We start from the raw sequence: 57,671 nt of genomic DNA on the forward strand, positions 1-57,671 counted from the left end.
ATCAAGCACACGGCCTTTGGGCTCGAGCACATGCACACCCTTCTCGACACAGCGGGCTGCCAGCGGAATATCGGCTGTGATCACGATATCGTTTTCGACCGAATGTTCGGCAATCCAGTCATCGGCCAAATCCGGGCCCGCATCGACCACAACACGTTCGATCAAAGGCGAGTCCGGCAGGGCGATCATGCGATTGGCCACAACGAACACATGCAGCCCATAGCGCCCGGCTACGCGATAGATTTCATCTTTGACCGGGCAGGCATCGGAATCAATGAAGATACGGGTCATGGCGCCACTGTGCCGCAGCGCGGCGGACGCCGCAAACCTTGCCCGGCAGGTTGGGGTCTCTTCACGCAAAAAAGGGGCAGGGTCCGTGAACCCTGCCCCTTTCTGCTATCATTCTCCCGGCAAAGCGGAAGATCGGTCGAAATCAGTTGGCGTCGTCGCTGCCATCATCATCTGTATCGCTGCCAGCAGGCGCGATGGCCACGAAAATCAGCTGGCCGTCACGCAGGACACGCAGCAGGATCGGCTGCTTGTTCTTCATGACGCCGCGCACGGCGGTCAGCACAGCGCGGGGGTTATCAACCGCCGTATTGCCCACTGCCTGAATGATGTCACCGGGGCGCACACCGGCCTGTTCTGCGGGCGAACCCGGCGCGATCTGGCTGATCACTGCGCCCTTGACGGTATCGTCGACACCAAGCTGCTGACGCATGTCACGGGAAAGCGGCGCGAGCGAAATGCCGATCTTGCCGCTGCCCGACTGGCTGCTGTCATCACCGGAAGACGCATCCTGACCTTCACCGTCTTTCGGCATATTGCCGATCTTGGCCGTGATGGTCTGTGGCTTGCCATCGCGCAGAATGTTCAGCGTGGCATCGGTGCCGGGCTTCATCGAGACGGTATGGACAACCAGATCATGCACGCTCTTGATCTTGGCGCCGTTGAGCGCGGTGACCACATCGCCGCTCTTCAGCCCGGCCTTGTCGGCGGGACCGCCCGGCGTCACCTGCGCTACCAGCGCGCCTTCTGGCGGTGCCCCCGGCTCGCTGGGCTTGAGATTGAGCGCCTGGGCGAGGGTCGGCGAGATGCGCTGCATCAGCACACCCAGATAGCCGCGTGTCACATGACCCGACGTGCGAAGCTGATCCACCACGCTCTTGACCGTGTTCGACGGAATGGCGAAGCCGATACCGATCGAACCGCCCGAAGGCGAGATGATGGCGGCATTCATGCCGATCACCTTGCCGTTCTGGCTGAAGAGCGGACCACCGGAATTGCCGTGATTGATCGGCGCATCGATCTGGATGAAATCATCATAGGGACCGGCATTGAGATCACGCCCGCGTGCCGAGACGATACCGGCCGTTACCGTGCCACCAAGCCCGAACGGATTGCCGACGGCCACAACCCATTCGCCGGGCTGAACATTGTCAGAATCGCCAAGCTCGATGAACGGCAGCTTGCCATTCGGCTTGATCTTGAGCAGGGCAACATCGGTCTTGGGGTCACGACCGACAATCTTGGCGGGCAGGGTCGTGCCATCGTCAAGCGTCACCGACACCTTGGTTGCGCCATTCACCACGTGGTTGTTGGTGACGATGTAACCGTCGTTGGAAATGATAAAGCCCGAACCGCGCGCCTCGACCGTGCGATGCGTCGGCTGCTGCTGCGGGGCCATCTGGAACGGGAAGGGGAAGGGGAAAGGCATCTGCTGGCCCCCGCCCCCGCCACCTTCTTCCTGCTCGGCCACATCGGCACGGATATGGGAAGTGATGGAGACAACGGCAGGCTTCACCTGCTTCACCAGATTGACGAAATTTGGCAGCGTCTGGAGCTGGGTCTGCGGCGTGATCGGCCCCTCAGCCCAGGCGGGTGACGTGATGCCAACCCCGAGGGAGAGTGCGGTAGCTGCAACCAGAGCCAGCGGGCGGAGCTTTCGTGAAGGCGTCAAACGAACAGGCATGGCGTCAGTCATGATCTTTCCAGCTTTGGCACCCATCAGGTGCGGGGTGGTAAGAGAAACTTATGAAGTCGCTTCCGGTTCGTCCAGAATAGGCGCGCGTAAAAACGTGGTAATCCGTTTCAGGAATCGCGTGTTTCCCGCAATGTTATGAAAAAATCCCTCAGTATTCGGGCATTTTCCTGCTCGCAGACCCCCCCTATCACTTCAGGCCGGTGCAGACAGGCGGGCTGCTCAAAAATACGTGGCCCGTGATCGACCCCTCCGCCCTTGGGGTCGTAAGCGCCAAAGATCACCTTCCCGAGCCGGAAATGCACCATGGCCGACGCACACATGGGGCAGGGTTCAAGCGTGACCACCAGCGTGCATCCGGCCAGAGAGCGTGTGCCAAGTGCAGCAGTCGCCGCCCGCATGGCCAGAATTTCCGCATGGGCACTAGGGTCCTGACGCGCTTCGACCTCATTGGATGCCCGGGCAATCTCGCGACCATCCGGCGCCAGCACGACGGCACCCACCGGCACCTCGCCACGGGATGCGGCTTCATGCGCGGCCGCGAGGGCCAGTTCCATGCCGATCTGGCCAGACCTGTCTCTGTCAGCCTGTTCGTTTCCTGCCTGAAAATCAGGCTCGTTTTGCGGGAATTCTTCGGGCACGGCTTCTCCCACTCAGAGACGTATGAGCGACAGATGCCAGGGTGATCGACACACAGGCGCTTTCTGTTTGCTCAAAACCCTGTTTACATCGTTGCCATGACACGCGCACCTCTCATCGGTCTCACGCTCGATATCGAACCGGGCGGCCCCCAGGAATTTTCGCGCTGGCCCTACCACGCGCTGCGCCAGAATTATTTCAGCGCAATCGCGACCGCCGGGGGGCTGCCCGTCGGATTGCCCCATGACCCCGCACTTGCCGCAGCACTGATGGCCCGTCTCGACGGTCTGGTCGTGACAGGAGGGGCTTTCGACCCCAATCCGGCACTTTACGACGAGGCACCACATCCCCGCACCACGCTCAAACCCGGTCGCACCGATGCCGAGCTTGCCTATCTGACCGCCGCTCGCAGCAGGGATCTGCCCGTGCTTGGAATCTGTGGCGGCATGCAGCTCATGGCCATTGCCTGGGGGGGCTCGCTGTTTCAGCACCTGCCCGAACAGGCCCCCGGCCCGATTGCCCACGAACAGCCCAACCCGCGCGACGAGGCCGGGCATGAGGTGACCATTCTACCCGGCACGCTGCTCTCGCGCTGCACGGGGGCAACAGGGATGCGCGTCAATTCATCGCATCACCAGGGTGTACGCGATGCAGGAAGTCTTGTGACAAGCGCTTACGCGCCCGATGGTCTGATCGAGGCAATCGAGACGGATGACGGAATTTTTCGTCTGGGGGTGCAGTGGCACCCGGAATTCGCTATCGATCCGGGAGACGCGCGTCTATTGGCTGAATTCATCAACGCCGCCCGACACGCGACACCACAGGACTGACGAGCATGACCGAAGAACAAAAGGGCGAGCGCATCGCCAAATGGATGGCCCGCGCTGGCGTAGGCAGCCGACGCGACATTGAGCGCATGATCGAAGCCGGGCGCATTCGCATGAACGGCTCTTCGGTCGAGCATCCCGCCACCTTCGTGCAGGATGGCGATATCATCCAGCTCGACGGCAAGGTGATCGGCAACAAGGAACACACACGCGTCTGGCGTTATCACAAGCCCGACGGGCTGATGACCACCCATCGCGACCCCCAGGGCCGTCCCACCGTGTTCGACTCCCTGCCCGAGGGCATGCCCCGTGTGGTGAGCGTCGGGCGTCTCGATATCAATTCCGAAGGGCTGCTCCTGCTCACCAATGACGGTGAACTGGCCCGGCGCCTCGAGCTGCCCTCGAATTCCTGGATCCGTCGCTATCGCGTGCGCGTGTTCGGCGTGGTGGACGAGCGCAAGCTGGCCGCTCTGGCCAACGGCTCGGAATTCGAAGGCGTGCGCTACGGCCCCATCGAAGCCGGTCTGGACTCGCAGAAAGGCGATAATGCCTGGCTGACTGTCAGCCTTCAGGAAGGCAAGAACCGCGAAATCCGCCGCGTCATGATGGGGCTCAATCTGCATGTCAGCCGTCTGATCCGCGTTTCCTACGGCCCATTCCAGCTCGGCACGCTGCAGAAGCGCGAGATTGAAGAGGTTCAGGGCAAGATCCTGCGCGAACAGGTTCCCGGACTCGCCGCTGCCCCGCGTCGTGTTCGCCGTGTCGTGAAAGACAAGACCCCCGACATCGCCAGCCCTGAAGCCGAAGAAGAATAATGCGTATCGTCGGCGGTGAGCGCAAAGGCGTCGCCCTTCAATCCCCTCGGGGCGAAACCACCCGCCCCACCTCCGACCGCGCCCGTCAGGCCGTTTTCGACATGCTGGCCCACGCCCCCTGGGCGGGAGCGGATTTTCTGCATGAAGCCCACGTGCTTGATGCTTTCGCTGGCACAGGTGCTCTTGGTCTTGAGGCTCTCTCCCGCGGCGCAGCTTCGGCCATTTTCATGGAGCAGGACCGTAGCGCCCGCGCCGTGATCTCGGCCAATATCCGCGCCTGCCGCTTTGATGATCGTGACCTCTCGGTGCTGACATGCGATGTGACCCGCGCACCGCGCGCCTCTCGCCCCTGCACGCTCGTCTTCCTTGACCCGCCTTATGGCAAAGACCTGGTGCCCGCTGCCCTCAAGGCCCTGACCCGCTCGGGCTGGATCGCGCCCGGTGCCGTTATCGTGGCCGAAACTGCCGTCAAAGACGAACTCGCTGTCGATCTCCCCCTTCTGACCGAGCGTCGCTTCGGTGTCGCTCAGGTCAGGATCTGGCGGGCTTCGTGATCCCGGAGCTCCGCCCTTGACCTGCGGAGGGACAAGCCCCCCCCCCCTCGATCCCCAGTTTAATCAATCAGGTTTGCCAAAGGACGACCGTCTTTTAGCGAGGAGCGGGGCCGAGCCCCGCATGACACGAGATTGGCGGAAATCTGTCCTTTTTTGCTCTCGTCTCGCCGCGTTGTTCCGCTATAGTTCTGCCATACGACAGGTATAGTTTCAGACGATGCTCGACGCCCCATGTGCGGGGTGCAACGAATTGCGCAAGCACAGGAAGATGTGAATTTGGCTTTGTTCAGCCGCTGGCTCTCACCCGCCAACGCCTCGCCCAGACTACGCAGCCAGTTGCATGACCGGTTGACGGAGCTTGGCGGGTTTGTCCTGCTTGCTCTTGCGCTTGCGCTCGGTGTCGCCCTGTGGAGCTATAATCCGCAGGACCCGTCTTTTGATACCGCGACCACGGCTGTACCCACCAACCTTCTGGGGCAACCCGGAGCAACCCTTGCCGATGGGCTGGTGCAATGGCTTGGCCTGGCCAGCGCGCTGCCGATTATCGTCATGCTGTGCTGGGCGTGGCAGATCGTGCGCCATCATGCGCTCAGCGTGCCCATCCTGCGCTTTATAGCCTTTCTGTGCCTGCTGCCGGTTGCGGCGGCGCTTATCGCCACCCTGCAGGTTCTGATGCCGGTTCTGACCACAAGCTGGCCTTCGCGGGCTGGGCTTGGCGGACAGCTGGGGCTCGTTCTGGCCGATCATCTGGTCGCAACCGGGCGGGCGACGCTCGGCCGGGCGGGCGGCGTAATTTTTTCCCTGCTCGGCCTGCTTCTGACAGTCCTTCTTATTCCGCTTGCGGTTGGTCTGCGCCGTAGTGAGTGGCGCGCCCTGTTCAGGGGCGCCCGCTCCGTGGGCAAGGGATCGGAACATCTGGCGCGCCGCATGGGCAATCGCGCCCGTCAGACAACACCCCCTGACTGGAGCAGCTACGAGCCGATCGAGGCGAATGCCTATCGCCATGAGCATCCCTACCCCTCGCCCAGACAGGCCAGCGAAACGGCGCGCCAGCCCTTCATCCCGGCCAACACAGGATGGCTCCAGCCTCCGGAGAAGATCGACGAAGCGCTGCCGGCCCTTGCGAACACCCAGACGCAGAATACCCAAACGCAGAGCTCACAGGCGCGCACCCAGACGTCCCCCGTGGCCGAGCCCTCTGCACCTGCCAATCCCTATGCCATGCAGCTGGCACAGATCGCCCGCGATCAGGAAAGCGGCCCCCGCCCGGCGGCCGTGACGCGTTATGCCGAGATCGAAGACGCCACGCCTTATGCGGAGGAACCGGCCCCAAGACCTCAGCCGCAAGAGGAGCCCAAGCGCGGATTTTTCGGGTTCGGACGTGCCCGCACAGAGCGCCCCAGCCATGAACAACCCGCTGCTGCCGCACGTCAGGGCTGGGAAAGCGCGGGCTGGCAGCCGCCCTCGCTCGGCCTGCTCCGCAAGGCGCCGGCCCATGGTGGCAGCGGCCCCTCCAATGAGGTGCTGCAGGCCAATGCGCGCCTGCTGGAACAGGTTCTGTCTGATTACGGCGTACAGGGGCAGATCGGCGACATCCATGCCGGGCCCGTGGTCACGCTTTATGAGCTGGAACCGGCGCCGGGCATCCGTTCGGCCCGTGTGATCGGTCTGGCCGATGACATTGCACGATCGCTTTCGGTGCTGAGCGTGCGTATCGCAACCGTGCCGGGGCGTAATGTCATCGGCATCGAGGTGCCGAACGCCTCACGCGAGACCGTCTATTTCTCCGAACTGCTCGACACGCCCGAGTTCCTCGAACCCGGTGCGCAGCTTCGTCTGGCACTCGGCAAGGATATTGCAGGCAACCCGGTCTATGCCGATCTCGCCAAGATGCCGCATCTGCTGATCGCCGGCACCACGGGTTCGGGCAAATCGGTTGGCGTGAATGCCATGATCCTGTCGCTGCTCTACCGGCTGACGCCGGAAGAATGCCGCCTGATCATGATTGACCCGAAAATTCTCGAACTTTCGATCTATGACGGTATCCCGCATCTGCTGACGCCGGTCGTAACCGAACCGAACAAGGCCGTTGCCGCGCTCAAATGGACCGTGCGCGAGATGGACAAACGCTATCGCTCCATGGCCCATCTGCAGGTGCGCAATATCACGGGTTATAACCAGCGCGTGCGTCAGGTGCGCTCGACGGGTGAGCTGGTGACGCGTCGTGTGCAGACGGGGTTTGACCCCGAAACGGGCCAGCCTGTTTTCGATGAGCAACAGCTCGCGCTCGAAACCATGCCGCATATCGTGGTGGTGATCGACGAAATGGCCGATCTGATGATGGTCGCAGGCAAGGAAATCGAAGCCGCCGTACAGCGTCTGGCGCAGAAGGCGCGAGCCGCAGGCATTCACGTCATCATGGCGACCCAGCGTCCTTCAGTCGATGTGATCACCGGCACCATCAAGGCCAATTTCCCGACACGTATCTCCTTCCAGGTCATCAGCAAGTTCGACAGCCGCACCATTCTGGGCGAGCAGGGCGCCGAGCAGCTGCTTGGCCAGGGCGACATGCTTTACATGCAGGGTGCTGCGCGCATTACCCGCGTGCATGGCCCCTTCGTGACAGACAGCGAAGTCGAGGATGTCGTGGCAGACCTGCGCAGCAAGGGCGAGCCGATCTATAATGATGAGGTGATCTCCAGCCTCGAGGACGAGGGCGGGAGCGCTTCTTCGAGCGGCAATGGCATGAATGGCGGCGGATATGATGCTGAAGCCAGCCTTTTCGATCAGGCGGTCGATCTGGTGACGCGCGAAGGTAAGGCCTCGACCTCCTTCATCCAGCGCCATCTGTCGATCGGCTATAATCGTGCCGCCAAGATCATCGAGCAGATGGAAAAGGAAGGCATCGTGAGTTCGGCCAATCATGTCGGCAAGCGCGAGGTTCTGGCCCGCCGTCAGCGCGACGAAGACTGATCCTCCCCTCCCCCAATGTCGGATTTCCCCTATCCCATCCTGTATCAGAGCCCGCGTCTCGTCGTGATCGACAAGCCCGCTGGGCTCCCCGTTCATCCGGGCCCGAAAACGACGCATTCGGTCGAGGCGCTGTTTCCGCTTCTGTCACGACGCAAGGATGGTCCGTGGCTGGTCCATCGCCTTGATGCCGATACCTCGGGCTGTCTCATGATTGCATTGCGCAAGCAGGCTCTCGTAGAGGCGCAGGCGCTTTTCGCCTCCGGGCAGGTCCGCAAGACCTACTGGGCCGTCGTTGGAAAAGCCCCGGTGGAAAACGAAGGCGTCATCGACACCCCGCTGCGCAAGGTCGCGACGAAAGAGGGCTGGCACATGGCGCGCCACGCCAATGGGCAGAAAGCCGTGACCGCCTGGCGTGTGCTTTCACGCAGCCAAGGCAGGGCTCTGATTGAATTGACGTTGCTCACGGGGCGTACCCACCAGGCACGCGTGCATTGTGCAGTTCTTGGCTGTCCTATTATCGGCGATGGCCGTTATGGGGGCGGCACCGGTGCCTTGCATCTGATGAGCCGTTCGCTGCACGCGACACTTACGACAGAGCAGGTTTCTGCGCGCGCCGAGCCGTCAGATACGTTCCGCCGCACCTGTCATGATTTCAGCCTGACGCTGCCGTAAAACAGAAACCAGAACCGGAACAGCCAGGTCTCGGCCGGGCGCTGACGGATGAAGCTGCGCTCTGTCAGCAGAAAACGCAGGCGTGTTCCAAATCCGCCGCCAAGCACAGTCTGGAGGCGCGACAGAAATACACCAGCCTCCGGCTTGAGGGCTTCGGCGCAATCAGGGTCCTGCAAACGGACAACCAGTGCCACGAGCAAGGCCATGAAGGCCTTGGGGCCACGACGCAAGGCCCGCATTCCTCTGGCGAACAGTGACCGCTCGACACCCACAGCATTACGCCGATGCTGCCGGTAAAAACTCACACATCGGTCATCGAAAACAATCTGCCCCCCGGCTCCCAGCACCAGCACATAGCTCCACCAGTCATGGAGCACGCCTTTCGGCGCGTGAACCGACCGGATGAGTGCCGCTGCCTCGGCGTTGAGCATCACCGTATGACCGGTCGCGATATTCTGGATCAGGGCCGAATAGAAATCGGGAATACGCCTGAGAGGCAGTGATGGCCCGAATACCTGCAGCTTTTCATCGGTAAGGAACTGACGCGCGCAATACAGGGCAGGTCCTGTCAAACCTGCGAGTTTCTCACGTGCCCAGACAAGTTTTTGCGGCACCCAGACATCGTCCTGATCAGCGAAGGCAATGAGGGCATCCTGGGGGGCTGCGGCGAGCAGCAGGGCATAGGAACAGGCTACCCCGAGATTACCCGGTTCAGCCTCGATCTCGACGCATCGTCCCAGGCCACGATGCTCCTGAAAAGACAGCATGATGGCGCGCGACGCATCCTGAGACCCGTCATCGCGCCAGTAAAGACACCAATTGGCATCAGTCTGCGCTAGAAAGCTGTCAAGCTGCTGGTTGAGAAAGGCCTCGCCGTTATAGACGGAAAGCAGGATCGCTACGGGCGGCGGTGCCGCCCTTTGGGCGTCCCTTCCTCCCACCGCGTATAAACGCGGTGCTTCAAAAATCGTCCTGCCCTCTACAGACACGTTCAGATTGGCTTGGTCGCAAAATGCTCATCGACCGCACGGGTGACGCCATCGCGCCATTCCGGCAGGCTGATGCCGAAAACCTGCTTGAGCCTGCTGCAATCGAGGCGGGAATCCTGAGGACGCTTTGCCGGGGTCGGCCAATCCTCCGTGCGGATGGCAGCAACCTCGACAGGCATGGCCTGCCCATGTCGGACGGCTTCCTCAAGAGCAGCTACTGCAAGACCGTGCCAACTGGTCTCACCCGTGCCGCTGGCATGGTAGAGACCAGCAAATTTGTCCTGCCATCCGGCTTCGACCTGATCTGAAATGGACAGAATCGCCGTTGCCAGATCATCTGAACTGGTCGGATTACCGTATTGATCGCCCACCACCTTGAGATGGGTATTCTTCGCACCTGCATTGACCATGGTGCGAACAAAGTTCTTGCAGTGACCCGAATAGACCCAGGAAGTGCGCAAGACGATGCTGTGCGGCTGGGCTTTCAGGACAGCCTGTTCGCCCGCAGCCTTGGTGCGGCCATAGACTGTCTGTGGGGTGACCGGATCGGTCTCGACATAGGGCGTGCCCTTGTCACCCGCATAGACATAATCCGTGGATACATGGATCAGTGGAATATTGCGCTCGGCACAAAGCCGCGCCAGTTCTGCCGGTCCGGTCTCATTGGCGATGGTCGCCCCTTCGATCTCGCTCTCGGCCAGATCGACCGCAGTCCAGGCTGCGGCATTAACGACCACAGACGGTTTGACCCGATCGAGCGTGGTCGCCATCGTCTCGGATGAGGCAAGATCGAAAGCGGGGCGGCCCACCACCACGACCCGATCACCGCCAAGCATTTTCAGCGAGGTCGCAAGCTGACCCTGACCACCCGTGACGAGTATGTGCTTTTCCGTTGCCGTGCTCATCAGTACTGGAACCATCCCTTGGCTTCGGTAAAATGCGGTGCAATCTTGTCCTTGTCAGACAGCACAACTTCGCTCTCGGTGATCGGCCAGTCGATCGCCAGATGCGGACAATTCCAGATGACGGCTCGCTCGGACGCCTTGTCATAAAGGGAGGTGCATTTGTACTGCACTTCGGTGTTTTCCTGCAAGGTGACAAAGCCATGCAGAAAGCCGGGGGGAACCCAGAGCTGCGACCAGTTCTCTTCGGAAAGCTCAGCAGCAACCCACTTCCCATAGGTCGGCGAACCGGTGCGTGCGTCAACGGCCACATCCCAGATCGCGCCCTTGGTGCAACGTACGAGCTTGCCCTGAACGAACGGCGCTACCTGCGAATGCAGGCCGCGCAGAACACCTTTCTGAACCGACAGGCTCTGATTGTCCTGCACGAAGGTCAGATCGATTCCTGCCTCGACCATCTTCTGATGATTATAGGTTTCGGAAAAGAACCCGCGGGTATCGCTGAAACGCTGCGGGGTGACCAGAATGACGTCAGGAATGGCGAGACGTTCGACTTTCATGGGACCGGCTCCTAGTTTCTGCCTGACTGGGTCTGCTGCGCAAGTTCCAGCAGCATACGACCCAGTTCGGTCTTCTTTTTGGCGTTACCCTGAACAATGAGCTGCTCACGATCAATGAAGCCCATGCGATAGGCGACTTCGGTCGGTGAGCCTACCAGCATGCCCTGACGGGACTGAATGGTCTGAACGAAAAGCCCTGCCTGCATGAGACTGTCCGGCATACCGGCATCGAGCCAGGCGCAGCCACGGCCCAGACGATCAACCTGAAGCGACCCTTCTGCCAGATACATCTGGTTGAGATCGGTAATCTCGAGTTCGCCACGCGGGCTCGGCTGCACCTTCTTCGCAAATTCGACGACACGGCTGTCGTAGAAATAGAGGCCTGTCACAGCCCAGCTCGATTCCGGTTCACTGGGCTTTTCGATGATACGCTGCGCACGACCGCTCTCGTCGAAACTGACCACGCCATAACGCTCGGGGTCACGCACCTGATAGGCAAAGACCGTCGCGCCCTTGGGACGTGCCGCAGCAGCACGCAGCAATACGCTCAGATGATCGGCAAATATCAGGTTATCGCCGAGGGCAAGCGCGCAAGGCGACCCGTCAATCCAGTCTTCCGCAATCAGGAAAGCCTGCGCCAGACCATCGGGCGAAGGCTGCTCACGATACTCGAAATGTACGCCAAACTGCGAACCGTCTCCAAGCAGACGCTTGAACTGCGGCAGATCATGCGGCGTGCTGATGATCATGATATCCTTGATCCCCGCCAGCATGAGCGTGGTCAGAGGATAATAGATCATCGGCTTGTCATAGACCGGAAGCAACTGCTTCGAGGTTGCCAGCGTCATGGGATGCAGGCGCGTACCCGAGCCCCCGGCCAGAAGAATGCCCTTCATTGGCTTGGCGTTTTCGGTGCTCATGCTTTTGTTCCCAGTCTCTGTCCGGTGTAGCGGCGGGCGCGTATGCCTTCCCACCAGTGACGGTTGTCGAGATACCATTGAACGGTGCGACGAATGCCCGTTTCGAAATCGTGCTTCGCCTTCCAGTCGAGCGCCTTTACAGCGTGGCTGGGGTCGATCTCATAACGGAAATCGTGACCGGGACGATCGGTGACAAACCGGATCAGACGCTCGCGCGGCCCGGCCGGATCAGGCGACAATTCGTCGAGCACTGCGCAGATCGTCTTGACGACATCGAGATTGGTGCGCGGCTGGCGGGCGCCGATGGCATAGGTTTCGCCAGGCTGACCACGCTCGACAGCCTTCACCAGCGCCTCGGCATGATCTTCGACAAAAAGCCAGTCGCGAATGTTCTCGCCCTTGCCGTAAACCGGCAGTTCCTTACCCTCGAGCGCATTGATCGTCACCAGCGGGATGAGCTTCTCGGGGAAGTGCCAGATACCGTAATTATTGGTCGTGTTGGTCACGAAGGTGGGCAGACCATAGGTGTGATACCAGGCGCGCACCAGATGATCCGAAGCCGCCTTGGACGCTGAATACGGGCTGCGGGGGTCGTAAGGCGTCGTCTCTGTGAATGGCGGATCGTCGAGTTCGAGATGGCCGAACACTTCGTCAGTCGAGATATGATGGAAACGGAATGCCTTCTGCGCCTCGGCACCAAGCGTCTGCCAGTAGCGGCGAGCAGCCTCGAGCAGCGCGTATGTCCCGGTCACATTCGTCTCGACGAACACACCGGGCCCATCGATCGAGCGATCGACATGGCTCTCTGCTGCAAGATGCATCACGGCATCGGGACGGTATTCGTCAAAAAGCTTCTGAAGCTCGACACCGTTGACGATATTGACGGCAGCGTGACGATAGCGCGGATCGGCAGCCACCTCGCCAACCGTCTCCTCTGAGGCTGCATAGGTCATGCAGTCCACATTGAGCACTTCATGAGACGTCTGACGTATTAGATACCTGACCACGGCAGATCCAATGAACCCGCAGCCACCTGTCAACAATATTCGCATCGTTACTCTCAGTCACAGCATTTTCAGGGGCGGCAAATCCGGGCATCCGCACCGCCTTGTCATTCTCCCAGTATAATCTGCAAGGGTGGATAGGAAAGATACGATGTGCGACAAAATACATAGACGTATCTTCTTGTTGCGAAGACGAAAAAAAAGATGTCTGGGTCAGATGGAGAGGCGGCTCAGATTATTTCAATAAAAATACATATAACCCTGAAAATTGTTGAGAGAAGAAGACTGTTCTGTGAATTTTTTCACGAGAATACGCAACTTTATCTAAAGAAAGATACTTATAGAAAATTGATTTGTATATCATTGTTAGAAATAGAATTATACTATTTTAGTGAAATTATCGTTATACATTAATATCAATGGTTTTATTCGTATTTATTTATTATTTTTCTCAATTCTCTGTTATTTTCTATTCAATATCGCGTCCTTACACGAAGATGACACAATTTTTCAGCTCATCGGGTTCTTTGAGTCACACGTCGATAAACAGCCCGTGAGGGCTCTCGCGCACTCAGATCCGTTTGATCACCCTGAACGCCGTCAAGGCTGCCAGGCTTCCGAAAATCACAACCCCCAGAGACTGACCGACCAGAATACCGATTGGTCCATAAAAGGAGCCGATCCACACAAACGGGATCGTTCCCAGCGTGGCCCGCCCCCAGTTGAACCCGGTCGAATAAAGCGGATGGCCGAGATTGTTGAAAGCCGTGTTCGAGACGAATAGCAGACCCACGAAGAAGTAGCTCGCCACCAGCCAGCAGCAGAACAGCGTGACGATACGTATCGCCACCCCTTTCGACGCGAAGAGATGCAGGATGGGGGTATGGAACGCCGCCAGAATGGCCCAGGTCAACACCACGCATAAAGCCGTGAGCTTGAGCGAGGCATAAAGCGTCTCGCGCACACGGTCTTTCTTTCCGGCACCCAGATTCTGCGACATTATCGGCCCGACAGAGCCTGTCAGGGCAAACACAAAGGCAAAGGCAACCGGCACAATGCGATCAATCGTTGCCTGACCCGAAATCGCTTCCAGCCCAAATCGCGACATGAAATGCGTCGTGAAAAGCCCACCGATCGGCGTGGCCAGATTGGTCGCGATGGCGGGCAGGGCCACCCCCCCGATCTGGCGCGTTGCAGGCGCGATCGCCCAGAGACGCGGCCGTTCCAGCATGCGGTGGTTGCGCAGGCTGTAAAAGCCGAAAGCCACCACGGTCCCCCGCGAGATGATCGTGCTGATGGCAGCGCCTGTCAGACCCATATGGAACCCGAAGATAAGGATCGGATCGAGCAGGGCTGAGACAAAAGCGCCAACCAGCGTGACCTGCATCGAGCGACGAGCGTCACCCACGCAGCGCAGCAAGGCCGACTGCGCCATGCCGTAACAGACCAGAGGCAGGAATGGCGAGACGAGATGGAGGAACCCGACCGCCTGAATCAGCGCCTCTCCCCGCGCCCCGAGCAGCGTAAGCAGAAAAGACGCCAGAACCGCCGTCAGACTGCCAAGCACGGCTGTGACCGCGACCATCACCACCATGAAAGCCGATGCGAAACGTCGCGCCCGTATGACACGCCGCGCTCCGATCAGCCGCCCGATAATGGCACCGAGACCGATCGTCATGCCGATCGAGACGGCTACCTGCACATAGCCAAGCGCCGCGGCAAAGCCGATGGCTGCCGTCAGCGCCGGGTCATGCAGATGCGAAATGTACCAGAAGTTGAGCAGATCGACCGCGAAGACGGCCATCAGCCCGATTGCGCCTGTCCCTGCCATGACCACGACATGGCGCATGATACTGCCATGAACGAAGCGCGCCGGGCGGGTCGCCTTGAGATCAACCTCAGGCGGTGGCTCCTGCTGCGCCAGATCATCGGGGGAAATCTTGTCGGGGGGAGGCGAAGTCAGAGACATATCCCCATGATCCTGCCCTGTTCGCAGGCCAGTGGGAACGACAGAAATTCGGAATGGAGCTTTTTTTACCGATATTCCAGCGCTCTGCCCCGGCCCCGCGAAGGGGCAAGGCCCTTCGATCCCCGCTTCGACTCAATCAGGTTCCCAAGGGACGTCCGTCCTTTGGCGGGGGGCGTGGCAGCGCCCCCCGCCTGCCCTCTTACTTCTGGGCCTTCACTTCCTTGATCCAGGCATCCACGCGATCGGCGAGCAGGTTCAGCGGCAGGGCACCACCTGAAAGCACGACATCGTGGAATTTGCGGATGTCGAATTTCGAGCCAAGCTCGGTTTTCGCCTTTTCGCGCAGACGCAGAATGGTCTGCTGGCCAAGCATGTAGCCCAGAGCCTGACCGGGCCAGGCAATGTAGCGATCCGTCTCGGCCTGCATGTCAGGCTCGCTGGTGGGCGGATGCGCATGGAAGAATTCCAGCATCTGGGCGCGGGTCCAGTGCAGATCATGCACACCCGTATCCAGAACCAGACGATCTGCACGCAGAAGCTCCCCGTTCAGGCGACCGTAATCGCTGTAGAGATCCTTGTAGAAGCCCAACTCCTTGCCCAGGCCCTCGGCATAAAGCGCCCAGCCTTCAATATAGGCATTATAGAACCCCTGCTGACGGAAAGGCGGCAACGGCAGGGACTGCGCCGTGGAGATCTGGAAGTGATGACCAGGCACCCCCTCGTGATAGGCTGTATCCTCGATCGTATAGATATCGCGCTTGGCATAATCGCCAGTGTTGACGAACACGATGCCAGGGCGTGAGCCATCGGGCGTGCCCTGGTGATATTCGGCGCCAGCCGCCTCGGCCTCGCGATAGCGCTCGACGGGACGCACTTCCAGTTTGGTAGTCGGGATCCTGTCGAAATCGCGTGTGAGGGCGGGCTCCATCTGCGCGATATACTTGCGGTAGAGATCGATGATCTGCTCGCGCGACGTGGCGTAGAGCTTGGGGTCCTTGTCCACGGAGGCGCGCAGGGCTGCCAGATCGGAAAAGCCGAGCTTGTGGGCAATCTCGCCCATCTCGCCCTCGATCTTTGCAACCTGATCGAGCCCGAGCTGGTGGATTTCCTTCGGCGTCATGGTTGTGGTGGTCAGGGTGCGGATATCATAGCGATAAAGCTCATCCCCTCCCGGAAGTGCCCAGACACCCTCCTGAGCGCGACCATGGGCAGCGTAGCCCTGCTTCATGAAAACAGCCAGACGCTGATAGGCCGGTCGCACGTCATGATCGATGGCGGCAATAATCGCCTTGCGCAGACGTGCCTGATCCGCAGCGGAAACGCTGGCAGGGAATTTCGTAACAGGCTCGCCGAACGGACTTTTTTCCCCTTCGGGTGCTGCAATCTGCTCGACCTGCTGCTCGGCTTTTTCAAGCAGGAAACGCGGCGGCATGAGGCCGTCTTTCTCACCCAGACGAGCCAAGGCAATGACCTGATCGATCGCCTTCGGAATGCCACGCAGACGGGTGAGGTAGTCCTCGTAATGCTTCGTGGTATCGAACGGAATGCTGGAGACGAAGCCCGGATATTGCAGCTGGGCGCCGTTCATCTGGTCGATGGGCATCTCATAGGTCTTGAGACGGATACCCTCGAGCGTATCCTGAAGCTGCTGGATGATCATGGCACGGCTGATCTGGCGCTGGTCATCGAGCGATGAGGGCGTGATAGCCTCGAAACGCTTCAGAAACCCCGTCAGGACCGGAACCGAACCCTTGATATGGGCAAGGGAGAGATCGCTCCAGCGGTCATTGTAACGATAGTCACCGATCGAGGTCGCGAGCTCGGGCGCGTTTTTGAGCTGATACTGCCATTCCTCGTCGAGCAGCCTGTCAAAGGCCGTCGCGGCGCTGGTGTCAGACGTGACGACCTGAGCCGGAGAAGCGAGCGCGGTTGTCGCACCGAGAAGGCAACCGAACCCAAGCAGGGCAAGGCGGGAGAGACGGGGGGACTTCATCAGCGATGGTTCTCCTAAGCGCGCCGGCACACGGCACGCCAGGAAGGTCAGAACGCCGCATGCCAGTCTGTCGAGGGAACCTTCATAGCGGTATCGTTACGATGCCACCACCCGCCACCCAGCGCCTGAAACAGGGCAACACTATCGGTAAACCGTGTCGCCTTGGCCTGGATCAGGTTGAGGCGGGCCTCAAGCTCGATCTGCACTGCCGCCTGGAGCAGGATGGGGCTGATATCTCCATAGGACATCTGGCTCTGGGAAATGCGCAGGCTGCGCACGGCAGCGTCTTCATTCGCTGCGCTGATGGTCAGCGCATCCGAATCATCCTGCAACGCATGGAGCGTGTCGGCCACGTTCTGCATCGAGGTCAGCACGGTGTTTTTATATTGTTCGGTGGCCGCCAGCAGATTGTCCCGCGCCTGACGCTCGAGATGCATCAGCTCGAAACCCTGGAAGATGGGTTGCGCCACCATGGCGCCAATCGACCAGTTGCCATAGCCGGGTGTGAAGAACTGGCTCATCGCATTGATGGCCTGACCCGGCGTTGCGGAAAGCTGCACATTGGGCAGCCGGTTGGCAATCGCCACACCGACCTGCGCGCTGGCGCTGTGCATCTGTGACTCAGCCGCACGTATATCGGGACGCTGCGACAGAAGCGCGCTTGGCAGGCTGACCGGCAGAGTGGCAGGCAGACGGTAGGTCTCGAGCGGGATCTCGGGCAGCATCTCGTTCGGGGTGACGCCGACAAGGGCGGCAATCTGGTCATGCGCCTGTTCGGCCTGCAGATGCAGAGGGGGCAGCGTCGCCTGTGCCTGGGCGAGGGCGGCCTTCTGCGCCAGAACCTGTGCCTCGGCTATGTCGCCAAGGCGATACTGCTTTTCCATCACATCGAGCAGCTTCTGCTGGGTCGCAATGATGTCTTTTGTGGCCTCGATCTGGGCGTTGACGCTCGATTGGGTGATGAGCGTCACGATCAGCGTGTTCACCAGCGTGTTCGTCGTCGCAATCAGCTGGAAACGCTGCATCTCTGCCTGAGCGGCCTGGTTTTCCACCTGACGGCGCAACCCGCCCCAGAGATCGGGCTGGTACGAGATGTTCAGCTGCAACGTGTGCAGATTATAGAGCATCTCGTTATTGCCCGGCACAGGCGACAAGGCCTTTGACGTCTTGTTGCGTGTCGGATTGAACGAGGCCGAAATGCTGGGAAGCAGAGGCGCCCCGGCTACTTTTGTCTGCTCATAAGCGGCCTTGAGCGAGGCTTGCGCCGATTTGAGCGACGGGTTGTTCTGCAGGGCACGGGCAACGAGGGCGTCAAGCTGGGGCGCCCCGAGCGCCTTCCACCATTCTCCGCTCAGATCGGCGCCTACGGTCAGGGTCTGGGCAGCACCCGCCGCACCGCTGCCGGATGTGCCATGAACAGAGCCCGGCAGAGCCGTGCTCTGATAACCGGCATTCCCTAGCACCGCAGGCCTGTGGAAATCAGGCCCTATGGCACAACCAGACAGGGCAAGGGCGGCAGCGCAGCCCAGCAAGAGGGATTGCCTCATGACACGCCTCCCGAACGGCGCGCCTTGCGGCGCTCTATGAAGTGCTCCATCTCGAAAAAGAAGACGGGCAGAACGAAGAGGGTCAACAGGGTTGCGATGCCCAGACCGCCCACCACCACGGTAGCCAGACCGCGCTGCACATCCGTGCCGACGCCAGTTGCGAGAGCAGCTGGCAACATACCTGCGCTGGCAACCGTCGCCGTCATCAGGACAGGGCGGAAACGCTCGGCAGCACCCGCCAGAACCGAATCATGAATGCTCAGACCGGCACGATGGTGCCGGTTGATGGCCGCAATCATGATGATGCCGTTCTGCACGGCCACACCGAAGAGGGCGATGAAGCCCACGGCAGTTGCGATGTTGAGCGTCTCGCCACGCAGATGCAGGGCGATCAGACCGCCCAGCGTGGCAAGCGGCACTACGCTGAGCACCAGAACCGCATGGCGGAACGTGCCGAATTCCATGAACAGCAGCAGCAGCATGATCGAGAACATGACCAGAAGCGCCACGCCCAGACGGGCCTGGGCACGCTGTTCCTGCTCGAAACTTCCTGCCCATTGCAGGCGGTATTTGCGCGGGTCGAAATGGACCTGTGCCGAGATGCGCTTTTGCGCATCCTCGAGATATTGCGACAGCGGGCGCTGACCATTATCAACGCGAATGGTGATCTGACGCTCGCCCATCTCATGGGCAATGTTGCTCTCACCCATGTGCAGACCCACATCGGCCACTTCCGCCAGCGGGATGGGCGCGCCTTCGGTCGAACGCAGAGGCAGGGAGCGGATCGAGGCAAGGTCGTTCAGATCCCTGCTGCCCACATGAAGTGTCGCATTATAGACGCGGTCTTCCACATAGACCTGGGTGATGGCGCCATCGCCGATGGCATTCTGAACGACCGTGCTGATATCCGATACGTTGATTCCATAGCGCGCAGCCTGATCGCGGCGTGGCGTGATCATGAGCTGCGGTATCTGCGGCTCCTGGAAGATCGAGGCATCGGCTGTGCCGGGCACGTCATGCAGAATGCCCACGATCTCACGTCCGATACGACGCAGTTCATGAAAGTCATTGCCATAGACGCGCAGGACGAGCGGTGAGTGGGCACCACCCACCAGATCGTTCATGCCATCCTGAATAGGCTGGCTGATACCGAAACTGATCCCGGGAATCTGCGAAAGCCGCTCGCGCAGACGTGCGATGAACTGCGCCTTGGTCTCGCCAGATGCCCATTGATCATAGGGTTTGAGCCCGACAGGCATTTCGATATGCGAGAATGTCCACGGGTCCGTGCCGTCATCATTTCGGCCAAGCTGGGTGATCGCATAGGACGTCTCAGGGAACTCCCTGATGGCCGAACGCACTTCGCTGGCAATACGGCTGCCTTCATCAAGCGAGATACCCGTCGGGAGCTGCACCTGAAGCCAGAGCGCGCCCTCATCGAGATCGGGAAGGAATTCGCGACCGACCGTCGCCCCCAGAACCAGAACCGCCAGCAGGGCCGCACCACCACCGATATAGGTCACCAGCGGGCGGGCCAGCATATGGTTGAGGCCACGCTCATAGGCATGATGCAGCGCCTCAAGCGGACGGTTATGCCAGATGCGGCGTGGCTTGTACAAAGCCAGATAGCTGAGCGTCGGAATGAGGCAGAGCGCACAGGCCAGAGCGCCGATCAGGGCGAAGCTGACCGTATAGGCCATCGGCCGGAACAGCTTGCCCTCGCTGCCCTCGAACGCAAAGAGCGGGCTATAGGCCACGATGATGATCAGTGTGGACGAGAAGATCGAACGCCCGGCGATACGGGCGACACTCAGCACTTCGGTGCTGGTCAATGTCGCTTTCGGCGATTCCTCTCGCAGACGCAGAATGGCCTCGGTGATGACGATGGCGCCGTCCACGATGACGCCGAAATCGATGGCGCCGAGCGAGAAGAGATTGGCTGCCATACCGAAGAAATGCATCAGCACAAAGACGGTAGAGAGCGCGAGCGGAATGGTGACGGCCGTCACAACGGCGCTGCGCGGGCTGCCGAGAAACAGGGTGAGAATGACCAGAACGAGGCCGATACCCTCCACCATGGTCTCACCGACCTTGTGGGTGGTGGCCTTCACCAGATTATCGCGATCAATGTAGGGGACGAGACGCACATCGAGCGGTTTGAGACGCTCCTGCAACTGGTCGACCACGCCATGCACGTTGTCCAGCACCAGAGACGGGTTGGCGCCAGACAGCATGGTCACGATGCCTTCGATGGTATCGGGATTATTGTCCTTGCCGAGAATACCCTCACGGATCTGATGGCCGAACTGCACCTGACCCAGATCGCTCAGCAGGACAGGCGTGCCGTTATGCTGCGCGACGACAATGCGTTTCATGTCGTCCAGCGTGTGGATCATGCCTACGCCGCGCACGATATAGGATTGCTCGCCACGCGTGACACGCCCGCCCGCGGCATTGGCATTGTTGTTCTTGATGGCGTTAACCACGTCATCGGTGCTGAGCCCGTAGCGCAGCAGCGCCTCGGGCTTGAGCACCAGCTGATATTCGCGTGTGAGACCGCCAAAGTTATTGACGTTCACAATGCCTGGCACGCGCTGCAGCGTGGGAATGACGATCCAGCGCTGCACGTCGGAAAGCTGCATCAGATCCATCGAATCCGATTCCAGCGTGTAGCGGAAAATCTCGCCTGCCGGCCCGGTGATCGGGCCAAGCTGGGGTGTCACGCCATCGGGCATGCTGGCCGTGCCCAGCAATTCGAGCACAAGCTGGCGTGCCGTAAAGACATCGATCCCGTCATGGAAGATCAGGGTGATGAGCGACAGGCCGAACGTGCTGCTTGAGCGGCTCTCGGTCACACCCGGTACGGCAGCAAGGGCGCGTTCAAGAGGCACGGTGACCTGCTGCTCCATCTCTTCGGCAGCAAGACCCGAAACCTGGGTAGTGACCTGAACGTTGACAGCGCCAAGATCAGGATAGGCCTCTACCGGCAGAACACGCCAGGCATAGCCACCCGCAAGGGCCAGAAAAACAGCGCAGATAAAAACGATATGACGGCGCGCAAAGCACCAGGAAATCAGGGTCGCGATCACGGATTATAGGGCTCTCATCTGCGGCGCTGACAAATCAGTCATGATCATTGAGAAGGATGGCACCACGGGTGACGATCGTCTCTCCCGCCTGCAACCCTGAGAGAACACGCACCGAGTCCCCCTCGTCATAGCTCACCGTCACGGCACGACGGCGGAAATGCATCGGGGCGCCGTCCTGAACAAAAACGGTCAGACGGTCATTGTTCATCAGAAGCGCCGTCTTGGGGATGATCACCATCTCGGGCTGCTTCACCGCAATCTCGATATCGGCAAACATGTTCGGGCGCAGCATCCCATCGGGATTGTCGCAAAGGATATGAGCGATCACGCGTCTCGTATCGCTGTGCAAGGCCGGCTCGATCGACTGGATGGGAGCCGCGCAATGCCTGCCCGGCAGGGCGCTGATCTGCGCGCTCATCTGCTGGCCCAGTGAAACGATACCAACTGAATCCTCTGGGATTTCGGCGTCGATCTGCACCTGGGAAAGGTCCAGCAGAACCGCCTGCACTGCCGTTGCATCCGTGACATTCACCCCTTGGGCGAGCGTCGTGCTGGCAATCAGCCCGTCTACCGGAGCCACGAGGCGCACAAGCCCCTCGCCATCCTGATCCGTGCGACTGTTCAGGGTTTCAAGACGACGGGCAGCGCGCTGGCTCTCGGCCTTCGCCTGAGCCAGATCGTTGAGGGCGGAGTCCAGATCCTTGCGGGCATTGCCGCCAACGGCAAGCACATCCTGTGCACGCTTGACCACACGTTCCTCGTAGGTCTGCTGGGCTTGGGCCTTCATCAGATCGGCATAGGCCTGATCGAGATCGCCAGAGGCCAGCACGGCCAGGACATCGCCCTGATGCACCATCTGACCCGGCTGAAGATCGGTCCTGATCACATGGCCGGTCACGGGTGTCAGGATGTTGAAGCTGCGCCGGGGCTCGGCCGACACCATGCCAGGCACACGCAGCCCGTGCGCAAGCACGCTCGCTTTGACCGGCTCGACATGCAGACGTTTCATGAGGGGTGAGTCATCAGCGACGATCACCACACCGTTTTCACGGGTCAGCTGCGCCAGAGGACGACCTGGATGAGAACCACCATGCTCATGAACGATCGTGATAACGACCCCGAGAAGAACGATGGCTATGAGCGCTGCCAGACCTAGGCGGCGGATAAGAGGTGCCTGCATGGTCAGGCAAGGCCGTCAAGGGAGCGCATGGAAACCTCGGCTCAGGGGGTATTGAAACAATTTGTTGCAGTTGATAGCCGTTCAATCCTGCTTCGCCAAGCGGCGTCCGGCCTCAGACCCGTGTTCTAATAGGCTATGGTCTCGAAACGCGCATGATAATTTCATGTCATGCGCGAAACCGAAATCATTTTACGTTGAATTCGAGCCGGGCCCCGTGGCCGGACAGACCTGCCGGGATGGCCTGCTCTGGCACCCCACGCACACAGACTCTCCGTTATTGACCGTAGAAAAACCGGGCGGTTGCCCCACCATCGATCAGGAAGTCGCTGCCGGTGATGTAGCCGCCCTCAGCACCACTGATCAGCGCAGCAAGAGCCGCCACCTCGTCAGGTGTTCCGGCGCGGCCCGCAGGGGCGCTTGAGAGCATTGCGCGATAGAATGCCGCCCGCTCTCCATTCAGCTCGTCATAAGCCAGCGGCGTGATGATGATCCCCGGGCTGATTGCGTTGATCCGGGCTCCTCGTGCTCCCCAGCGCATCGCCTCGCCCCTGACGCGCAGCGAATTGCAGCGCTTTGACATCTGATAGGCAAGCAGCGTGTCATCGATCTCATGAACGAAAGGCAGAGCCAGAAGGGTATCGGCGGGGTTCGTCGCCAGTTGCCTGTCCTGCTCTGCAGTGAGCGCAGGCATACGATGGCCGGATTGCGAGGAGATCACGATACCCGACCCGCCTCTGGCCACACGTTGCCCGAACTCTTCGAGCAACATTGCCGTCCCGTAGAGATCCACCTTGAGAATTGTCTCCACCGGAGCCTGTGACGGTGACACACCAGCTGCCTGAACGAGGGAAAGAAGCGGGCCGATCTTTTCCGCCGCCTCGATGAGAGAACGGACAGACTCTCTGTCTGAAACATCGACCGTGACAACGCTTGTCTCGAAACCTGCCAATTCGAGAATACCCGCGGCTTGCTCGGCCTTGTCGCGATGCAGATCGGCGAGCACGACATGGCGACCGCTGCTGATGCGGCGCGCAATCGCCTGACCGATCGATCCTGAACCGACAACGACGGTGACATCTTTCATGTTTTTTCCAGTCCGCTGGCTTGAGTGTCCGGCCCATCACGCCTGGGACACGCCATCATCGAGACCGGAGACCTGATGCCGTCTCTTCTCGATGGCGGAGAGCATTGCCGTTTTCGCGCGTGCCTCAGGAAGCCTTTCGCGAAGGATCATAGGCGGTCGTGACGCCCTTCATTAGGGCGCGTCTGGCACATGTCCTTATGCCCGTCATTCATGAAACCTGACATGCATAGGCGACAGCATTTCCGGCCAGGAACAGGTGTGCGCTCGCATGAGCGCCGGATATGTCGCCTCGATCCGCCCCGGTCTGAAAGCCACCAGAAAGGATGCGACGCCCCTCCCAAAAGCGAGCGCCTGGAGGCTAGGGCGCTGCCTCAGTGCTCACCTCGGGGCCTAATGTGCGCAATGAGCGCGGTCTGACGGGGCCACCAAGCACATGACCGATCGGGGTCAGGGCCTCGATGTGATCGCAGAAGATCTTGAACACGGCGAGCATGGGCACCGAGAGAAAGGCCCCGCCAATACCCCACATCCAGTCCCAGAACAGCAACGAGGCCATCACCAGCACCGGGTTCAGGGTGAAGCGCTTGGCCAGCAGCATGGGGGTGATGGTCTCACCCTCGAGGATATGGATGCAGAGATAGATGGAAGGAGGCAGAAGCGACATCAGGAAAGACGGGAAGCTGATGAGCGCCACACAGAAATAGACCACCACCCCGGTCAGCGGCCCGATGATCGGCACGTAGTTGAGCAGAAACGCCAGAACCCCCCAGAGCAGCGGGTTGGGCATGCCCGTCAGCCAGCATTGCAGGAGATTCAGCGCGCCCACGAGAATGTTCATGATGGTGATGGTCGCAAGATAGAGCGACACATTGCGCTCGATCTGCGTCGTGATCTGCACGATGCGTCGCTTGTCCGAATAGGTCGGCATGATCTCGACGATGCGGCGCAGCAGGCTGTCGCCTTCGGTCATCAGGAAGAACAGCATCAGCAGCATGGTGAAGAACTCTCCCATGAAGGCACGTGTGCCGATCAGGAAGGAAGAGCCCCAGACACGCAGCGTCTCTGCACCATTGGAAGCTGACGAGGCGGCCGCGCTGGCGGCGCTAACATGATGATGCCCGCCACTCGACATGAGAGCCACGACACGCAGATAGCCCCGCTGCAGGGAATCGATCGGCCCCTGTAGGAAAGCCAGCTTCTGTTGAAGCGCCGGCAGGCTTTGCGGCACCTTGGTGAGCCATGCCGCCGCCGGCACCGAGATGGCCGTGCCGATACCGACCACGAGCAGGAACATCGCAATGATCAGCATCAGGGCCGCGATGGGCTTGGGAATACGCAGCCGGCCATGCAGAAACCGCATCGGGCCGATCATGAGCAGATTGACCACGATCGCAAACACGAAAGGCAGAACGATATCAGCGGCAAAATACAGCGTGTAGAACACGGCGAGCAGCGAGAGGATGAGAATGCCGACATCGCGCAGGGTCAGGCTATGACGCAGCATCGCCTTTCGGATCAGACCCGCCTGATAGGCTTCGTTCTCATCCGCGCCGGGCACAGCTGGCTCGGGCATGACACGGGACGCCTTTTCGCGCGTGAGTGTTTCGCTCTGCCCGGCATCAGGCATGGGCGTGTCCGAAGTCAGAGACGGGTCTGACATGGCGGGCGGTTCTTTCCTGAGAGGCGGGTTGCAGCGCGAACTGGGCGCCGTCGTGAACGCCAATCAAACGCCCGGGATCACAAACGTTGCCATCAACGTGATGCACGTTACATTTTATTGGGTTGAATCACATTGGCTTGCAACCCATTTTCGGGTTCTATCGTAATGCTGTCTCAGCACACGACTATGATTTTCAAAAAAGGATATCGTCATGGCCTGGAACACCCCGAAGGTTACCGAAATTCCGCTCGGCGCCGAAATCAACTCCTATGTCTGCGGCCAGAAGAAGTAAGTTCTTCATCTGATCGCTTACACGCAACAGCCGCACCCCTCGTGCGGCTGTTGTCGTTTCTGGCCGATGACAGACTGACTGACCCCGACCATGCTCGATATCATTGTTCTCGGCAGCGGCGCGGGGGGTGGCTTTCCCCAGTGGAATTCGAACGCCCCCGCCTGCCGCGCTGCTCGCGAAGGCCGAATTCCATCCCGCAGCCAGGCATCCCTTGCCGTCAGCAGCGATGGCCGGAACTGGTTTGTGCTCAACGCCTCACCCGATCTGCGCGCGCAGATTCTGGCAACCCCTGAATTACAGGCCCAGACCGGGCTGCGCTCGACCCCGATACAGGGCGTCATTCTGACCAATGGCGAAATCGATTCCATCACCGGTCTGCTGACCCTGCGCGAGCGTGAGCCTTTCCGGCTCTATGCCACGCAGGCGACACACGCCCAGCTCGATGCCAACCCGATTTTCGAGGCGGTCAACCGCGAGATCGTCCCGCGTCTCATTCTCGATGACACCACGCCAGTTGCCCTGCCCAACAAGGATGGCACATTGTCCGGCCTGACCGTGAGTGCCTTCGACGTTCCCGGCAAGGCGCCGCTTTATGCCGAGCATCTGCCCAGCCAGAAGGGCGAGACGATCGGGCTCGAGATAACGGACGGCAAACACCGCCTGATCTTCCTGCCAGCCTGTGCAGATCTCACCCCGGAGATACGCGCCCGCATCCGTCAGTCCGATGCCCTGTTCATGGAAGGTACGCTCTGGCGCGATGACGAGATGATCCTCGCCGGACTCAGCCCCAAGACGGGGCTGCGCATGGGCCATATCTCCATGTCCGGCCCCGAAGGCATCATCGCCACGCTGCATGACGCACCGGCGCATCGCGTTTTCATTCACATCAATAACTCAAACCCTGTCCTCATTCCGGATTCTCCGGAACGCCGGACGGCAGAAGAAGCAGGCTGGACCATCGGAGAAGATGGTCTGCGCTTGACATTGGGAGTATCATCATGACGGTTCTTACCCCCGACGCCCTTGAAGCCCGCCTGCGTGAAATCGGCGCCGAGCGCTATCACAACCGCCACGCGTTTCATCGCGCCCTTCATGATGGCAAGCTCAGCCGCACACAGGTTCAGGCCTGGGCGCTGAACCGCTATTATTATCAGGCATCCATTCCCGTGAAGGATGCGACCCTTCTTGCCCGACTGCCCACGGCAGAGCTGCGCCGCGAATGGCGCCGTCGCCTTGAGGATCACGATGGCAACGAGCCGGGCACGGGTGGCATTGCGCGCTGGCTGAAACTGACTGATGGTCTCGGCCTGTCGCGCAGCTATGTCGAGAGCCTGCAGGGCATGCTGCCTGCAACGGGCTTCGCCGTTGAGGCCTATGTGCATTATGTGCGTGACCGATCCGTGCTGGCAGCCATTGCCTCGTCACTGACCGAACTCTTCTCGCCGACAATCATCAGCGAGCGCGTTTCGGGCATGCTGCGCCATTACGACTTCATCTCGGAAGAGACCTTGGCCTATTTCGCCCCGCGTCTCACACAGGCACCGCGCGATTCCGACTTTGCTCTGGCCTATGTGAAGGAACACGCCCGCACGGCCGAGCAGCAGAAAGAGGTCATCGATGCGCTGATCTTCAAATGCAATGTGCTCTGGACGATGCTCGATGCCCTTGAGCATGTGTATATGGAAGGCCATCCCGCTCCCGGTGCCTTTGCCGGGGCTCATACCCCAGAGGCTTTCAGCGCGTGAGCGTCTCCGAAGACAGCATTCTGAAATTTACCCGCGGTCATCGCCTTCAGCATGACCGCGTGCGCGACGTCTGGCTTATCCAGGCGCCCGAGAAAGCCTTCATTGCCGATCCGATCGCCGCTGCCATTCTGCAGCTTGTCGATGGCGCCCGACCGCTCAGCGTCCTGATCGATACGCTGGCCGAAACCTATCAGGCGCCACGTGAAACAATCGCAGGCGATGTGCAGACCTTGCTCACTTCGCTCATCGAGCAGAAAGTGCTGAGCGCATGAGTTTTGCGCCGCCCCCCATGAGCCTGCTGGCCGAGCTGACCCATCGCTGCCCGCTTGCCTGCCCCTATTGCTCCAACCCCCTCGCCCTCGATCGCCGGGCTGCGGAGATGGAAACGGCGGACTGGCTGCGCGTGCTCGATGAGGCGGCTTCTCTGGGTGTGCTGCAGGTTCATTTCTCCGGCGGCGAGCCCATGGCGCGCCATGATCTGCCCGAACTCGTGCGCCATGCCAGCAAGCTCAACCTCTATACCAATCTCATCACCTCGGGTGTGCTCATCAACGACGTCACGCTCGAAGCCCTTGATACGGCAGGGCTCGATCATATCCAGCTCTCGTTTCAGGATGTCGATGAGGCAGGGGCCGAGCGCATCGGTGGGCTGCGCGGCGCTCAGGAAAAGAAACTGAATGCAGCGCGTCTGATCAAGGCACGTGGCATTCCTCTCACCCTCAATTTCGTTGTGCATCGCGAAAACGTCGCGCGTGTGCCCGAGATGCTGGATCTCGCCCATGAGCTCGGTGCGGGCCGCGTCGAGATTGCCCATACCCAGTATTATGGATGGGGCCTGAAGAACCGCGATCTGCTGATGCCCTCAGCCGCGCAGCTCGAAGCCTCGACCGAAGCCGTGGTGAAGGCACGCGCCCGCTTCGGTAACAGCCTCGCCATCGACTATGTCACTCCTGACTACCATGCCGACCAGCCCAAGCCCTGCATGGGCGGATGGGGCCAGCGTTTCGTCAACATCACCCCGTCCGGCAAGGTGCTGCCCTGTCATGCCGCCGAGACCATTCCCAATGTGGTCTTCCCCAGCGTTACCACGGAATCCCTCGGTGCGATCTGGCAGGATTCTCCGCTGTTCAACCTGTTTCGCGGCACGGACTGGATGCCCGAACCCTGCCGCAGCTGCAGCCTCAAGGAGGTGGACTGGGGCGGCTGTCGCTGTCAGGCCCTCGCCCTGACCGGTGACGCTTCAGCAACCGATCCTGTCTGCGCCCGCTCGAACCAGCATGCACTGGTCATGGAAGCCGCCACTGCCGGTCACGATGGCGAGTTTCTTTATCGACGGTTCAGAGCGATCTGAAGGGCAGACGGGGCTCTGCCCCGTTCCCCGCCAAAGGACAGTCGTCCTTTGGAAACCGGATTTGATTCAAAGCGGGGATCGAAGGGGCTCGCCCCTTCGCGGGTCCAGGGCAGAGCCCTGAAAACCGGTCACCCCGAAAATGGTCGTGCCACGATCATGATGACAATCACGACCATCAGAAGCGTCGGCACCTCATTGGCAATACGATAGAAGCGCTCCTGATGCAGGCGCTGATCGGCAGCGAACTCGCGACGCCAGCGGGCGCAGAAACCGTGAAAGCCGCAAAGCAGCAACACGGTAGTAAGCTTGATCCACCACCAGGGCGCAGACCAGTCGATCAGGCCGGGAAGAGAGGCGAGGAGCCCACCCGAAAGAAGCGTGACGATCATGGCAGGCGTCATGATCGCACGCAGAAGGCGGCGTTCCATGATCTGGAAGCGGGCGCTTTCATCGGTGCCGGGGGCAACCTGCGAATGATAGACGAAAAGGCGAGGCAGATAGAAATTACCCGCCATCCAGGAGGTGAAAGCCAGGATGTGCAGCACTTTGAGCCAGGGAAACCAGGGCATGAGGGCACTCATCTTGCTTGCTCCTTCAACACACCGGCAAGAACGGGCACGAGCTCGTCCAGATGGGCAATGCGCTTCAATCCGGGCCAGTCATGGGCGGGAGACGGTCCTTCGGCCCTGAGCAGGATACAGGCCATACCCGCATCATGTGCAGCCTGAACGCCGGTATCGGAATCCTCAATCACCACGCAGTATGACGGGTCGGTGTTTTCCTCTGATGCGGCATGAAGGAAGACATAAGGATCCGGTTTGGGGCGCATCATGTCGCGAGCCGAATGGACCCGATGACGCGGAAAGAGAGAAGAGAAACCGACACGATCGAATTTCACTTCCATTTCCGGCCAGGAGGAGTTCGAGCCGACCCGGAAGGGAAGACCAAGTGCGGCAACGCCTTCCAGCATGGCTGCAGCACCATCTATGGGCACCGCCTCGTCACGCATCAGTTCGACCAGCTTGTCCTGCATGATCGCGACATAATCAGCACCGAGATCATGCCCTGTTTCGACTTCAAGCTCGCGTTTGACCTGAGCCAGCGCCTTGCCTGCGAAACGCTCGAGCGATTCTTCATCGCTGAGGTCAATGCCATGCTCGCGGGCCACACGCGCCACGAGGCGGCAGGACGGCCCTTCGCTGTCGATCAGCACGCCGTCGCAATCGAAGATCACAAGGCGCAATGCACCCGAGGGAGACAGGGCATGGGCCATGGCTCTCAGCCGATATCACGCACGGCATTAACCAGGGCCCCGACATGCTCCGGCGGGGTCTCGGGCATCACGCCATGGCCGAGATTGAACACATGCGGACGGCCCTTGAGGGCGTTTCTGATCGTATGCGCCTCAACGATCAGAGCCTGCCCGCCATTCTTGAGAATGATCGGGTCGAGATTGCCTTGCAGTGCCAGTGTGTCGGGGCAGAGCGCGGCCATCTGGGCCATATCGACGGAGGTGTCGCAAGCCAGGGCATCCACGCCTGTTTCACGGGCATATTCGATCGCCATCAGACCGGCGAGACGAGGGAAGCCGATGATCTTCACGCCGGGTCGAGCGGTGCGAATACCCTGCACGATACGCCGTGTCGGGGCGATCACATGCTGGCGGAACTGCGACGGAGGCAACAGACCGGCCCAGCTGTCGAACAGCATGACGGCTTCGGCGCCCGCATCGATCTGGCCAATCAGCATGTCGGTAGTGGCCTGTGTCAGCAGGTCGATGAGATCGCCATACAGGGCAGGGTCCTGCAGGGCCATGGCGCGTGTCACGCCGAACTCGCGTGAGCTGCCGCCATCGACCATGTAGCAGGAAACCGTGAAGGGGCTGCCAGCAAAGCCGAGAAGTGTCGTGGGCTGCGGAAGCTCACGAGCCAGAATCCGCAACGTTTCCTGGATCGGCGCAACGATTTCGGCTACGCGTGACGGAGACAGCGCCTCCAGAGCAGCGCGATTGCGGATCGGCTCCATGACCGGACCGCGGCCTTCGATGAATTTCAGATCCTGACCCATGGCCCAGGGCAGGACCAGAATGTCGGAGAACAGAATGGCGCCATCCATGGCATAGCGGCGGATCGGCTGAAGGGTCAGCTCTGCGGCGATGTCGGGGGTGGTACAGCGCGTCAGGAAATCGGCCTTGGCCCGTTCGGCCCGAAACTCGGGCAGATAGCGACCGGCCTGACGCATCAGCCAGATCGGAGGGGGCCAGACCGCCTCTCCCTGGAGGACACGCAGGAGCGGTTTTGCAGGGCTCGGCTGAGGTGAGATTTCGCTATCCATACCGACCAATAATCATAAAAGAAAAAAGAAAGATATCCTGTCGGATAGGTTGATCCCTGTGGATGACGGGGTACCCATCTTTCCGAAAACGTACCCCGACTTACCAACACTGTGTACAAACGATAAAGCCTTTGGTTTGAAGCATTTGCGTAAGTTATCCCGGAATACCCACAGAAGGGCTGTGTACAACCCACCGGTACCGCCAGAAAAAGTACAATCCACGGTACTCGGTACATCGGCTCTCGATGCCTCGTACAATCCCCATGTACCCCAGTACTGACGGTACTCATTCACCCCCCTCATAGAAGGAGACGCCTTATGGAGTCGGCATATGCGAATCCGGGCACAGCCCGCCTGTTTCTCGCCAGCGGATCGACGACGCGGCTTGGTTTGCTACGGGATGCGGGTCTTGAGGTCATGTCCTGTCCCGTAGGGATTGATGAGGCTGTGATCAGAGACAGGATGAGGGCTGAAAAACGGTCTCATGGCGCTATCGCTCTGGCGCTCGCTGATGCCAAAGCTCTAGGGTTTTTCAGGAAAACCGATTTTATGAGCGCCGATTTTGTTATCGCGGCAGACCAGATTCTGGAGTGCGATGGCGTCGGTTTCGACAAGCCGGAATCACTCGATCAGGCGCGGGAGCAGCTACGTCATCTCAGGGGGCGTACGCATCATCTTCAGACGGCGCTGGTGCTTTACAGAAACCGCCAGAAGCTCTGGGAGCATCTGGCGAGCCCGAAACTGACCTTCCGTGACTTCAGCGAAGCGTTTCTCGACACCTATATAGCAAGCGAGGGAGATGCCCTTTTGTCCTGTGTGGGGGCCTACAGACTCGAAGGGATGGGAGTACAGCTTTTCGAGACGATCGATGGCGACCATGATGCCATATTGGGTCTGCCTCGCCTGCCCCTGCTTGCTGTACTGCGTGAATACGGGGTGGCGAAAAAATAGTGTATTAGGGGCTTGTCAGAGGATAAGCCCCCCGCTATACCCGCGCCACTGGCCTGACCCAAGGGGCCGGTTTTGATACGGCGGGGCCATAGCTCAGTTGGGAGAGCGCCTGAATGGCATTCAGGAGGTCGTCGGTTCGATTCCGATTGGCTCCACCATCATCCTCAGAAAATCAGATCATACTGCACTGCGACGAGCCTGAGCTCGCGGCTTCTGTGCGTCTGGCCTTTTAAAAACGCCGGTTTTCCGATCTGAGCCGACTGATCATCCCTGTCTTTCCCTGTCATCGCGGGCCCTGATTCCGCCTTTTCAATCACAGGCGTCAGGAGATCGTGCAGCCCTGCTCACCTCCGGTTGTCGAGAAAAGACAGGCTCTTCGAAACACGTCAGATCGCCTTGAGCCCTGGCATCGGTTTGCTCCCTTGCTCTGGCTAAGGGCTTTCACGATAAAATAGTTGATATGCAAACCATATTCGTGTTCTGTCCCTGCATTCAGGAAACGAAACCAGATGACAGAGCCATGACCCTTTTGCGTTCCACTTCTTTTCGGGGGCCTTTTGCGCTGTGGCGCCTTATCCCCCTGCCCGCCATCGCACTCAGTGGGTGTACACGGGCGCCGTTGCAGGATGTGCTTGGCTCTTTCTTCCCTTCCTGGATGCTCTGCGCCACGCTAGGGGCAGTCGCTGCCGCGTTTTTGCGCGCGGTTCTGGGCGTCTTCAATCTGCAGCAAGCCGTGCCTGCGCCGATGCTGACCTATCTCGCCTTCATGGTCACCATCACGTTCGTGGTGTGGCTGATCTTTTTCGGTCACTGAGATGACGTCCGGTTTTTCAGGGTCGGACGCCCCTGTCATTCCCGCATCACGCGAATGTCTCTTTCCGATCGGCCGGCTTGTGCCGGTCGCGGAGCGGTTTCAGGCGGTGTTTTCATGAGTTCTCTCCCCTCCCGCATCGGGGGCATCGCGCTCCTGATTCTTTCTCTCGCCGCCTGTGTCATTACCGGCTTCATGGTTCTGGGTCGGCTGCATGATCGCCCGAGAACCGAAGATGCCTATATAGCGGCCAATATCGTGCATCTGGCCCCCGAGGTCAGCGGGCGCATTGTCACCCTGGCAGTACATGACAATGAGAAGGTCCGGCGCGGGCAACTGCTCTATGTGATCGACCCGGAGCCCTATACCTACCGTCTGCAACAGGCCCAGGCTCAGGTCGACGGGCTGCAGGCGCAGATCGATGTACAGACCAGCCAGGTCAGTTCGCAGATCTCTCATGCAGGGGCTGAAGCCAGCGCCGTGCAGAGTGCCCGTGCCCGTCTGGCTCTTGCCCAGGCCACCCAGAACCGTCTTACCCCACTGGCGGGCCAGGGCTTCGTTACGCGTGAAGCGCTCGATCAGGCCAGAACGGAGACACGCAGTGCGGAGGCTTCGCTGCAACAGGCGCTTCAGTCTGCCGTAGCCGCGCATCAGGCCGTGCGCAGTGTCGCCCCTCTTCGTGCCGATCTGGCTGCGGCACAGGCCCAGCTGCGTGAGGCAAAGCGCGATCTGCGTCTGACGACCGTCAGAGCGCCCTGCGATGGTGTCGTGACCGATCTCAATATCAGCGCAGGTGAATACGCCACGACGGGCAAGCCTGTCTTCACGCTTGTCGATAGCGAGATCTGGTGGGCCATCGCGAATTTTCGCGAAACCCAGCTCGTCGGGCTGGTTCCGGGGCAGAAGGTCAAGGTCTATGCCATGGCTCAGCCCGGAAAGCCGATTACCGGCACACTGGAAAGCCTGAATGCCGGTGTCGTTCCTGATGAAGGCACCAGTGCGGGTGGCCTGCCCAAGGTGCCGCGCACCCTGAACTGGGTGCGCATCGCCCAGCGTTTTCCCGTCAGGATCAGGCTCGATAATCCGCCGAGCGATCTGATGCGCATCGGTGCGACGGTTGTTGTGGTTGTCATGCGATGACTTCTGTCCGGCAGGATATGGCTGGGGCCGTGCGCCCTCACAAGGCGCATGATACGCCATCGACCTTCTCGTTTCTGAAAAAGGAGATGGCGACCACCCCCGGGCGCACCCGTAATACGGTGCTGCTGGTGGTTCAGGTGATCGTGACGATCCTGATCGGCGAGACGTTTCGTGTGCCCGATCTGCCGGTTCTGGTCTTCATCTGCTTCTTTCTCTCGGGAAATGACGCCGCCTCGAATACGAGCACCGCGATCATGGGGGGCGCGGTCATTGTGGCGGGAACGGCACTGACCATCCTGCTGATGATGGCGAGCCTCTCCGAACCGGGGCTCAGATTGCCTCTCATGCTGCTGCTGACTCTGGCAGCGGGCTTTCTGTCAGAGGCCATGACCATGGGGTCTCTGGCCAATATCCTGCTGTTCTGGATCGTCTATATGTCCATGAGCGCGGATATGCTCGAGACGGTCGGCTACTCACTCGACGGGTTCATTGGCAACACGACAGACAGCGCCGTGCCCGATGCGGCTTTCATGCCGCCCGAAGAGGCCATGCTGCACACGCTGCTCTGGGTCGGGGCAGTCTTCATTATCGCGCTCGCGATCATCGCCATCGTCAATCGCCTTGCCGGGCATGACCCGCTCACCATGCTGCGTGATGGTCTTGCCAGACGTTTCGAGGCTGTGTCGCGTGCGTGCGAAACGGGTGCCATGCCCCAGACACAGGAAATCGGGGCGATCAAGGGACTGGCGGAGCAGGGCGTGGCGCAGCTCAGGCAGTTTCATGATCTGAGCACGAAGATTCACCCCGAAATGTCGCGCCACCATGTCGGCCTTGCGATGATCCGCAACGCGGCGCGTCTGGTCATGATCGTGCTGGCCTGGAGCCAGCTTGGCCGGGAGGAAGGCAGACATTTCCTGCAGCGTATCGGGCAGATCGTCGCGCAATGTGGCCATGTCTACAAACACGGGCGCGAGCGCGTGCCTGCGATCGATTTCGATCAGGCCGAACTCGAGACACTCGCAGCCGGATTTCGCGATGATCCCAGGCTCTATCCGCTCGCTATCGAGTTCATTCGCAGCCTGACGATCATCCACGGGCTTCTGATGCGTCCTGAAACGACCGCGCCGAGCTTTGCCCCTGAAATCAAGGCTGCCGCGCAGGGCTTTTTTAAGCCGGATGCTTTTAGAAACCCGGCCTATCCGCGTTCTGCCATACGGATCGCCCTTAGTGTTGTCATCTGTTACGCCATCACCCGCTTCACGTCATGGCCGGGTATCCAGACCTGCGTGGTCACCTGCTTTCTGGTCTCACTCGGCACGGTCGGTGACAGTGTGCACAAGATGCTGCTGCGCGTGGTCGGGGCCATGATCGGGGCGGTTTGCGGTATTGGCACGATCCTTCTTTTCATGCCGTCCCTGACCGATTGCGTCGATCTCATCCTCGTTGTTCTTCCGGTGGCGGCTTTCGCGGGCTGGATCAAAAGCGGCAGCGAGCGCATCTCCTATGCCGGGGTGCAGATTGCCATGGCCTATTTCATGACGATCCTGCAGGGATACGGCCCGACGCTCGATATGGAGACAGCGCGTAATCGCGTGGTGGGCATCATTATAGGCAATGTCGTCGTTTATCTCATGGCAGCTGCGCTCTGGCCGGTCAGTGCAACCAATGTGGCCCGCAAGCATCTTGCCGGTGCTGTCAGACAGCTTGGCGACCTGATTGTGCTGCGTCGCAAGAACCCCGATGCCGCAGTGGATATCAGCCAGGAGATCGAACGTGAGAAATTCGGTCGTGCGGTAGCGGCTACCCGCATGGCCCTGCGCAACGCGCCTTTTGAGGAAGAACGCCTCAAGGGCGGGGGCGCCATGCCTGATATCACTCTGCCTCTGGTGACCGATATCCAGATGCTGGCGATCCCTGTTGCCGTCATTTCCGATGTGCGGCGTGAGCCGGATGAGGCGGCGCGTGATTATGTCTCGACGATGCGCGCGTGGTTCAACGAGCTGGCACAATGGCTCCATGACGGCCGTGACGGGCTTGCGCTGCAGACCCGCTTGCCAGCCGTTCCCGTGATCGAGGATGACGCCCAGCGCATGGTCTGGTTCGGCCTGCTCGACGAACGCGCCCGCCAGATCCTGCAGACTTACGACCCCGATGCTTGCGGACAGGAAGGCGCTGCCTGATGTCCCGCCCTGTTACCCGGATTTTCCCGATGACCCGACCGGCCCTTTCTCTCATCGTTGCGGCAGCGCTGCTGGCAGGCTGTAACGACACACGAGACCTTGCCCCTCAGACCGCTGATCATGCCTGGCACCCGACCACCAGCACCGGCCTCGTTCTGCCTCCCGATATACGCCATCCTGCCGTAACGGGTGAGGCAGGCGTGGGGCAGATCGTTGCGGGTCGTGCTGCCACGGCTCTGCCTGACGTATCGGACCGGGCACTCAGCCTGCCCCAGCTGATCGATCTTGCCGAGCGCAACAACCCTCGCACACGCATTGCCTGGGAGTCAGCCAGACAGGCCGCCATCGGTGTTGGCATGTCGCGTGCGGCCATGCTGCCGCAACTGACCTTTTCGGCCATGGGCGGGTTTCAGCGCATGGCTCTGCCTCTGCCCAATTACCTGTCGAGCCGCGGTTATCTGACGTCGAACGGGGCAGCGGCTTTCCCCAAGCTGGAACTCGATTATCTGCTGCTCGATTTCGGGCGCACGCGGGCACAGATCAGAGAGGCAAAATTCCAGACCCTGGCGGCCAATTTCGGTTTTTCGGCTGTGCATCAGGAGCTGATTCTTGACGTGATCAGCGCCTATCACCAGCAACAGGCCGCGCAGGCCATTGTCGCGGCCTCGCATCATGCGGTTGATAACATGGCGCTGCTGTTGCGGGCGGCACAGTCGCGCCACGATCATGGCGAGGCGACGATCATCGATGTTGCCACGTCCCAGCGCAATCTGGCCCAGGCACGTTTTGATCTCGACAAGGCCGTTGATGCCGAACACGGGGCGCGCCATGCCCTGCTTGAGGTGACGGGTCTGCCCGCGACGCTTGCCCTGGCCATCGAGCCCGTGCCGGCGCGCGACTTGCCGCATAGCTCGCCAGAGCAGATCAGGCAGCTCGTCAACCAGGCCCTGGCCTCGCGTCCCGATCTTCTGGCCGATATCGCCAAACTGCGTGCGTCAGACGAGGCGGTGCTGGCGTCGAAGGCAGCGCTGCGTCCGCAGATATCGTTCGTCGGCACGATGTCAGGCTATCTGGGTGCGCTCAAGACCTATGGCACGGGGCGTTCTGCTCCGGCTTCTGCCATTGCCCAGCCTGAGGCCGGGGCATTTCTTCAGGTCAGCTGGCCGATCTATCAGGGCGGATTGCGGGCCAATGCCATTCACATGGCGGAATCCCGTCGCGAGGCAGCCGAAGCCACCCTGCTCAAGGACAGGCTGAGCGTCGAGCGTCAGGTGGCTGATAGTCAGGATGCGCTCGAAACCGCTCTGGCTCAGGTCAAATCGGCGCAGGTTCTCAATGATGCCGCGCAGACCGCCAATGAAGGGGCGAGCCAGGCCTATGCCCATGGTGTCGGCACGATGACGGACGCTTCCACGGCTGCGGCTGCCCTGTTCGAGGCGCAGGCGTCGCTCGCCGTGAGCATCGCTCAGGCTTTCACAAAGGCTGCGGCGCTGGCCCATGCCACGGGTCAGCTCGATCTGGCCAACAACATGCCCGATGATCTGTCGGTGGCGGCGCCATGAGCCTGCTTGCTGACGAAACGCCTACACTTGGGCGCATGATGGCGCTGATCGCACGGCGCTGGCGACAGATTCTGGATGCAGGGCTCAGGCCCCACGATCTGACGGACGCCACCTGGCAGCCTCTGCTGGAGTTGCAACGCCATGGCAGGCCGCTGCACCCCAAGGAAATTGCCGATGCGCTTCTGCTCGATAAATCCTCGATGGTGCGGATACTGCGCACACTCGAGGAAAAGGGCTTTGTGACACGCACGCCCGATGAAACGGATCGACGGGCTTTTTTCGTCAACCTGACCGAGGCGGGTGATGTTCGTCTTCGGGAGGTGATGCGGCTTTCACGCGCGATCGAAATGCGGGCGATTGCCGGCGTGGCAGAAGAAGATCTTGCTGCCACGCGTCGCGTATTGAGGGCGATCCACGACGAGATCCAGTCGGTCGAAACCTCCCTCTGATCTTCTGCGTGGCTCAGGCCTCGCTTTCGAGCACGGCCTTGAGCGCGGCCAGGGTCAGACGCACTTTGTGTAGTTCGGCGTTGTAGCCCATGGCGCCCAGACGCCAGATCTTGCCGACAAGCGGGCCGAAAGCCGTGCCGATCTCGATCTGGTATTCGTCGCGCATACGGGCGCGCACGCGCTCGCCATTGACGCCTTCAGGAATATACACGCCGGTCACATTGCTCATGCGATAGGCGTCCTGCCCGTAAAGCGTGAGACCGAGGCCACGCAGCCCTTCGGCCATCGCCTTGCCAGCCGCGACATGGCGGGCGAAGCGGTTCTCGAGCCCTTCTTCCAGAGCCAGACGGGCGCATTCGCGTGCTGCATAGAGCATCGACGTAGCTTCGGTGTGATGGTTCAGGCGCTTTTCTGACCAGTAATCCATCACCATCGCCAGATCGAAATAATTCGAGCGGATGAACGGGCGAGTGCCGTCACTGATATCATCCCGGCGGATGCCGCTCTCAACCTTGCGTCTTGAGAAGATGAACTCTGCGGCCCTGTCCGAAATGGTGATGGGCGCGCTACCCGGCGGGCCGCCCATGCATTTCTGAAGGCCGGCGGAAATGACATCGATTTCCCATTCATCGGTGCGCACCGGCATACCGCCCAGCGTTGCCGTAGCATCGACATAGGACAGTGCGTCATATTTGCGGCACAGCGCCCCGACCCCTTCAAGCGGCTGGGCCGTGGTCGTCGAGGTGTCGCCATGTATGGCGGCGAAGACAGCGGGGCGATGTTCGGCGAGAGCTGCCTCGATCTGGGCCAGTGTCGCGACCTGTCCCCATTCGAGATCGATCGTGGCGATATCGGCACCAAGACGCTCGGCGATTTCGCCGAGCAGCATACCGAAGCGGCCGGAGCGAATGAGCAGCACTTTTGCACCCGGCTCGATGAGCGAGGTCAGGGCGGCCTCGATACCGGCACGGGCAGAGCCGTCGATCAGAAAGGTCCAGCGGTTTTGGGTCATGAAGACCTGACGATAGAGGTCCATCGTCTGGTTCATGTATTCCGTCATCTCGGGGTCGAACTGGCCGAGCATGTCAGCACCCATCGCCCGCAACACGCGGGGGTGCACATTGATGGGTCCCGGCCCCATCAGCAGGCGCTGGGGGGGATCGATCTCACCGTAGAAGTTGCTCACCGTTCTTCTCCAACTCGCTTGATGAAACTGACCAGCGTGCGATGCGCGGCCTCGACATCGTCACTTTCGACGGCTTCCGCCGGATTATGGCTGATACCGCCTTCGCAGCGGATGAACAGCATGGTCATGGGTGCCAGATGGGCCATGATCATGGCATCATGGCCTGCCTGACTCAGCAAGACCGGCGGGACATGGCCCGTTGCCTCGATGATGGCCTCGCGCAGGGTCGCGTTCAGGGTCTCATTGCACAGGGCACCCTGCAGATCCTGCACCTGTTCGCACTCGAGCGCGACACCGCGCCCGCGGCTGATCGCTTCCAGCGTTTCCAGAACCTGCCTTGCAGCTTCCTCGCGCAGGCCCGGTGTGACCGCGCGGATATCGACAGTCATGACCACGTGACCCGGCACGACATTCGGGGCGCCGTTTTCGACGGTCAGAAAGCCCACTGTCGTGACCAGATCGTCAGGGCCAGCCGCGCCTATGGACTCGATTGCCGTTATGGCTTCGGCCGCCGCTGCGAGGGCATCGCGGCGTTCGTGCATGGCTGTGCCTGCATGGGCAGCCTGCCCTTTTATTGTAACGCGGTAGCGATACTGGGAGGCGATGCCGCGCACCAGACCGACGGGCAGACCAGCCCGTTCGAGATGCGGTGCCTGCTCAATATGCGCCTCGATATAGGCCAGCACGTTCTCTCGCTTGGCCGTCCTGAAACGTATGGACGAAAGACCCCAATCCGCGAGGGCCTGGCGCAGGGTAATCCCCTCGCGATCAGTGACGCCCTCATCAATTGTCTGGGCAAGACCCGCAGCCGAACGCGACCCCATCATATAGGTGGAAAAGCGTGAGCCTTCCTCATCTCCAAACCCGATTACTTCGAGAGCGAAAGGGAAGCGCTGCCCGGAGCGACTGAAATGCGCGACAGCCTCGATGCCGAGCATGACACCCAGCATGCCGTCATAACGCCCGCCATCGCGTACGCTGTCGACATGCGAGCCCAGGAGCAGAACCGGCGCATCCGGTGTCGTTCCTGCATAATGGCCGATGATATTGCCAACCGCATCGGTCTCGACACTCATGCCGGCCTCATCCATCCACTGGGCCAGACGCCCGAGCGTCGCCTTGTGAGCAGGACCCAGATAGGGACGGAACAACCCGTCAGCCTGGTCGCTGTAGGGAACTGTTCCGAGTTCGTCGCAACGGGCCTTGGCCCGTGCGCCACCAGCTTGAATTTTTGACGTCGCGATCATGTATACAAGAATGTCTCAAGGCGAGGCGAAAGACAATCGAAAGCTGAGACCACGGAAAAAACTAGGTCCGGCATTCGATCTGTCTCAGGCGTTGCGTTGAAACGTGGCTCCACGCAGAGCGTAAGCGATGCCTTCCGACTCAGGATTGATCGGCGACTGATAGCCTATGATCTACAAGATTAATTGGTGTTTAAAAAAGGCATGCATGTGGAAATATAATATAACATTTAATTACAAAAAAAACCGAGTCTATAGAGACATCCATGTCATAATCTGCGTTTTCATGACGATGCTTTGAGATGATTGAAATAAATGTGCAAATACAACGAGTCCGGTATGACAGGCACGCTCCTAGCGCATATGCCACAGATTTGTCATAAAAAAAGCGTCTCTTAGAAAGAAATTTGAAAATAAGGCACGGAATTGGGGTGTTATGAAAAATATATACTTACATAATATATTGTAAATTATATGTTTTAGCCATAATTAAGGAAAAAATATGAAATTCTCAAATCGATGCTTTTCTCTGTATAATCTATCGGGAAATCTATTGTCTTCCGTCGTTCGTCTGACTGACGATCATAAGATAGACGGGATCGATCATAAAGCAGGAAATAAATGGCTTTTTGAGTATAATTGCCTAAAATTCTATCGTGAGGATGTATTATATATCCTTTTTAATAATAGAATAGAACACGACAATGTCTCTATTTTTATTGGAAAATCTCTTGATGGTGATAATCCCTCTTCTTATATTCTCGTAGAAAATCAGGAAAAAAAAGATTACCTTGCAGAGGTAAGGACAAGTGTTGACTCAGTCAAAGCCCTGATGACGCAGATGAACGACACTTTGGGCGTTGGTGTCCGGTCGGGGAAGAGACACGGATCGGTCAGAAAGATCGTATTTCTCGTACATAATATAGCAACTTGGGATAGTCTTTCAGATGTCTATCAGCATCTCATGGAGGCGCCGGATTTTGATGCCGTAGTCATTACTATTAATCGGAGATTCCCGGGCGAGGACAAATTCGGACATGAGCCGGAAACCCATCTGGCACTCTTGAATAAAGGGATTCCCCATATAAGATTTGGTGGCCCAGATCATGACGAAAATTTGCGACTACTTAAATTTATTTCACCAGACGGAATTTTCAGACAATCACCATGGGATTATGATATTCCTCCGGAATTTCATGTTAATAAATTAGATTTTTCTAATCTATTTTATATTCCTTATTTTGGATACAATATTGTTGAGAGATTTACGCCAGACCCAAATGAGCGTGATTTTCAGGCAGATCAAGATTTACATCGCGCCTGCCGCCTAGTTTTTTGCGAGTCGGATATCACTCGTGAAATAATGACAGAGAAAAATTGTCGTGGTGGTGATCATTTTGTTGCAACAGGTCATCCAAAACTGGAGAAACTTCTTGGATGTAAGAATAATCCAAAGTGGCCTTTTCCTAAATTAGAAGAAAAAAATAAGGCTCGCATTATATGGGCGCCACATCACAGTATTAAGAGTGACTGGTTATCATTTGGAATTTTTCCATCAGTATACAATGATATGCTCGCTTGGGTTAAGAGCGACCAAGATATCGAGATCGTTCTGAAGCCGCACCCTGCATTGTTTGCGCTGCTAACGGGAACTGGCCTCATGACAGGTGAGCAACTGAAGATTTTTTTGGATGAATGGAATGGTCAGGAGAACGCTACTATTGTTGAGGATTCTGACTATGGCTCTCTAATGCTTGCTTCCGATATCATGCTTACCGATGGCATTAGCTTTCTTTCAGAGTATATGCTGTTTCCCGAAAAGCCCCTCATTTTCATGGAAAACCCTGACCACGCGCCATTCAACAAGGTTGGAAAAATCATCGAAAGCGCGTGTTATATTGTACGAAACGTCGAAGAGACCCGACATCTTCTGGGAGAAATCACGAAAGACGGGCAGGATTGCAAAAAATCTGAGCGCGAGAAGGTGAAGGATATTCTCTTGCCATTCGAAACCGGCGCTGCGGAACGTATCGTTGACCGGCTTAGAGCCTGTTTTGAGTAACCTCGTTTCTTGTCAGAGGTAGGTGCTGTCTGCAGACGCAACTAAACCATGATCTGTCAGAGGAGGGCGCGCGCTTTAGAGGAGAGCCATGTGGATGGTACTAAAAGCTCCGAGCGTAAGCGTACGAAGCGTTGATGTTTGCCAATGAAGGGCTTCGTCATGATGCCGCGGCTTGCGTGCCGGACGTGACAAGGGAAAGGCGTTGTGGGTGCTTAACCCTTGGCCTTGCGTGTTATGACGGCGCCCTGTCTGGTCATGATCCGATGATCATTGACCAGACAGGGGCCTGACTCAGGCGCCGAGTTCGGCCTTGAGTTGAGGCAGCACCTCGAAGAGATCGCCAACAAGACCATAATCGGCCACGCTGAAGATCGGGGCTTCGGGGTCCATGTTGACGGCTACGATCACGCGGCTGTCTTTCATGCCAGCCAGATGCTGGATGGCACCCGACAGACCGACGGCGATATAGAGTTCCGGAGCCACGATCTTGCCGGTCTGGCCGACCTGCATTTCGTTCGGAGCAAATCCGGCATCGACAGCAGCGCGCGACGCACCGATAGCGGCACCGAGCTTGTCAGCGACGGGTTCGAGCAGCTTGAAGTTGGCGGCGTCCTTCAGACCGCGCCCACCCGAAATCACCACGCGGGCGGATTCCAGTTCGGGACGATCGGAATGGGTCAGCTCGATGCCGACATACTCGGCATCAGGCACCTCGACAGCTGCCGAGATCGCCTCGACAGGAGCAGGCGCCGCATCGCTGAGGCTGGCAGCATCGAAATTGGCGTTACGCACCGTCAGCACCTTGATGGCGTCGCGCGAGCGCACCGTCGACAGGGCACTACCGGCATAGATCGGACGCACAAACGTATTGGCGTCGATGATCTCGACCACTTCGGTGATCGGCTGGACATCAAGCAGACCGGCCACGCGAGGCAGTACGTTCTTGCCATAGGCGGTCGCGGCGGAAACGATATGATCGTAGTCCGAAGCGCGATCGGCGATCAGCGCTGCAATGCTCTCGGCCAGATGCGGGGTGGAGTCAGCATGAAGAACGCGGGTGACCCCCTCGATCCTTGCCGCTTCCTGAGCCCCATGGGCGCCAATCAGCAGGACATCGACAGCGCCGAAAGCGCGGGCGGCAGCAACAGCGGAAAGGCTGGCCTTCTTGATGGCGGCGCCTTCGGCTTCGATCAGAACCAGAGTAGTCATGCTCAGATCACCTTTGCTTCGTCACGCAGCTTGCCGACCAGTTCGGCAACGCTCGACACCTTGATGCCTGCCTGACGCACCGGCGGTTCGACCACACTCACGACTTCGAGGCGCGGCGCGATATCCACGCCCAGCGTATCGGCAGCAATGGTTTCGAGCGGCTTCTTCTTTGCCTTCATGATGTTCGGCATGGTGGCGTAGCGCGGCTCGTTGAGACGCAGATCGGTCGTGACAACGGCAGGCAGGGCCAGACGCACGGTCTCGAGACCGCCATCGGCCTCGCGCACCACGGTGATGCGGCCATCTTCAACAGCAACCGAGCTGGCAAAGGTGCCCTGCGGCCAGTTAAGGCGTGCTGCCAGAATCTGGCCTGTCGCATTCATGTCGTCGTCGATGGCCTGCTTGCCCATGACGACCAGACCGGGGTTTTCGCGGTCGATGATCACCTTGAGCAGCTTGGCAACAGCCAGCGGTTCGAGATCGGCATCGGTCTGCACCAGGATGCCACGATCGGCGCCCATGGCCATGGCGGTGCGCAGCACCGGCTGGGCTTCTGCCACGCCGATGGTCACAACCACGATTTCAGAGGCAGCGCCTTTTTCGCGAAGGCGGACGGCCTCCTCGACAGCAATTTCATCGAAGGGATTCATTGACATCTTCACGCCCTGCGTGTCGACGCCGCTGTTATCGGCCTTCACGCGGGGCTTGATGTTGTAATCAACCACCCGCTTGACCGGGACCACTATCTTCATCTGTTCCTCGCCGATCCTGGAAATCTCGACTGGGTTCATACCCTATTGCGAATCAAAATCACATACCGACCGGATAATTCGGGCCGCCTGCCCCTTCGGGCACGCACCAGTCGATATTCTGTGTCGGGTCCTTTATGTCGCAGGTCTTGCAGTGCACGCAGTTCTGCGCGTTGATCTGCAGGCGCATAGTGCTGTTCTCTTCCAGCGCCTCATAGACACCGGCAGGGCAATAGCGGCTTTCAGGCGAGCGGAAGATATTCCAGTTGACCGGCAGCCATTTCGACGGGTCGCGCAGCTTCAGATGGATCGGCTGATCTTCTTCATGATTGGTGCCCGACAGGAATACGGACGAAGTCAGGTCAAAGGTCAGCGTGCCATCGGGCTTCGGATAGGCGATGGGCTTGCACTGATCGGCAGGCTTGAGCGCCTCATGATCCGTATGACGGAAATGCAGCGTCCATGGCGCGCGCCCACGGAAGATCAGGCTGTCGATTCCGGCATAGAGCGCGCCAAGGCGGTTGCCCCAACGGGCAAAGGCAGGGCGCACATTGCGGGCCTCGAACAGTTCCTTGAACAGCCATGAGCTCTTGAAGCGGCGTGTATAGCTGGTCGCCTCGCAGGGGTCCTCATGACCGAGAGCTTCAGCCACGGCTTCGGCGGCCAGCATGCCCGATTTCATGGCGGTATGGGTGCCCTTGATCTTGGGCATGTTCAGGAAGCCTGCGGAATCACCCGCCAGCACGCCACCCGGGAAAGACAGGCGCGGCAGGGACTGGAAACCACCTTCTGACAGCGCTCGCGCACCATAGATCAGGCGGCGGCCCCCTTCGAGATGCTTCGCGAACTCAGGATGGGTCTTGAGGCGCTGCATCTCCTGAAACGGAGAGAGCCAAGTATTGCTGTAATCCAGCCCGGTGACGAAACCGTAGGAGACGAGGTTTTCGCCAAAATGATAGAGCCAGGCGCCGCCATAGGTGCCGTCATCCATGGGCCAGCCAAAGCTGTGCTGCACAAAGCCAGGTTTGTGCTTCTCGGCTGGAATTTCCCAGACTTCCTTGATGCCGAGGCCATAGGTCTGCGGATCGACCCCCTGACGCAGATTGAACTGCTTCATCACACGCTGGCTGATCGAGCCGCGCACGCCTTCGGTAAGGATGGTCTGTCTGGCGCGCAGGATCATGCCCGGGGCGAAATTCGGCCCCTGCTCACCCTCACGGTTCACACCCATATCGCCTGTAATGATACCGCACAGGCGGCCGTCTTCAATAAAGGGTTCGGCAGCCGCAAAGCCGGGATAGATCTCGACGCCCAGTTCTTCAGCCTGCGCCCCGAGCCAGCGGCAGACCTCGCCCAGCGACACGACATAATTGCCGTGATTGGCCATGGCGGGCATGAGCTTGTCGATGAACGGGATAGAGAAGCCGCGCTTTCCGGTCAGGAAAAGTACCTTCTCTTCCGTCACCGGGGTTTTCAGCGGTGCGCCGCGTTCCTGCCAGTCGGGAAACAGCTCGGCCAGAGCGCGCGGTTCGATCACGGCACCCGAGACGATATGCGCGCCGATCTCGCTGCCTTTTTCAACCAGACAGACCGTGGCCTCAGGCATGAGCTGACGCAGGCGGATCGCAGCGGAGAGCCCGGCAGGGCCGCCGCCGACGATGACCACGTCGAATTCCATTTCCTCGCGTTCGATTTGCGTGCTCATACGGGTGTTCCGATCAGTCTCGGTGTCAGGCACCGCGACGCGTGAACGTCCAGTAGAACGGCACGCGGCCTTCGCGGTAGGCCTTGGCTTCATAGCGTGTGGGCGACCAGCCTTCGGGGCGCTCGCCTTGTGCGGGCGGGGGCGCGTCGAAAAGATCCTGCGCACCCATGATCTCGAAAACCCAGTCCTGATAGACAGGGTGATCGCTGGCAACGCGCCAGATGGCTCCGGGCTTCAGCAGGCGGGCCAGTTCGCGAATATTCTCCGGGTGGATGAAACGTCGCTTGGCATGACGTGCCTTGGGCCACGGATCGGGGAACATCAGATAGGCGCGATCAAGGCAGCAATCGGGCAGGGATTTCAGAAGCTGACGCGCATCATCGGGCCAGATACGGAAATGATCCGGCGGCGTGATGCTGTCTTCTTCCCCTTCCGGCACGATGCGGGACATGAGGGAGCAGAGCCCGTTTTCGAAAACTTCAGCAGCGATGTAACCAACATCGGGGTTACGTTGCGCCTGGTCGAGCGCATGCTCGCCCCCGCCAAAACCGATTTCGAGCCAGACTGAATCGACCGGCGCGCCGGTGAAGGCGGCTTTCGGATCTGTGGCCTGTTCGGGGTTCAGGCGGAGCCGTGGCAGCGCTTCATCGAGAAGACGCTGCTGGCGGGCGCGCAGCGGGTGCCCGCGCTGGCGGCCGTAAAGCCGCTCAGGTTGGGACTTGAGAGAAGTGTCAGACAGTTGGGGACCTCAGCGGTTGAGGGCACCGTGCAGCGAGCTGACCAGATCGGTCTGCTCCCAGGTGAAGTTGTCCAGCACCGGATCAGGCACGCGACCAAAGTGGCCGTAAGCCGAGGTCGGCACATAGATCGGACGGTTGAGGCGCAGATGCTTGCGGATACCGCGCGGCGACAGATCGACCATTTCGTTCAGCAGCTTGCCGAGACGGGCTTCGTCGATGTCCTTGCCCGTGCCGTCGAGGTCGACATAGACCGAAAGCGGCTTGGACACGCCAATGGCGTAGCTCAGCTGGATGGTGCAGCGATCGGCCAGACCGGCAGCGACCACGTTCTTGGCCAGATAGCGCGCGGCATAGGCAGCCGAACGGTCAACCTTGGTGGGGTCCTTTCCAGAGAAAGCACCGCCGCCATGAGGGGCTGCACCGCCATAGGTGTCGACGATGATCTTGCGACCCGTCAGGCCAGCATCGCCATCGGGACCACCGATCACGAAGTTACCCGTCGGATTAACGTAGAATTCTTCTTCCGGGCACATCCAGCCTTCCGGCAGGGTCTCGCGTACCACTTCGCGGAGCATTTCGCGAATGGTGTTCTGACGCATGCCTTCGATATGCTGCGTCGAGATCACGACCGAGGTCGCACCGACAGGCTTGCCATCGACATAGCGCAGCGTGACCTGGCTCTTGGCATCCGGCAGGAGGCCGACGCCCAGAGCATGGCCGCTCTTGCGGTAGTCACGAACCTTCTCGAGGATCGACTGAGCGTAGTAGAGCGGGGCCGGCATCAGGTGCTCGGTCTCGCGGGTGGCGAAGCCGAACATGATGCCCTGGTCGCCTGCGCCCTCATCCTTTTCGCCAGCGCTATCGACGCCAACAGCGATGTCGGCGGACTGCGCGTGAAGCAGCGAGGTGATTTCGGCGTTCTTCCAGGAGAAACCTTCCTGATCGTAACCGATATCCTTGATGGCGTGACGCGCACGCTCGATCAGCAGCTCGCTGGTGACCGAGGCAGGGCCACGGACTTCACCGGCCAGAACGACGCGGTTGGTCGTGCAGAGGGTTTCGCACGCAACGCGGGCTTCCGGGTCTGCCTCGAGATAAGCGTCCAGAACGGTATCGCTAATCCGGTCAGAGACCTTGTCCGGATGACCTTCAGAAACGGATTCCGATGTGAAGAGAAATTCGCCGTAGTTACGCACTCAGGGACCTCGCAGGGAATGAGTGAAAGAAAAGCAGCGGACGCGCGACAGCCTGCGCCCGTACCGCAAGAGAGGGCTGTCCTTAGAGGCATAAAGCCGCAAGGGTCAAGCGTTTGTTATGTTTCACCAAGGAAATCGGGGCGTTTCAGGCGCCGAATATTTCCGTCATGCCGTAGAGCCCCGCCGGTTTACCTGCCAGCCATCGCGCGGCCTTGACGGCGCCCTGAGCAAAGACGCGGCGATCGAAGGCCCGGTGGGACAGCGTGATCTGCTCGGTTCCCGAAGTCAGGATCAGGCTGTGCTCCCCCACGATCTGGCCAGCACGCAGAGAGGCGAAGCCGATCGCACCGTCGCCGCGCAGCCCCGAACGGTCTGTCTCGATGACATCGGCCAGAGCCACCTTTCGGCCTTCTGCAAACTGCTCGCCAATGGCGAGGGCCGTGCCCGAGGGCGCATCGCGCTTCTGACGATGATGTGTCTCGAGAATTTCCGCGTCATATTCATCAGCAGGGAGTTTGGCGCCGAGCTGACGGGCCAGATCGAGCAGCATGGTCAGGCCCGGAGCAAAATTTGCTGCCCGCAAAACCGGAATCTGCCTTGAGGCGCAGATGATGGCCTCTTCCTGTTCGGCGTTGAATCCTGTCGTGCCGATCACCCAGGCGCAGCGCGCCTGAGCAAAGGCTTCGGCATTGGCGCAGGTCGCCTCGGGGCTGCTTACGTCAATCACCACATCGCTGCACCCTGCCAGACGGGCAGGGTCGGTCACGATATGGCGCAATGCGTCGGGTTTGCGGGCCAGCCCGCCAGAAAGATGGAGTTGTGCCCCCACCACTTCCTCGGCGCAAAGTGCGCCAAGGCGCCCCGTAATGCCTGCAATCCCGATACGCATCGTCTTTACTTCCCTTCGAAGAAATCCCGGACCTTGGCGAAGAACCCCGTATGTTCGGGATTGGCCTTTTCCTGATCCTGGGTTTCGCCGGCTTCGGCCTCGAACTCTTCAAGCAGTTCCTTCTGGCGCGGGCTGAGCTGGTGCGGTGTTTCGACAGCCACCTGGATGTACATGTCACCGCGTGCGCTCGAGCGCAGCACCGAGAAACCCTTGCCACGCAGACGGAAATTCTCGCCGGTCTGTGTCCCTGCGGGAATCTTCACCTTGGCGCGGCTGCCATCGATGACCGGCACCTCGATCTCGGTGCCGAGTGCGGCCTGTGTCATGCGCAGGGGCACGCGGCAGTAGATATTGGCCCCGTCACGCTGGAAGATGTCGCTGCCTCCCACCGAGACATGCACATAGAGATCGCCGGGCTGCACATTGCTGCCTCCGGCCTCACCCTCACCCGTGAGACGGATGCGTGTGCCGTCTTCCACACCGGCCGGAATGGCGATGTCGAGCGTGCGTGTTTTCTCGGTCGTGCCAGCGCCACGGCAGCTCTTGCACGGATTGCGCACGACCTTGCCCGAACCATGGCAGGTCGGGCAGGGGCGCTCGACCAGAAAGAAGCCCTGCTGCGCCCGCACGGCGCCGGCACCGTGACAGGTGGGGCAGGTGGTGTCACCGGCATTGCTGTCTGCCGAGCCCGAGCCATGGCAGCTTTCGCAGGTGACGCGTGTGCGGATCTCGACCGGCTTCTTGACGCCCGCATAGGCCTCACTCAGCGTGATCTCGACCTGCACCTGAATGTCGTTGCCCGTGCGACGGCGACCGCCACCACGACGCCCCCCCATCATGTCGCCGAACATCTCGAAGATATCGTCGAGGCCACCGCCACCGAAACCGCCAAAGCCGCCACCGCCGCCCATGCCGCCATTCTCGAACGCAGCATGGCCGAAGCGATCATAGGCAGCGCGCTTCTGCTCATCCTTCAGGACGTCATAGGCCTCGTTGATTTCCTTGAACTTGTGTTCGGCTGTCTCGTCACCCGGGTTACGATCGGGGTGATAGCGCATGGCCTGCTTGCGATAGGCCTTTTTCAGCTCATCGGCGGTCGCTGTGCGCGTGACTTCAAGAACGGCGTAAAAATCGATTTTGGTGGCCATGGGAGTCCTCGTCAGGAGATCCAGGGGTCAAGGGGCGCCAGATCAGGCCTTGTCACCGCAATGACAAAGGCGGGGGTGATCAGAACGTCGAAACGCCCGCCCCTCCCAAGGGAAGGACGGGCGCTGAAAGCGGGAAGCTTCCCGAGAAGGGGGCAGAGCCCCCCTCTGCGTGGAACTCAGTGCTTCTTGCTGTCGTCCACGTCTTCGAAGTCGGCGTCGACAACGTTTTCGTCCTTGGCAGCATGGGCTTCGCCACCGGCGGCACCCTCTTCTGCCTGAGACTGGGCATAGACAGCCTGGCCGATCTTCATCGCAGCCTGGGTCAGACGCTCGGTAGCCGATTTCAAGGCTTCGAGATCCGTACCGTTCATGGCTTCGCGGGTAGCAGCGACTGCGGCTTCAGCTTCGGTCTTGTCAGCAGCCGGAACCTTGTCACCAGCTTCGGTCAGCGACTTCTCGGTCTGATGGATCAGGGCCTCGGCGCTGTTGCGCTGCTCGACCATCTCGCGCTTGGCCTTGTCCGCCGTGGCATTGGCCTCGGCTTCCTTCACCATGCGGTCGATATCGGCATCGTTCAGACCACCGGAAGCCTGGATCTTGATCTGCTGTTCCTTGTTGGTCGCCTTGTCCTTGGCCGACACGTTGACGATGCCGTTGGCGTCGATGTCGAAGGTGACCTCGATCTGCGGCACGCCACGCGGAGCCGGTGCAATCCCGGTGAGGTCGAAATTGCCGAGCAGCTTGTTGTCTGCCGCCATTTCGCGCTCGCCCTGATAGACCTTGATAGTCACGGCGTTCTGGTTGTCTTCTGCCGTCGAGAAGGTCTGGCTCTTCTTGGTCGGGATCGTCGTGTTGCGATCGATCAGACGGGTGAAGACACCACCCAGCGTCTCGATGCCCAGCGAAAGCGGGGTCACGTCGAGCAGCAGCACATCCTTGACGTCGCCCTTGAGCACAGCGCCCTGAACGGCGGCACCGATGGCGACCACTTCGTCAGGGTTGACGTTGCGGGCCGGTTCCTTGCCGAAGAACTGCTTAACCGTCTCGATGACCTTCGGCATACGCGTCATGCCACCGACGAGAATGACTTCGTCGATCTCGGCCGGGGTAACCGATGCATCCTTGAGGGCTGCACGGCACGGGCCAAGCGTACGCTGGACCAGATCATCAACCAGGCTTTCCAGCTTGGCGCGGCTCAGCTTGACCACGAGATGCTTCGGACCCGAGGCATCGGCCGTGATGAAGGGCAGGTTGATCTCGGTTTCCTTGGAGGAGGAAAGCTCGATCTTGGCCTTTTCAGCGGCTTCTTTCAGGCGCTGCAGGGCAAGCTTGTCGCCGCGCAGGTCGATGCCCTGGTCGCGCTTGAACTCGTCTGCCAGGTAACCGATGATGCGGTTGTCGAAATCTTCACCACCGAGGAACGTGTCACCATTGGTGGACTTCACCTCGATGACGCCATCGGAGATTTCGAGGATGGACACGTCGAACGTACCACCGCCGAGATCGTAAACGGCAACGGTGCCGGAATCGCGCTTGCCAAGGCCATAGGCCAGAGCGGCAGCGGTCGGCTCGTTGATGATACGCAGCACTTCGAGACCGGCGATACGACCGGCATCGCGCGTGGCCTGACGCTGGGCATCATTGAAGTAGGCCGGAACCGTGATGACGGCCTGGGAAACGGTCTCACCGAGATAGGCTTCGGCGGTTTCCTTCATCTTGCCCAGCACAAAAGCCGAGATCTGCGAAGGGGCGTAGTTTTCGCCGCGTGCGCGCACCCAAGCGTCGCCGTTGTCACCACGTACGATCTCGTACGGGACCATTTCCTTGTCCTTGGTGACGGTCGGATCGTCATAGCGACGGCCGATCAGGCGCTTGACGGCATACAGCGTATCGGAAGGGTTGGTGACAGCCTGGCGCTTTGCGGCCTGGCCGACCAGACGCTCACCATTTGCGGTGAATGCGACCATCGACGGCGTCGTGCGTGCGCCTTCGCTGTTTTCGATGACCTTGGTCTCATCGCCTTCGCGGATCGCGACGCAAGAGTTCGTGGTGCCAAGGTCAATACCAATGACTTTGCTCATATTTCAGTCCTTTCAGCGGCGCTGTCCGGCCCAATCAGGCACCAGGCAACGCCCTTGTTTTCGTCTCCCTGCCTGGGCAGGGGCGGGTTACTCATAAAATCTAGGAGGCCTTGTTAAGGGTTTCAACCCTCATTCTGCCGCTTTGTTTCCACCCTTGGCGACAACCACCATGGCAGGCTTCAGCAGACGGCCATGCAGCGTCCATGTGGGGGTCCATGCCTGCATCACCGTGCCGTCGGGATGCTCGTCGCTCGGCTGCTCGGCCATGGCCTGATGCAGATTGGCGTCGAACACCTCGCCGACCGGGTGCTGGCAGGTGATGCCATTGCGCTCGAGAATGCCGACAAAGGAGCGCTCGGTGCTTTCAAAGCCCTCGCGCAGCTTGCTGATCAGCCCGTCTTCGTTCTCGCCCTTGGCGGGAAGCGAGGCGAGGCCGCGCTGCAGGTTCTCGGCAGCTTCAACGACATCCTTGGCAAATTTCTGCACGGCATACTGGCGGGCATCTTCCACCTCGCGCTTGGCGCGCGTGCGGTAGTTCTGCATCTCGGCCTCGGAGCGCATCCATTTGTCGCGGAATTCCTCGACCTGCGCCTCAAGCTCGGTAATGCGGGCTTCCGGGGTCTTGGCCTCGGTCTGTGCTTCTGCTGTCTCGGGGGTCGGGGTCTCGTTCTGCTCTTCGTGCAGCGCGTTTTCAGTCGTCATCGTGGTCGCAACCTCGAAAATTCTGGCCCGGCAGGACCGGGCGTCATAGGGTCGGCTTCTGGCGTGCTCCCCCGCTTCGGGGCGAGTATGGCCGCAAGAAGCCACGAAAGACACCGGTCGACCATCCCGGGATGTCCGACCGTTTTCAGCTGCCCCGTCTTGGGCGCAGCCGCGTGGTAAGATATAGGTGGCTGCCACAAGCCATATGCCAACCCCCCTGTTATTGGCAACAGGCAGAAATTGAAGGCGGATGCATCGCGCATGGAGACGACAAAGCACACCATCGCCCTGGTGGATGACGATCGCAATATTCTCACTTCGGTCCAAATGGCGCTCGAAGCTGAGGGGTTTGTCGTGCACACCTATACCGATGGCGAGGCCGCTCTGCAGGGGATTCAGGCGCGGCCGGTCAGCCTGGCGGTGCTCGATATCAAGATGCCGCGCATGGATGGCATGGAGCTGCTCCAGCGCCTGCGCGCGCGCTCGGCCCTGCCGGTCATTTTTCTCTCGTCCAAGGACGAAGAACTTGATCAGCTCATGGGGCTCCGCCTCGGTGCTGACGACTACATCACCAAGCCTTTCTCGCAGCGCCTGCTGCTGGAACGCATTCGCGCCCTGTTGCGCCGCCAGGATGCCAGCCGCGCCGAGGGCAGTGGCGTCTCGACCGGTGGCGCCGCCATCGTGCGTGGCAGTCTGACGCTGGATGAGACACGCCATCAATGCCTTTGGGCAGGTCAGGATATCATGCTGACCGTCACCGAGTTTCTGCTGGTCAAGGCGCTTGCCCTGCGCCCCGGCATGGTGAAATCGCGCGATCAGCTGATCGATGCCGCCTATGGCGAGAACATCTATGTCGATGACCGCACGATCGACAGCCATATCAAGCGCGTGCGCAAGAAATTCAGGCAGATCGACGATAATTTCAATCAGATCGAGACGCTTTACGGCATAGGTTATCGTTACAAGGAAGACTGACCGGCCATGCCCCAGCGTGAGTCCATTGGCAGACGGTCGCGCCGGGGTGCGCCCGGTCTGCTGGCGCGAGTGATCCGTCGTCTGCGCAGGCGGTCCTTCCGCTATGGCGATACGCTGGCATTGGAGGCCGGACGCGACGGGACGCAGTCGGAACGGCGCTTTCACCTGCCGCGTTTTGCCTCGCCGCTCATGCGGCGTATCTTCCTGCTCAACACGCTGCCTCTGGCCATTCTTGCGGTCACGCTGCTTTTTCTGAACGATTTCCAGAACAGCCTGCTTGAAACCGATGTGAATGCCCTGCGTGAGCAGGCGCATATCTATGCTGCCGCCATGGGGCAGATTGCCGTGGTGCGCGACCCGGCACGCCATCCTTTTCCGGGTGCAGAGTTCATGCTTGACGGGGCGCAGGCCCGCCCGCTCCTACTGCGACTGACCGAACCCAGCCCCAATGTGCGCGCCCGTCTGGTCGGGCCTGATGGCACATTGGTGGCAGATAGTCTGAACGAGGCTGCCCTCGTGCGGCGCGATCGCAAGGGACAGTCTGGCGCTGGCGAGCCTGTACCCCCGCCACGCTGGCAGCCGCCGCGCAATAACGGCATCGAAATCGCCTATGAATGGCTGCTGTCCCTTCTGCCGCTATCGTCACGCGAAGGCATTGTGACGCTCGAAAATCAGGATGGCCCGCCGCCTTTGCGTTCTGCTGGTGAATATCGCGGCGCAGAGGCCGCCCCTTATATCAGGCGCACACCTGAGCATGAGCTGGTCATTACAGTGGCAGAACCGGTCATTCATGACGGTCAGACGGTAGGGGTTATCCAGCTGACACGACAGGCGCAGGAGGTCGATCGGTCACTTTTCGCCGTACGCTCCTCCATTCTCTCGCTCTTTCTGGCAGCCATGGCCGTGACAGTGCTTCTGTCCTGGTATCTCTCGATTACCATCGCCCGGCCTTTGCTGCGTCTCGCCGTTGCGTCGCATGACATGCGCGATATGGCCGGACGTGCCGATACCGTGCCCGAATCCCTGCTGGTTCGCCGCGATGAAATCGGCGTTCTGGCGCGCGCCTTGCGTGGCAGCGTGCTGGCGCTCTGGGCCCGTATGGACGCCATCGAGCGCTTTGCTGCCGATGTCAGTCACGAAATCAAGAACCCGCTATCGTCCATCCGTTCTGCCATCGAGACTCTGCCGCGTATCGAGAACCGCGAACGTCAGACGCGACTTCTGGCCATCATCAACAACGATGTGCGCCGTCTGGACAGGCTGATTACCGATATTGCCGATGCCAGCCGTATCGACGCTGAACTCTCACGCGCCCGGTCTGAGCCTGTGGCTGTAGGGATGCTGCTCTCTATCCTGACGGAGATGCATCAGACCACGCGCAAGCCTGAAGATGCCATTATCGTTCTCGACGACTCCCATGACGACGCCGTTCATCCCTTGCGGGTGCTGGCGGTGGAAGATCGTCTGGTGCAGGTGTTGCGCAACCTGATTGGCAATGCGATTTCGTTTTCGCCCCCACGCGGGCGGATTACGCTGTTCATGCGGCCTGTCGACCGGCAGATCCGTATTACGGTCAGTGATGAGGGGCCGGGGATTCCCCCGCTCAAGCTCGAGGATATTTTCGACCGCTTCTATTCCGAACGTCCCCAGACGGAGAATTTCGGTCAGCACTCAGGGCTTGGTCTTGCGATCAGCCGTCAGATCATCGAAGCCCTTCACGGTACGCTTCATGCCGAAAACCGTTATGACGAAGCGGGTCGGATTATCGGTGCCTGCTTCGTCATACTTCTGCCGCGCGCCCTCTAGCGCCCTTGCCCTCACGAACGAGCCAGACGGGTCTGGCTCGCAGCAGCAACGCGACGGGCATAGATGTCACGCATCTGCTGCACGGCGTTTTCGTACGCGGTCTGGGTGCAGGCATCGACATCGGCAGCGCGCTGGTCGCTGGCGCCCACGGTGCGTTCGCAGATATCGGCAGCCTTGGCATGAATGGCATCTGCAACGCGGTTCCAGTCGCGGTCTGATTTGAGATCGACATGCGTGATATCGATCTGTGCGGTGTTGTCGCTCGGTGCGATGCGGTTTTCTGCAAAAGCAGGCTGGGCAGCGATGGCGATAAAGCTGACGGCGGCAACGAAAGACTTGGCGAAACCGAACATGGTGAGATCCTTTTTGAAGCGCCGGACCCATTGTCTGGCGGTATGATCTCCCTCTTGCAAAAGCCGTGCCAAACTCGAATCTGCAGTGGTTTTAGGCGAAAATAATCAGGAATAGCTCTCTTTTTGGGTATAAATTGCCGCTAAGAGGCTGGTTTTAATCATAAATGGCATTTCTTGCCACAAGGATAAGATCCTTCGTTGTGGCGACCATGATTCGCGCCCCCGTTTTTTTGTCGGGGGCAGAAATCAGAGCGTTTCTCGCGGCGCGCGTCGTCAATCGCACCATATGAGGCTCTACCAGCCGTTTTCCGGAAAGCGGGTCGAGTAAAGGCCGTTTGCTGTAGATCTGTCTTTTTGCAGCTGCGTGGTCAGGCGCCGTTACGCCGCCATGCCACACGGCTCTTTCTGTCGCCCGCAGGAAGTCTATCCGTGGGGCGTTCGCCCATGCAGGCAGGTGCAGAAAGGCGGATTTTCTCTTTATTTGCAGTTCAGGGATAATCCCTGACGCAGGATGTCAGCGGGCGGCGTGCCAGCGTCGTGCCTGAAGCACCACGCTATAGCTGACGATGATGAAAAGCACGGCGGCGGCGATACCGCCAAGCACTGTCATCGAAACAGGCAGATGAAAGAGATAGGTCGGGTCATCACAGGGCTTGGCCGGGCGCATGGGCATGGAGGCCATGCGGTCGTGAAAGCTCGCGCCCGCATGAAAGACTGGCGCATGGCAGGCAGGCAGCGGGCTCTCCCACCATTTCTGCTCGACACCATTATGGATGCCAGCCAGCATGACCGAGGCGGCAAGTGCAGGCAGGGCGAGCACAGTCGCCCAGAAACCGACCATACCGGGGATGAGAAGGGCGATAACGCCCAGAAAAGAGACGATGCGCCAGGGGGCGCGCTCGATCAGGCAGAGTTCGCACGGGGCATAGCCGAGAATATGCTCGGCCCACCACGCGACGCCGATTGCGGCCATACCGGCGAAAAACATCAATCCACCGGTCAGTCGCGCTATCATCCCTGTCCTTTTGTCTCTCTGAGCATTTCAAGAAAACTGTCAGCCCAGTTTGCCGCTGTATTCTGGGTGACGTCCTTGTGCAGAGCCTGCCAGCGTCTTTGCCGCTCTTCAAGGCTCATTGTGATCCCGGCATGAATGGCATCGGCAATGCCTTCATGGTCATAGGGGTTTACCATGAGGGCTTCTTCCATTTCCGGTGCAGCACCAGCGAGGGAGGAGAGAATGAGCGCCCCCGGGTTATCAGGGCTCTGGGCCGCCACAAACTCCTTGGCCACAAGGTTCATGCCGTCCCGCAACGGGGTGACAAGGGCGACATCGGCAATCCGATGGAACCCGGCAAGGACCTCGCGCGGCACGGACTGGGTCAGATAACGTATGGGCGACCAGTCGAAATTACCGTGCATGGCGTTGATATGGCCCGCCATCTCATCAAGCTCA

General features: G+C 59.8%; 51 protein-coding genes and 1 tRNA gene (2 of these 52 cut by a window edge). 20 read left to right on the forward strand and 32 right to left on the reverse strand.

The window, feature by feature from the left end; translation table 11 throughout:
- The 3 genes from AAID99_RS11660 to AAID99_RS11670 form a co-directional block, all read right to left on the reverse strand.
- Positions 1–291: the 5' portion of a YaiI/YqxD family protein gene (locus AAID99_RS11660; protein ID WP_188427127.1), read on the reverse strand. It extends 189 nt beyond the left edge of the window; 291 of the gene's 480 nt are visible here — the first part of the coding sequence; its start codon is at positions 289–291; its stop codon lies beyond the left edge, outside the window.
- A gap of 142 nt (positions 292–433) precedes the next feature.
- Positions 434–1,984 carry a Do family serine endopeptidase gene (locus tag AAID99_RS11665; RefSeq protein ID WP_188427128.1) on the reverse strand — a complete coding sequence of 517 codons (1,551 nt, stop codon included), beginning with the start codon at positions 1,982–1,984 and terminating at the stop codon, positions 434–436.
- A 107-nt stretch (positions 1,985–2,091) separates the two neighbouring features.
- Entirely contained in the window at positions 2,092–2,538 is a 447-nt protein-coding gene (locus AAID99_RS11670) for a nucleoside deaminase (RefSeq protein WP_188427250.1), read from the reverse strand.
- 180 nt (positions 2,539–2,718) lie between these two features.
- Between AAID99_RS11670 and AAID99_RS11675 the strand changes: the two genes are divergently transcribed.
- The 5 genes from AAID99_RS11675 (at position 2,719) to AAID99_RS11695 (ending at position 8,461) form a co-directional block, all read left to right on the forward strand.
- Positions 2,719–3,450 carry a gamma-glutamyl-gamma-aminobutyrate hydrolase family protein gene (locus tag AAID99_RS11675; RefSeq protein WP_188427129.1) on the forward strand — a complete coding sequence of 244 codons (732 nt, stop codon included), beginning with the start codon at positions 2,719–2,721 and terminating at the stop codon, positions 3,448–3,450.
- A gap of 5 nt (positions 3,451–3,455) precedes the next feature.
- Positions 3,456–4,262 carry a pseudouridine synthase gene (locus tag AAID99_RS11680; RefSeq protein ID WP_188427130.1) on the forward strand — a complete coding sequence of 269 codons (807 nt, stop codon included), beginning with the start codon at positions 3,456–3,458 and terminating at the stop codon, positions 4,260–4,262.
- Positions 4,262–4,816 carry a 16S rRNA (guanine(966)-N(2))-methyltransferase RsmD gene (gene rsmD, locus AAID99_RS11685; protein ID WP_188427131.1) on the forward strand — a complete coding sequence of 185 codons (555 nt, stop codon included), beginning with the start codon at positions 4,262–4,264 and terminating at the stop codon, positions 4,814–4,816. The genes AAID99_RS11680 and rsmD overlap by 1 nt, the downstream gene beginning before the upstream one ends.
- 276 nt (positions 4,817–5,092) lie before the next feature.
- Positions 5,093–7,789 carry a DNA translocase FtsK gene (locus tag AAID99_RS11690; RefSeq protein WP_229719871.1) on the forward strand — a complete coding sequence of 899 codons (2,697 nt, stop codon included), beginning with the start codon at positions 5,093–5,095 and terminating at the stop codon, positions 7,787–7,789.
- 15 nt (positions 7,790–7,804) lie between these two features.
- On the forward strand, positions 7,805–8,461 hold the full coding sequence (locus AAID99_RS11695) for an RluA family pseudouridine synthase (protein ID WP_498493965.1): 657 nt from the start codon (positions 7,805–7,807) through the stop codon (positions 8,459–8,461).
- Here the strand turns inward: AAID99_RS11695 and AAID99_RS11700 are convergent.
- The 12 genes from AAID99_RS11700 to AAID99_RS11755 all read right to left on the reverse strand — a co-directional run bounded on the left by AAID99_RS11700 (position 8,434) and on the right by AAID99_RS11755 (position 25,271).
- Positions 8,434–9,402 carry a glycosyltransferase gene (locus AAID99_RS11700; protein ID WP_188427134.1) on the reverse strand — a complete coding sequence of 323 codons (969 nt, stop codon included), beginning with the start codon at positions 9,400–9,402 and terminating at the stop codon, positions 8,434–8,436. The genes AAID99_RS11695 and AAID99_RS11700 overlap by 28 nt on opposite strands.
- A gap of 50 nt (positions 9,403–9,452) precedes the next feature.
- The gene (gene rfbD / locus AAID99_RS11705) at positions 9,453–10,355 is read right to left on the reverse strand and encodes a dTDP-4-dehydrorhamnose reductase (RefSeq protein WP_188427135.1); all 903 of its coding nucleotides are present in this window, start codon (positions 10,353–10,355) and stop codon (positions 9,453–9,455) included.
- Entirely contained in the window at positions 10,355–10,912 is a 558-nt protein-coding gene (rfbC, locus tag AAID99_RS11710; RefSeq protein WP_188427136.1) for a dTDP-4-dehydrorhamnose 3,5-epimerase, read from the reverse strand. Before rfbC ends, rfbD begins: the two co-directional genes overlap by 1 nt.
- Positions 10,913–10,923: 11 nt before the next feature.
- Positions 10,924–11,832, reverse strand: a complete 909-nt coding sequence (gene rfbA / locus AAID99_RS11715; protein ID WP_229719872.1) for a glucose-1-phosphate thymidylyltransferase RfbA — start codon at positions 11,830–11,832, stop codon at positions 10,924–10,926.
- Positions 11,829–12,884, reverse strand: coding sequence for a dTDP-glucose 4,6-dehydratase (rfbB, locus tag AAID99_RS11720; RefSeq protein WP_188427137.1), 1,056 nt, complete (start codon positions 12,882–12,884; stop codon positions 11,829–11,831). The genes rfbA and rfbB overlap by 4 nt, the downstream gene beginning before the upstream one ends.
- Before the next feature lie 523 nt (positions 12,885–13,407).
- The gene (locus AAID99_RS11725; protein ID WP_188427252.1) at positions 13,408–14,685 is read right to left on the reverse strand and encodes an MATE family efflux transporter; all 1,278 of its coding nucleotides are present in this window, start codon (positions 14,683–14,685) and stop codon (positions 13,408–13,410) included.
- 319 nt (positions 14,686–15,004) lie between these two features.
- The gene (locus AAID99_RS11730) at positions 15,005–16,798 is read right to left on the reverse strand and encodes a DUF885 domain-containing protein (RefSeq protein WP_498493966.1); all 1,794 of its coding nucleotides are present in this window, start codon (positions 16,796–16,798) and stop codon (positions 15,005–15,007) included.
- A 47-nt stretch (positions 16,799–16,845) separates the two neighbouring features.
- Complete coding sequence (locus tag AAID99_RS11735; protein WP_188427139.1) at positions 16,846–18,345, reverse strand: efflux transporter outer membrane subunit; 1,500 nt, start codon at positions 18,343–18,345, stop codon at positions 16,846–16,848.
- Positions 18,342–21,434 carry an efflux RND transporter permease subunit gene (locus AAID99_RS11740; protein ID WP_188427140.1) on the reverse strand — a complete coding sequence of 1,031 codons (3,093 nt, stop codon included), beginning with the start codon at positions 21,432–21,434 and terminating at the stop codon, positions 18,342–18,344. Before AAID99_RS11740 ends, AAID99_RS11735 begins: the two co-directional genes overlap by 4 nt.
- A gap of 34 nt (positions 21,435–21,468) precedes the next feature.
- Positions 21,469–22,614, reverse strand: a complete 1,146-nt coding sequence (locus AAID99_RS11745) for an efflux RND transporter periplasmic adaptor subunit (RefSeq protein ID WP_188427141.1) — start codon at positions 22,612–22,614, stop codon at positions 21,469–21,471.
- A gap of 274 nt (positions 22,615–22,888) precedes the next feature.
- Positions 22,889–23,698 (reverse strand): SDR family oxidoreductase, encoded by an 810-nt coding sequence (locus AAID99_RS11750; RefSeq protein WP_188427142.1) that lies wholly within the window; start codon positions 23,696–23,698, stop codon positions 22,889–22,891.
- A gap of 358 nt (positions 23,699–24,056) precedes the next feature.
- Positions 24,057–25,271, reverse strand: coding sequence for an AI-2E family transporter (locus AAID99_RS11755; RefSeq protein ID WP_188427253.1), 1,215 nt, complete (start codon positions 25,269–25,271; stop codon positions 24,057–24,059).
- A gap of 298 nt (positions 25,272–25,569) precedes the next feature.
- Here AAID99_RS11755 and pqqA point away from each other — a divergent pair, with 298 nt between their 5' ends.
- The 5 genes from pqqA to pqqE all read left to right on the forward strand — a co-directional run bounded on the left by pqqA (position 25,570) and on the right by pqqE (position 28,746).
- A complete protein-coding gene (gene pqqA / locus AAID99_RS11760; RefSeq protein WP_023978294.1) occupies positions 25,570–25,650 on the forward strand; it encodes a pyrroloquinoline quinone precursor peptide PqqA in 81 nt (26 codons plus the stop codon).
- A gap of 90 nt (positions 25,651–25,740) precedes the next feature.
- Positions 25,741–26,652: a pyrroloquinoline quinone biosynthesis protein PqqB gene (pqqB, locus tag AAID99_RS11765; protein ID WP_498493968.1), complete on the forward strand. Its 912-nt coding sequence runs from the start codon at positions 25,741–25,743 to the stop codon at positions 26,650–26,652.
- Entirely contained in the window at positions 26,649–27,395 is a 747-nt protein-coding gene (gene pqqC / locus AAID99_RS11770) for a pyrroloquinoline-quinone synthase PqqC (RefSeq protein WP_188427144.1), read from the forward strand. Before pqqB ends, pqqC begins: the two co-directional genes overlap by 4 nt.
- Positions 27,392–27,667 carry a pyrroloquinoline quinone biosynthesis peptide chaperone PqqD gene (pqqD, locus tag AAID99_RS11775; RefSeq protein WP_188427145.1) on the forward strand — a complete coding sequence of 92 codons (276 nt, stop codon included), beginning with the start codon at positions 27,392–27,394 and terminating at the stop codon, positions 27,665–27,667. Before pqqC ends, pqqD begins: the two co-directional genes overlap by 4 nt.
- On the forward strand, positions 27,664–28,746 hold the full coding sequence (gene pqqE / locus AAID99_RS11780) for a pyrroloquinoline quinone biosynthesis protein PqqE (protein ID WP_188427146.1): 1,083 nt from the start codon (positions 27,664–27,666) through the stop codon (positions 28,744–28,746). Before pqqD ends, pqqE begins: the two co-directional genes overlap by 4 nt.
- Positions 28,747–28,874: 128 nt before the next feature.
- Here the strand turns inward: pqqE and hemJ are convergent, their stop codons facing one another.
- From hemJ to hemE, 3 genes are read right to left on the reverse strand one after another with little or no spacing between them, the layout of a single operon-like run.
- On the reverse strand, positions 28,875–29,327 hold the full coding sequence (gene hemJ, locus AAID99_RS11785; protein ID WP_188427147.1) for a protoporphyrinogen oxidase HemJ: 453 nt from the start codon (positions 29,325–29,327) through the stop codon (positions 28,875–28,877).
- Complete coding sequence (locus tag AAID99_RS11790; protein WP_188427148.1) at positions 29,324–30,019, reverse strand: HAD family hydrolase; 696 nt, start codon at positions 30,017–30,019, stop codon at positions 29,324–29,326. The genes hemJ and AAID99_RS11790 overlap by 4 nt, the downstream gene beginning before the upstream one ends.
- 5 nt (positions 30,020–30,024) lie before the next feature.
- A complete protein-coding gene (hemE, locus tag AAID99_RS11795; protein WP_188427149.1) occupies positions 30,025–31,080 on the reverse strand; it encodes a uroporphyrinogen decarboxylase in 1,056 nt (351 codons plus the stop codon).
- Positions 31,081–31,398: 318 nt separating this feature from the next.
- On the opposite strand from hemE, the gene AAID99_RS11800 reads away from it, so the two are divergent.
- The 7 genes from AAID99_RS11800 to AAID99_RS11830 all read left to right on the forward strand — a co-directional run bounded on the left by AAID99_RS11800 (position 31,399) and on the right by AAID99_RS11830 (position 38,173).
- Complete coding sequence (locus tag AAID99_RS11800; protein WP_188427150.1) at positions 31,399–32,031, forward strand: Maf family protein; 633 nt, start codon at positions 31,399–31,401, stop codon at positions 32,029–32,031.
- A gap of 82 nt (positions 32,032–32,113) precedes the next feature.
- A tRNA-Ala gene (locus AAID99_RS11805) sits at positions 32,114–32,189 on the forward strand.
- 362 nt (positions 32,190–32,551) lie between these two features.
- The gene (locus AAID99_RS11810; RefSeq protein ID WP_188427151.1) at positions 32,552–32,845 is read left to right on the forward strand and encodes a YtcA family lipoprotein; all 294 of its coding nucleotides are present in this window, start codon (positions 32,552–32,554) and stop codon (positions 32,843–32,845) included.
- Positions 32,846–32,959: 114 nt separating this feature from the next.
- Complete coding sequence (locus tag AAID99_RS11815; protein WP_188427152.1) at positions 32,960–33,982, forward strand: HlyD family secretion protein; 1,023 nt, start codon at positions 32,960–32,962, stop codon at positions 33,980–33,982.
- Entirely contained in the window at positions 33,979–36,162 is a 2,184-nt protein-coding gene (locus tag AAID99_RS11820) for an FUSC family protein (RefSeq protein WP_188427153.1), read from the forward strand. Before AAID99_RS11815 ends, AAID99_RS11820 begins: the two co-directional genes overlap by 4 nt.
- Positions 36,163–36,191: 29 nt before the next feature.
- Positions 36,192–37,724, forward strand: coding sequence for a TolC family protein (locus AAID99_RS11825; RefSeq protein ID WP_188427154.1), 1,533 nt, complete (start codon positions 36,192–36,194; stop codon positions 37,722–37,724).
- Positions 37,721–38,173, forward strand: a complete 453-nt coding sequence (locus AAID99_RS11830; protein WP_188427155.1) for a MarR family winged helix-turn-helix transcriptional regulator — start codon at positions 37,721–37,723, stop codon at positions 38,171–38,173. The genes AAID99_RS11825 and AAID99_RS11830 overlap by 4 nt, the downstream gene beginning before the upstream one ends.
- 13 nt (positions 38,174–38,186) lie before the next feature.
- On the opposite strand, the gene AAID99_RS11835 is transcribed toward AAID99_RS11830, so the two are convergent.
- On the reverse strand, positions 38,187–39,314 hold the full coding sequence (locus tag AAID99_RS11835; RefSeq protein WP_188427254.1) for a pyridoxal-phosphate-dependent aminotransferase family protein: 1,128 nt from the start codon (positions 39,312–39,314) through the stop codon (positions 38,187–38,189).
- A 41-nt stretch (positions 39,315–39,355) separates the two neighbouring features.
- Positions 39,356–40,606: an allantoate amidohydrolase gene (locus AAID99_RS11840; RefSeq protein WP_498493971.1), complete on the reverse strand. Its 1,251-nt coding sequence runs from the start codon at positions 40,604–40,606 to the stop codon at positions 39,356–39,358.
- A gap of 499 nt (positions 40,607–41,105) precedes the next feature.
- Here AAID99_RS11840 and AAID99_RS11845 point away from each other — a divergent pair, with 499 nt between their 5' ends.
- Positions 41,106–42,665 (forward strand): CDP-glycerol glycerophosphotransferase family protein, encoded by a 1,560-nt coding sequence (locus tag AAID99_RS11845; RefSeq protein ID WP_498493972.1) that lies wholly within the window; start codon positions 41,106–41,108, stop codon positions 42,663–42,665.
- Positions 42,666–42,956: 291 nt separating this feature from the next.
- On the opposite strand, the gene AAID99_RS11850 is transcribed toward AAID99_RS11845, so the two are convergent.
- The 9 genes from AAID99_RS11850 to AAID99_RS11890 all read right to left on the reverse strand — a co-directional run bounded on the left by AAID99_RS11850 (position 42,957) and on the right by AAID99_RS11890 (position 53,084).
- Positions 42,957–43,874, reverse strand: coding sequence for an FAD-binding protein (locus AAID99_RS11850; protein ID WP_188427158.1), 918 nt, complete (start codon positions 43,872–43,874; stop codon positions 42,957–42,959).
- A gap of 2 nt (positions 43,875–43,876) precedes the next feature.
- Positions 43,877–44,626: an electron transfer flavoprotein subunit beta/FixA family protein gene (locus AAID99_RS11855; RefSeq protein ID WP_025841041.1), complete on the reverse strand. Its 750-nt coding sequence runs from the start codon at positions 44,624–44,626 to the stop codon at positions 43,877–43,879.
- A gap of 58 nt (positions 44,627–44,684) precedes the next feature.
- Positions 44,685–46,328: an electron transfer flavoprotein-ubiquinone oxidoreductase gene (locus AAID99_RS11860; protein ID WP_498493973.1), complete on the reverse strand. Its 1,644-nt coding sequence runs from the start codon at positions 46,326–46,328 to the stop codon at positions 44,685–44,687.
- Between the two features lie 25 nt (positions 46,329–46,353).
- On the reverse strand, positions 46,354–47,067 hold the full coding sequence (gene trmB, locus AAID99_RS11865) for a tRNA (guanine(46)-N(7))-methyltransferase TrmB (protein WP_188427255.1): 714 nt from the start codon (positions 47,065–47,067) through the stop codon (positions 46,354–46,356).
- A 9-nt stretch (positions 47,068–47,076) separates the two neighbouring features.
- Positions 47,077–48,264 carry a methionine adenosyltransferase gene (gene metK, locus AAID99_RS11870; protein WP_188427160.1) on the reverse strand — a complete coding sequence of 396 codons (1,188 nt, stop codon included), beginning with the start codon at positions 48,262–48,264 and terminating at the stop codon, positions 47,077–47,079.
- A gap of 145 nt (positions 48,265–48,409) precedes the next feature.
- Positions 48,410–49,153, reverse strand: a complete 744-nt coding sequence (dapB, locus tag AAID99_RS11875; RefSeq protein ID WP_188427161.1) for a 4-hydroxy-tetrahydrodipicolinate reductase — start codon at positions 49,151–49,153, stop codon at positions 48,410–48,412.
- A 5-nt stretch (positions 49,154–49,158) separates the two neighbouring features.
- Positions 49,159–50,301: a molecular chaperone DnaJ gene (gene dnaJ / locus AAID99_RS11880; protein ID WP_188427162.1), complete on the reverse strand. Its 1,143-nt coding sequence runs from the start codon at positions 50,299–50,301 to the stop codon at positions 49,159–49,161.
- 176 nt (positions 50,302–50,477) lie between these two features.
- A complete protein-coding gene (dnaK, locus tag AAID99_RS11885) occupies positions 50,478–52,382 on the reverse strand; it encodes a molecular chaperone DnaK (protein WP_188427163.1) in 1,905 nt (634 codons plus the stop codon).
- Positions 52,383–52,511: 129 nt separating this feature from the next.
- Complete coding sequence (locus tag AAID99_RS11890) at positions 52,512–53,084, reverse strand: nucleotide exchange factor GrpE (protein WP_188427164.1); 573 nt, start codon at positions 53,082–53,084, stop codon at positions 52,512–52,514.
- Positions 53,085–53,345: 261 nt separating this feature from the next.
- Here AAID99_RS11890 and AAID99_RS11895 point away from each other — a divergent pair, with 261 nt between their 5' ends.
- Together AAID99_RS11895 and AAID99_RS11900 are read left to right on the forward strand one after the other, a co-directional pair.
- Entirely contained in the window at positions 53,346–54,059 is a 714-nt protein-coding gene (locus tag AAID99_RS11895) for a response regulator transcription factor (protein ID WP_025841044.1), read from the forward strand.
- A 6-nt stretch (positions 54,060–54,065) separates the two neighbouring features.
- Positions 54,066–55,865, forward strand: coding sequence for an ATP-binding protein (locus tag AAID99_RS11900; protein ID WP_188427165.1), 1,800 nt, complete (start codon positions 54,066–54,068; stop codon positions 55,863–55,865).
- Between the two features lie 11 nt (positions 55,866–55,876).
- Here AAID99_RS11900 and AAID99_RS11905 read toward each other — a convergent pair whose 3' ends face one another.
- From AAID99_RS11905 to AAID99_RS11915, 3 genes are all read right to left on the reverse strand, one after another.
- Positions 55,877–56,218 (reverse strand): UrcA family protein, encoded by a 342-nt coding sequence (locus AAID99_RS11905; RefSeq protein ID WP_498493976.1) that lies wholly within the window; start codon positions 56,216–56,218, stop codon positions 55,877–55,879.
- Positions 56,219–56,732: 514 nt separating this feature from the next.
- The gene (locus AAID99_RS11910) at positions 56,733–57,233 is read right to left on the reverse strand and encodes a disulfide bond formation protein B (protein ID WP_498493977.1); all 501 of its coding nucleotides are present in this window, start codon (positions 57,231–57,233) and stop codon (positions 56,733–56,735) included.
- Positions 57,230–57,671: the 3' end of an alpha,alpha-trehalose-phosphate synthase (UDP-forming) gene (locus AAID99_RS11915; RefSeq protein WP_498493979.1), read on the reverse strand. The gene runs 902 nt beyond the window's last position; 442 of the gene's 1,344 nt are visible here — the last part of the coding sequence; the start codon falls outside the window, past its right edge; it ends in the stop codon at positions 57,230–57,232. Before AAID99_RS11915 ends, AAID99_RS11910 begins: the two co-directional genes overlap by 4 nt.

The organism is Asaia sp. Ae19-3 (assembly GCF_059801175.1).

Excerpts from the sequence above, each read along its gene's own strand:
- rfbA (WP_229719872.1), bottom strand. The coding sequence starts at position 11,832 with ATGAGCACCGAAAACGCCAAGCCAATGAAGGGCATTCTTCTGGCCGGG.
- AAID99_RS11750 (WP_188427142.1), bottom strand. The coding sequence starts at position 23,698 with ATGAAAGATGTCACCGTCGTTGTCGGTTCAGGATCGATCGGTCAGGCG.
- AAID99_RS11860 (WP_498493973.1), bottom strand. The coding sequence starts at position 46,328 with ATGAGCACGCAAATCGAACGCGAGGAAATGGAATTCGACGTGGTCATC.
- AAID99_RS11800 (WP_188427150.1), top strand. The coding sequence starts at position 31,399 with ATGGAGTCGGCATATGCGAATCCGGGCACAGCCCGCCTGTTTCTCGCC.
- AAID99_RS11845 (WP_498493972.1), top strand. The coding sequence starts at position 41,106 with ATGAAATTCTCAAATCGATGCTTTTCTCTGTATAATCTATCGGGAAAT.
- AAID99_RS11840 (WP_498493971.1), bottom strand. The coding sequence starts at position 40,606 with ATGATCGCGACGTCAAAAATTCAAGCTGGTGGCGCACGGGCCAAGGCC.
- AAID99_RS11670 (WP_188427250.1), bottom strand. The coding sequence starts at position 2,538 with ATGGAACTGGCCCTCGCGGCCGCGCATGAAGCCGCATCCCGTGGCGAG.
- dnaK (WP_188427163.1), bottom strand. The coding sequence starts at position 52,382 with ATGAGCAAAGTCATTGGTATTGACCTTGGCACCACGAACTCTTGCGTC.
- AAID99_RS11835 (WP_188427254.1), bottom strand. The coding sequence starts at position 39,314 with ATGGGGCCGGGACCCATCAATGTGCACCCCCGCGTGTTGCGGGCGATG.
- AAID99_RS11855 (WP_025841041.1), bottom strand. The coding sequence starts at position 44,626 with ATGAAGATAGTGGTCCCGGTCAAGCGGGTGGTTGATTACAACATCAAG.
- pqqA (WP_023978294.1), top strand. The coding sequence starts at position 25,570 with ATGGCCTGGAACACCCCGAAGGTTACCGAAATTCCGCTCGGCGCCGAA.
- AAID99_RS11675 (WP_188427129.1), top strand. The coding sequence starts at position 2,719 with ATGACACGCGCACCTCTCATCGGTCTCACGCTCGATATCGAACCGGGC.
- AAID99_RS11825 (WP_188427154.1), top strand. The coding sequence starts at position 36,192 with ATGACCCGACCGGCCCTTTCTCTCATCGTTGCGGCAGCGCTGCTGGCA.
- AAID99_RS11680 (WP_188427130.1), top strand. The coding sequence starts at position 3,456 with ATGACCGAAGAACAAAAGGGCGAGCGCATCGCCAAATGGATGGCCCGC.
- AAID99_RS11790 (WP_188427148.1), bottom strand. The coding sequence starts at position 30,019 with ATGGCCCATGCCCTGTCTCCCTCGGGTGCATTGCGCCTTGTGATCTTC.
- AAID99_RS11815 (WP_188427152.1), top strand. The coding sequence starts at position 32,960 with ATGAGTTCTCTCCCCTCCCGCATCGGGGGCATCGCGCTCCTGATTCTT.
- AAID99_RS11830 (WP_188427155.1), top strand. The coding sequence starts at position 37,721 with ATGAGCCTGCTTGCTGACGAAACGCCTACACTTGGGCGCATGATGGCG.
- pqqE (WP_188427146.1), top strand. The coding sequence starts at position 27,664 with ATGAGTTTTGCGCCGCCCCCCATGAGCCTGCTGGCCGAGCTGACCCAT.
- rfbD (WP_188427135.1), bottom strand. The coding sequence starts at position 10,355 with ATGAGCACGGCAACGGAAAAGCACATACTCGTCACGGGTGGTCAGGGT.
- AAID99_RS11735 (WP_188427139.1), bottom strand. The coding sequence starts at position 18,345 with ATGAGGCAATCCCTCTTGCTGGGCTGCGCTGCCGCCCTTGCCCTGTCT.
- dnaJ (WP_188427162.1), bottom strand. The coding sequence starts at position 50,301 with ATGGCCACCAAAATCGATTTTTACGCCGTTCTTGAAGTCACGCGCACA.
- AAID99_RS11665 (WP_188427128.1), bottom strand. The coding sequence starts at position 1,984 with ATGACTGACGCCATGCCTGTTCGTTTGACGCCTTCACGAAAGCTCCGC.
- AAID99_RS11745 (WP_188427141.1), bottom strand. The coding sequence starts at position 22,614 with ATGCAGGCACCTCTTATCCGCCGCCTAGGTCTGGCAGCGCTCATAGCC.
- AAID99_RS11820 (WP_188427153.1), top strand. The coding sequence starts at position 33,979 with ATGACTTCTGTCCGGCAGGATATGGCTGGGGCCGTGCGCCCTCACAAG.
- hemE (WP_188427149.1), bottom strand. The coding sequence starts at position 31,080 with ATGGATAGCGAAATCTCACCTCAGCCGAGCCCTGCAAAACCGCTCCTG.
- AAID99_RS11905 (WP_498493976.1), bottom strand. The coding sequence starts at position 56,218 with ATGTTCGGTTTCGCCAAGTCTTTCGTTGCCGCCGTCAGCTTTATCGCC.
- AAID99_RS11810 (WP_188427151.1), top strand. The coding sequence starts at position 32,552 with ATGACCCTTTTGCGTTCCACTTCTTTTCGGGGGCCTTTTGCGCTGTGG.
- hemJ (WP_188427147.1), bottom strand. The coding sequence starts at position 29,327 with ATGAGTGCCCTCATGCCCTGGTTTCCCTGGCTCAAAGTGCTGCACATC.
- rsmD (WP_188427131.1), top strand. The coding sequence starts at position 4,262 with ATGCGTATCGTCGGCGGTGAGCGCAAAGGCGTCGCCCTTCAATCCCCT.
- AAID99_RS11890 (WP_188427164.1), bottom strand. The coding sequence starts at position 53,084 with ATGACGACTGAAAACGCGCTGCACGAAGAGCAGAACGAGACCCCGACC.
- AAID99_RS11895 (WP_025841044.1), top strand. The coding sequence starts at position 53,346 with ATGGAGACGACAAAGCACACCATCGCCCTGGTGGATGACGATCGCAAT.
- pqqB (WP_498493968.1), top strand. The coding sequence starts at position 25,741 with ATGCTCGATATCATTGTTCTCGGCAGCGGCGCGGGGGGTGGCTTTCCC.
- AAID99_RS11695 (WP_498493965.1), top strand. The coding sequence starts at position 7,805 with ATGTCGGATTTCCCCTATCCCATCCTGTATCAGAGCCCGCGTCTCGTC.
- AAID99_RS11900 (WP_188427165.1), top strand. The coding sequence starts at position 54,066 with ATGCCCCAGCGTGAGTCCATTGGCAGACGGTCGCGCCGGGGTGCGCCC.
- AAID99_RS11725 (WP_188427252.1), bottom strand. The coding sequence starts at position 14,685 with ATGCGCCATGTCGTGGTCATGGCAGGGACAGGCGCAATCGGGCTGATG.
- rfbC (WP_188427136.1), bottom strand. The coding sequence starts at position 10,912 with ATGAAAGTCGAACGTCTCGCCATTCCTGACGTCATTCTGGTCACCCCG.
- pqqC (WP_188427144.1), top strand. The coding sequence starts at position 26,649 with ATGACGGTTCTTACCCCCGACGCCCTTGAAGCCCGCCTGCGTGAAATC.
- AAID99_RS11755 (WP_188427253.1), bottom strand. The coding sequence starts at position 25,271 with ATGCCCGAGCCAGCTGTGCCCGGCGCGGATGAGAACGAAGCCTATCAG.
- AAID99_RS11910 (WP_498493977.1), bottom strand. The coding sequence starts at position 57,233 with ATGATAGCGCGACTGACCGGTGGATTGATGTTTTTCGCCGGTATGGCC.
- AAID99_RS11730 (WP_498493966.1), bottom strand. The coding sequence starts at position 16,798 with ATGAAGTCCCCCCGTCTCTCCCGCCTTGCCCTGCTTGGGTTCGGTTGC.
- rfbB (WP_188427137.1), bottom strand. The coding sequence starts at position 12,884 with ATGCGAATATTGTTGACAGGTGGCTGCGGGTTCATTGGATCTGCCGTG.
- dapB (WP_188427161.1), bottom strand. The coding sequence starts at position 49,153 with ATGCGTATCGGGATTGCAGGCATTACGGGGCGCCTTGGCGCACTTTGC.
- AAID99_RS11850 (WP_188427158.1), bottom strand. The coding sequence starts at position 43,874 with ATGACTACTCTGGTTCTGATCGAAGCCGAAGGCGCCGCCATCAAGAAG.